We start from the raw sequence: 56,971 nt of genomic DNA on the forward strand, positions 1-56,971 counted from the left end.
GGGCCGAGGGTGCCGCCGGGGCCGAGGGTGCCGCCGGGGACGAGGGTGCCGCGGGGGCCGGGCACGCCGCCGGGGCCGGTGCCGAGGGTGCGCACGGGGGCCAGCAGGAGACCGCTCAGGCCACGGATGCCGCCGCACTGGACGCCTGGATCATCGAACGCGAGGTGCAGGCTCCCACGCTCTACGCCGAGACGTGGATCCGCGACGGCGGTACCCGCGCCGACACCGCCGACTTCGACCGCCTCTACGGGGCCTGGCTGCACGACTTCGAGGCGCGCGGCGTGAGCCAGGTCGGCTTCGGCTACATGCTGCTGCGCCGCCCGGCCGCCGGCACCCCCACCTTCCGTCGGCTCGAACGCCTCCCCGGCACCCTCGGCCACAATCCGGGAGGCATGGGTAGCCATCTTGCCGCTTGCCTCGCCGCCCACGACTGGCACGCGGCCACGGATGACGCCGGCCTCGCCCGCGCGCGGCTCGCCGTCGCATCCGATGTCACCGAGGAACGGCACTACTGGCCCGGCCAGGAGGACCCCACCCTGCTGACGCTGCATCAGGGCACCGGCTTCGGCCGGTCGATCGCGCTGGACACCGGCCTCGCCGCCCTGGTCGGCGCCTCGGACGGTGAGCTCGACGTCGGCTCGATCGTCGCTGCGCTGGCCCAGCTGCTCGACGTCGATGAGAGCGAACTCGCCGCGGACCTGCTCCCGCGCGTGCGGGAGCTGCTCGAGGACGGCTTTCTGCAGCATCCGCTCGCCTGACGCGCTGTGATTCGCGCTGTGAGCTGCCATCGTCTGCTGCCATCGTCTGCTGCCATTGTCTGCTGCCGCCCCACGTGCTGTGAGCTGACGTGCTGATGAGGACCCCGCCCGCCCCCGACGCACGCTGGACCGCCGGCGCGTCACCGGCGAACGCAAACTCGGAGATTTGCGTGAAACGCCGCATTTCAGGGCGCCGGATGCCGCGTGTCGCGACAATCTCCGCAGTTACGTGCGCACACCCCAACCCCCCACCCCCCATCCCCCGACCGGCCACTTCACCCCGCTCTGAGGTAGCTTGGTCGTACTGCCCGGCCCGCGCGGAGAGGAGGACGTCGGCGCTATACCTGGCGCCGACACAGCGATGAAACGACGAACCTTTCTGCTTGGCTCGGTCTCCGGCCTGAGCCTGGTCGCGCTCACCGCGTGCGTGACGCCGACTCCGCGGCCCACGGCATCCGTCACGCCCAAGCCGACGTCGACACCCTCGCTCGTGCCGAAGCCGGCGGCCATGCGCCGCACATCCTGGTCGGCCGACCCGTTCGCCCGCGGCTCCTACAGTTACCCCGCGGTAGGGGCCACGCCCGAGCAGCGCGCCGCGCTCGGCCAGCCCGTCGACGACCGCCTGTTCTTCGCCGGTGAGGCCACCTCCACCGACGCACCGGGCACGGTGCAGGGCGCCCGCGATTCCGGGAAGCGCGCCGCCCGCGACGTGCTCGCAGCGGCGAGCCCGGGGGAGCGCATCGCCGTGATCGGCGCCGGAATCGCCGGACTCACCGCGGCCCGAGACCTGCAGGACGCCGGCTTCGACGTGTTCCTGGTCGAGGCCCGCGACCGCATCGGCGGCCGCATCGACACCGTCACCGACAAGGACTGGCCATTCCCGATCGAGCTCGGCGCGGCTTTCGTCCGGCGCACCGGCCAGACCACCCTCGACGAGGACCTCACCGACCGCGGCGTCGCCACGGCCCCCTTCACCGATCCGCCCGAGGCCCGCACCGCGGCCGGCACGGTCGTGGAGGTGCCCGACACCGGCGCTCAGGCGGTCGCCACGGCGCTGGCCTGGGCCGCCGAGCAGCCCACCGACGTGTCCATCGCGCAGGCCCTCGATGATTCGGGGGCCTCCAAGCTCTCGACGACGGATGCCGACACCGGCGTTTCCGACGCCGACTGGCTCGACTACCAGATCACGGTGGTGCTCGACCCACTGGCAGGGGCCCCCGTTCCGGAGCAGTCCTCCTGGTACTCGGACGCCAACCGTCAGGCCGACCCCGACCCCGACACCGACCCCGGCGAGGACCGAATCGTGCTGGGCGGCTTCGCCACTCTTCTTACCGACCTCAGCGACGGCATCGACGTGCTCGGGTCGAGCGTGGTCACCAAGATCGCCTACAGCGACGCCGGCACCAGCCTCCGGCTCGGCACCGGCGAGTCGCTCTCCGCCGACCGGGTCGTCGTCACCGTGCCGTTGGGGGTGCTGAAGACCACGGTGATGGAGTTCGACCCGCCGCTGCCCTTCGCGCACCGCGGTGCCATCTCGGCCCTGGGCATGGGCACGCTCGACAAGATCTGGCTGCAATTCGACGAGCCGTTCTGGGACACGGATGCCCCGCTCTGGTCCACGGTCGGCGGCGACGACGACTTCCGCGTCTGGATCAACATGGTTCCGCTCACCGGCGAACCGGTGCTGGTGGGCCTGGTGGCGGCGGAGACCGCTCTGCGCCTCGCGGAGGTCGACGACGACGAGTTCCTCGCCGCCGCCCTGAGCAGCCTCGAGCCGTTCTACTCGGCCGTGCCGACCGACAAGCCGACCCCGGAGTAGGTCTCACCACGCCGCTCCCCGAAGCCCGGGTCAGCCCCTCGCGATTGTCGGCCCGTCACAATTCTGAGATTCGTGGTGTATCGTCCTGCCAACGTCCAGTCGATGAATTCTGGCTCCCATTCGGGGGCACGTTCTCATGCAGTCGCAGCCCGTCGTGGTGCAGCGCCCAGAGGTCCAGTTGTGACCCTGACTGGCCTTGCCGACGGATTCTGACGGGTGAATACCCCCGGTCCAGGCCGGGCTCGTTCCGCCGGCCATCCCAGTGCGGTCGTCACCGGGATGCACCACCCCCGCCCGCGACTGCTCCACTTTTCTGCGTGACCGTGTGATTGCTGTGCTCCCATGGATATCCTCATCGACATCGACCTCGAATCCGTCGTCCTTCTGGACTTCGACCCTGACCTGCCCGGTGAAGGCACTCACCACATTCGTGGCCTGAGCGGGCACCAACCCACCGCCCCCGGCGCCTACCTGGTGGTCTCTCCGTGCTGCGGCCCCAAGGTCGTGCAGTGCACACCCCGGGTTCTCGCGATGCAGGCATCCGGCGTGCTCTACTGCGGCGCCTGCCAGGGCGAGCACCTGACCAGCGAATACACCTTCACGCCGCTGTAGGTTCGCGTTCCTGCGCTCGCGGGGGCAGCCGCGACGTGGCCGTGAGTACGGCGGCGATCGCGGTGAAGAGCAGCAGCGCGACTAGGCAGTAGATCACGGTCTCGAGTGGGCCGCGCACCTGCACCGGGTCGAGGAAGAAATACGGGTACCACCCCACGATCGACCCGCGGATGAGCGTGAACACTCCCCAGATCGAGGGCACCACGAGAACCCAGACCAGGATTTTCCAGGGCAGGCGGGCCTTGCCGGCATCCGTCAGCCAGTCAAGGAGTGCGATCGTGGGAATCCAGAAGTGCAGCAACTGGCTCGACCAGGGCACCTCGATCGTGTAGTCCAGCGAGGAGGACTGGATGACGATGGTCAGGAATACGATCCCGGAGACGGTGATGTAGGTCGTCACAAGCAACCGGAACCAGTTCAGCCAGGGTGGGTCGGTCGTGTGCCGAAATGCGACGAATGCGGCGGCGGCGAAGGCGACGATCGCGGCCATGCCGCTCTGCACGGTGAAATAGCTGAAGTAGTTGTAGATCTGGAACGTGGCGAAACCGAGCACATAATCGAAGTAGCCGGCGAGGGCCACCACGCCCAGGCCGGCGAGGAGCAGGCGGCCGATGCCGAACCCGCGGCGCACGGTGTGCACGGGGGGCGTCCGAGAGGTTCGGGAGAGGGCCCGGCGAACGGGTGCCGCAGGGAGAGCGTGCACGCCCGATTTCGTCGCCGCCGCGTGGACGCGCTTCGGGGGATCCGTCCGAGCGGGATCGGCAGCTCGCGCGCACATGCTCCCACGCTACGCCAGCCGGTCGGGTGCCCGCTGACCTCGGTGTCAACCGGATGCCGCCGCTCAGCCAGCCGTTCCGCTCAGAAACCGATCCGGAACCCGGTCTCGCCGAGCGGCGGAATCGTGGTGACCTCGACCGCCTCGACCCGGGCCGACGGCGGGCCGTGCTGCAGCCACGAGAGCATCACCCAGACGGTTGTCGCGTCGCCCTCCAGCTCGACCACCACCGCCCCGTCCCCGCGGTTGCGCACATGCCCCGCGAGCCCGAGTCGGCGCGCCTCGGTCTGGGTGTAGTAGCGGAACCCCACTCCCTGCACCATCCCGCGCACAACGGCCTGCTTGCGAACCATGCTTCCAGTGTGCCCCGCCGCAGGCGAGCCCGCATCCGTCGCCCACCCGGCCCGTTCACCGACCCGCGCTGTGGCTAACTCAGGAGATCCAGCGCGGGCATCCGTCGTGCACCGAAAATCCCACGGAAACACGCGGATGCCCCCAACCGGCCCGAGCATTCTCCTGAGTTAGCCACGCGCGGGGGGAGTTAGCCACGCGCGGGGGGAGTTAGCCACGCGGGGGGGGGGGGGGGGGGGGGGGNGGGGGGGGAGAGTTAGCCACGCGCGGTGGAGAGACGCGCAGCCGGAGTGCTCCGGCCAGCCCGAAGCCAGCTGCTGCCGGTAGCCCTGCGCCGCCAACCTCCGATTCAGGCGGAGTCACGCCAGACGATCGGAGTCTCGAGCAGGATGCCCCCGGCCGGCTGCTCCTCGCCGCGCAACTGGCCCAGCACGCACTCCGCCGCCCGCTCACCGAGGCCGAAGGCGGGCTGGTGCACGGTGGACAGGTGCGGTTGGGTGCGCAGCGCCCAGGAGCTGTCGTCGAAGCCGACGATGCCGACGTCTCCGGGAATGGTGCGCCCGGCATGACGCAGAGCCTCCATGGCTCCGGCCGCGACCGCATCGGAGGCGGCGAACACGCCGTCGATGAGCGGGTCACGCTCGAGCAGCGCCCGCATGCCGAGGGCCCCGTCGGTGAAGGTGTACAGCGGAACGCGGGCCACGAGAGCCGGGTCGAAGCGGTCGCCGAGGGCATCCGTGAAGCCGGCCAGACGGTCGGCGCCGGAGTCTCGGTCGAGCGCGGCGGCAATCATGCCGATGCGCGTGCGGCCGGTCTGCATGAGGCGTTCGGTGATGGCGCGCGCCGACGCCCGGTTGTCGATGCCCACGAAGGGAAGCTGGCGCAGGTCGGGCGGATGTCCCACGAAGGCGGCCGGAAGGCGCAGCTTCTCGATCACCCGGGTGATCGGGTCTTCCTGGCGGGCGGAGACGATGACGACCCCGTCGACGAAACCGCCGCTGAGGTAGCGGGCGACGCGCTCGGTGTCGCGCTGGGAGTCGATGACCAGGCTGACCATCTGGTAGTCGGCGCGGGAGAGCACGGTGTTGGCGCCGAGTAGGATTCCGCCGATGTTGGGGTCGTCCAGGAACAGGGAGTGCGGCTCGTGCACGATGAAACCGACGGCCTCCGAGCGCTGCATGACCAGGCTTCGGGCGGCGTTGTTCGGCACGTAGCCGACCTTCTCGATGGCCGCCTCGATGGCGATGCGGGCCGACGCCGAGACGTAGGGTTCGTCGTTCACGACCCGGCTGACCGTGCCGCGGGAGACTCCGGCTTCCACGGCGACGTCGTGGATCGTCGCGCGTTTGCGTCGAGACGGGATTGTCACCATTCGATAACTGTAACGCTCCCGCACACGCTCCGCGCTTGACACGACCGACGGGGGATACATACTCTGTGTACGTTCACAGAAAACCCAGCGGCGAGTTTTGCTCCCGACTCTGTGCACGTTCACAGAACAGTCAGCACAGAGTCGTCACCACGGTGTCGTCACCACGAAGTGCACGCCACAGTCAGGGAGCACATGAACTCGCGAGCAGCCACTTCGAACGGTGCGGCCCCGGCCCACCCGTTCGTGCACGAGGGCATCGCCTACGGCTGTGACTACAACCCGGAGCAGTGGGGTCCCGAGACCTGGGCCGAGGACGTGCGCCTCATGCGCGAGGCCGGCGTCGACCTGGTGGCCATCAACATCTTCGGCTGGTCCCACCTCGAACCGCGTGCGGGCGAGTACGACTTCGCCACCCTCGACACGATCATCGAGCTGCTCCACGCCAACGGGATCCGGGTCAACCTCGGCACCGGCACCTCGTCGCCACCGCCGTGGCTGACCACACTTCACCCCGAGATCCTTCCGGTCGCCCACGACGGCACGACCCGTTTCCCCGGCGGTCGCCAGGCCTGGTGCCCGAGCTCGGCCGTGTTCCGTGAGCACGCGCTGGCCCTGGTCGAAAAGGTCGCCGAGCGGTACGGCCACCACCCGGCCATCGCCCTCTGGCACGTGTCCAACGAACTGGGCTGCCACAACGCGCTCTGTTACTGCGACGATACCGCTGCCGCGTTCCGTCTCTGGCTTCAGACGCGTTACGGCACCATCGATGCTCTCAACGCAGCCTGGGGTACCTCCTTCTGGAGCCAGCGATACGGCCAGTGGGCCGAGATCCTCACCCCGCGGCTCACGCTGTCCAGCCACAACCCCGGCCAGGTGCTCGACTTCCACCGGTTCAGCTCCGCCGAATTGCTCGACTACTATCGCCGCGAGTGCGCGGTGCTGCGCCGCCACTCGAACGTGGCCGTGACCACCAACTTCATGGTCACCGCGCACATCCGCAACCTTGACTACTGGTCCTGGGCCGGCGACATGGACATCGTCGCCAACGACCACTACCTCGACCACCGCCTCGCCGACCCGGCCACCGAGCTCGCCTTCGCCGCAGACCTCACCCGCGGGCTCGCCCAGGGTGAGCCCTGGCTCCTGATGGAACAGGCCGCCGGTGCTGTGAACTGGCAGCCGCACAACCTGGCCAAGGCGCCCGGCGAAATGACCCGCAACTCCCTCGCCCACGTCGCCCGCGGCGCGGACGGCATCTGCTTCTTCCAGTGGCGCGCCTCCCCGCAGGGGTCGGAGAAATTCCACTCCGCCCTGGTGCCCCACGCCGGTACCGACACCGTGCTCTGGCGCGAGGTCGTGGCCCTGGGCGCAACCCTGGATCGTCTTGCCGAGGTCACCGGCAGCCGGGTCGTCGCGGATGCGGCGATCATCTTCAGCTGGGAATCCTGGTGGGCCGGCGACGGCGAATCCCGTCCCTCCCACGCGGTGCGCTACCTCGACCAGGTGCACGCCGCCTACACGGCCCTGCACGAACTCGGTGTCACGGTCGACATCGTCTCCCCGGATGCCGACCTCTCGGGCTACCGCCTCGTCGTCGCCCCGTGCCTCTACCTGGTCTCGGACGCGCAGGCCGACAATCTCAACGCCTACGTCGCCGCCGGCGGCCACGCCCTGATCACCTTCTTCAGCGGCATCGTCGACGAAGACGACCGGGTGCGCACCGGCGGTTACCCCGGCGCGTTCCGCGAGATCCTCGGCATCACGGTGGAGGAGTTCTCTCCGCTGCTGCCCGGCCACGTTCTCGCTCTCGACACCGGCGCCGCCGCGAGCCTGTGGAGCGAACGCCTGCGCGTCGACACCGCCGAGGTGGTCGCCTGCTACATCGACGGGCCGCTGCCCGGCATCCCCGCCATCACCCGCAACCGGCACGGAGGCGGCACCGCCTGGTACGTGGCCACCGCGCTGGAGGCCGACGGCCTGCGGGACGTCTTGCGCACGATCGCCCAGGAGGCCCGGGTCACCGCGGTCGGCCCGGAGCGCTCCGGAGCCATCGAGGTCGTGCGCCGCGTGGGCTCCACCCACAGCTATCTGTTCATCATCAACCACGGTTCGGGCGACGTCGAGCTTCCGGCCGCCGGCCACGAGCTCGTCACCGACGAACCCGTCGGTCGAATCGTGCGCGTGCCGGCCGGAGCCGTCCGCGTGATTAGAGAGGACCCCTCATCATGAGCGCACCTGCCGTTCCCCTGACGGATGCCCCGGGCAGCGCTGCCCGGAACAGGCCCCGCGCCGCCAAGCCAGCCAGGGCCCCCGGAGCGAAGCCCCGCGTGCAGCACACGGGCGCGATCCTCGCGTTCGTTCTCCCGTTCGGCACCCTGTTCGCCCTGTTCTACCTCGTCCCGATCGGCTACGCGATCTACCAGTCACTGCTCGTGATCGAGCGCGAGGGCACCTTCGGCCAGGCCACCGAGGTCTTCGGCGGATTGACCCAGTACATCCTGGTCTTCCAGAATGGGCCGTTCTGGGAGTCGATCACCCGGGTGCTCGCCTTCGGCGCCGTGCAGGTGCCGATCATGCTCGGTCTCGCGCTGCTGTTCGCCCTGTTGCTGGACTCGCCGCTCGTGCGCGGCAAGAAATTCTTCCGGCTGGCGTTCTTCGTCCCCTACGCGGTCCCCGGCGTCATCGCCGCGATCATGTGGGGCTACCTCTACTCACCCAATCTGTCGCCGTTTCGCGCCATCACCGAGAACATCAACTTCCTCTCGGCCGACCTCGTGCTCTGGGCCATCGCCAACGTCGTCACCTGGGTGTTCGTGGGCTACAACATGCTCATCATCTACTCCGCGCTGCTGGCGATCCCGACCGAACTCTACGAGGCCGCCCGCCTCGACGGCGCCGGCCAGCTGCGCATCGCCTGGTCGGTCAAGATTCCGCTGATCATGCCGGCGATCATCCTGACCGCCATTTTCTCGATCATCGGCACCCTGCAGCTGCTCGCCGAACCGCAGGTCTTCCGCAGCTTCAGCTCGGCCGTGACCAGCACGTTCACCCCGAACCTGACGGTGTACTCCACCTCGTCGATCCCGAACTTCAACCTGGCCGCCGCGTTCTCCGTTGTGCTGGCCCTGGCGACGTTCATCCTCTCCTTCACGTTCCTGAAGTTCACGCAGCGGAAGGAAGCCCAGTGAGCACCCTGACCCCCACCACCCCCGCCAAGCCGGCTCGCGGCATCCGTTCAACCGAGGCGAAGGCACCGCGCGCCCAGCGCGAGAGCCCGTTCGCCCGGGTCAGCGCCATGGTCGTCATGGGCGTGTTCACGCTCTACTTCCTGGTGCCGATCTGGTGGCTGCTGGTCGCGGCCTCGAAGAACCGATCCCAGTTCAACAGCACGAACCCGCTCTGGTTCGCCGACTTCTCCCTGTTCGAGAACATCGGAAACCTGGTGGCCTACCGCGACGGCGTGTACCTCAAGTGGATGCTCAACAGCGCGCTGTACGCCGGTGGCGGCGCCCTCGTGGGCACGCTCATCGCCGGAATGTGCGGGTACGCACTGGCCAAGTACAACTTCCCGGGACGCGAACTGATCTTCAACGTCGTGCTCGGCGGGGTGCTCGTGCCCGCCACGGCGCTGGCGCTGCCGCTGTTCCTGATCTTCAGCCAGATCAGCCTGACCAACACGTTCTGGTCGGTGTTCCTGCCCAGCCTGGTCAGCCCGTTCGGGGTCTACCTCTCCCGCATCTACGCGTCGGCCAGCGTTCCCGACGAACTGATCGAGGCCGCCCGCCTCGACGGCGCCGGCGAACTGCGCACCTTCTTCACGGTCTCGGTGCGGATGATGGTGCCGGCCCTGGTCACCGTCTTCCTCTTCCAGTTCGTCGCCATCTGGAACAACTTCTTCCTGCCGCTGATCATGCTGCGCGACGAGACCCTGTTCCCGGTCACGCTCGGCCTCTACGCCTGGAACTCGCAGGTCAACCAGATCCCCGTGCTGCGCGATTACGTTCTGATCGGCGCCCTGCTGTCGATCATCCCGCTGATCATCATCTTCCTGCTCCTCCAGCGCTTCTGGCGAAACGGCCTCAGCGCCGGTTCGGTGAAGTAGCCGACCTCACCCCCCCCTAGCTGCACCACCCCCACCCCCAAGAGAAAAGAAGAATAATGCAGATCAAGAAGAGAGCAGCCGCCGTCGCCTTGCTCACCGCAGCCACGGTCGTTCTGACCGGCTGTGCGTCGGGCTCGAGCACGTCGTCCGGCGGTGGCGACGCCGCCGCCTGCGAACCCTCCGAGGGCAAGGTCGACCTCACGTTCACCACCTGGATCCCCGGGATGGAAGACGTCGCCGCAGTCTGGAATGAGGAGAACCCCGACGTTCAGGTGAAGGTGCAGACCGGCCCGAACGGGAACGGCGGCACGTACCAGAACTTCTTCAACCAGCTCAAGGCGGGCAACGCGCCCGACCTCGGCCAGATCGAATACGACGCCCTCCCGAACTTCCGCGTGCAGGACGGCCTGATGGACCTCGCCGCCTGTGAGGGTGTTCTCGACGCCAAGGACGACTTCGTGGACTGGACCTGGGGACAGGTCAACTTCGGTGAAGAAGACGCGGCCTACGCGGTGCCGCAGGACGCCGGGCCCATGGCGATGTTCTACCGTGCCGACCTCTTCGCCGCCAACAACATCGCGATCCCGACCACCTGGGAAGAATTCGCGGTTGCCGCCGAAGCCGTGCGCGCCACCGGCGGCTACATCACCAACTTCTCGCAGAGCGACATCAACCAGTTCGCCGGATTCGTCTGGCAGGCCGGGGGAAGCTGGTTCGAGAACGACGGCGAGAACTGGACCATCGACCTGACCAGCCCCGAGTCCGTCAAGGTCGCCGACTACTGGCAGGACCTGATCGACCGCGACCTCGTCTCGACCAACCCGCCGTGGACCGACGAGTGGAACAACGCCTACAACACCGGATCCAACTGGACCTGGAACTCCGCAGCCTGGGGTGCGAACTCCATCGCCAGCGGTGCTCCGGACACCGCCGGCAACTGGTCCGTCGCCCTCTCCCCGCAGTGGGCTGCCGGCGAGAACGCCGCCGGTAACTGGGGTGGCTCGTCCACCGCAGTCTTCAAGGGCTCCGAGCACCCTTACGAGGCGGCCCAGTTCGCGCTGTGGCTGAACACCTCTGACGAGGCGCTCACGATGCTGAACAAGTCGGCCAACCTGTACCCGGCCGCCAAGAGCGGCCTCGAACTGCCGGCCCTCAAGGAAGGCATCGAGTTCTACGGAGGCCAGGCCATCTACGACGTGTTCGCCGAGGCATCCGGTCATGTCTCGCCCGACTTCATCTGGGGCCCGACCATGACGCAGGTCTACAACGACACCTCCGACGGCTTCAAGGGTGCCGTCACCGGTAGCGGAACTCTGACGGATGCTCTCACGAGCGCCCAGCAGAGCACGATCGACGCTCTCGAGGCTCAGTCGATCCCGGTCACCAAGTAGCATCAGCTCCACTGTGTCGATTCCCTACCTCCGTGCCGCGGGCACCAGCCTTGTGCTGGATGCCCGCGGCACGGGCGTGCCCGTCATCGTGCACTGGGGCGCCGACCTGGGTGACCTGAACGGTGAACTGCTGGAAACGCTGGCCGACGCATCCGTGCCGGCCATCTCGCCGAGTTCGATCGACGTGCCCCTACGGCTCTCGTTACTGCCCACCCTCGCGGCCGGCTGGAGCGGGCGTCCGGGCGTGAGCGGGTTCCGGCCCGATGGGCGCGGCGGCGTGGCCCTCGATCTGCGCCTCACCGAGGTGCAGTCCGGCGGTGGGCGGGCGGGCGTGCCGTCTGCCTCCCACCGCACGCTGCCCGGCACACAGACCCTGACGATCTTTCTGACGGATACCGCGGCCCGGGTGGCCGTGCGCACCGACCTCGAACTATCGGTCGAGGGTGTGCTGCGACTGCGCCACACCCTCACCAACACCAGTGACGACCCTGCCTCCGCACCCTTCGAGCTCGGCTCGCTCGACGTCATCCTGCCGGTACCCGACCGCGCCGGGGAACTGCTCGACTTCACCGGGCTGTGGACCCACGAGCGCCGGCCGCAGCGCAGTACGCTCGGCCACGGCGTGTGGAGCCGGGAGTCCCGTCACGGCCGCCCCGGCCACGACGACTCCTATCTGATGGCGGCCGGAACGCCCGGGTTCGGCTTCCGCAGCGGCGAGGTATGGGCCACCCACTTGGCCTGGAGCGGCGACAAACACGTCTGGGCCGAGAACAGCGCGCTGGGCTACTCGGCGCTCGGCAGCGGCGAGCTGCTGGCTCCCGGCGAGCTGAGAGTGGCCCCCGGTGCGAGCCACACCACCCCGTGGACGGTGGCCGTGTACTCGGCTGCCGGGCTGGACGGGCTCTCGGCGCGGCTGCATCCGTGGATCCGTTCCTGGTCGACCATCACCGGGCACCGCCCGGTCGTGCTGAACACCTGGGAGGCCGTGTACTTCAACCATGACCTGCCGACCCTGGCCCGCCTGGCCGACGCGGCGGCCGTGGTCGGGGTGGAGCGCTTCGTGCTCGACGACGGCTGGTTCACCGGCCGGTCGGACGACCGGCGGGCCCTCGGCGACTGGTTCGTCGACCCGGTCACCTGGCCCGGCGGACTGCACCCGCTGATCGAGCATGTGCACGCGGCCGGCATGGACTTCGGTCTCTGGGTCGAACCCGAAATGGTCAGCGCTGACTCGGACGTCGCCCGCGCGCACCCGGAGTGGGTGCTCGGCGGGGTGGATGTGGCTGGTGTCGGTGGTTCTGGGGCCGGTACTGGTTCGGCATCCGTCGGTGTTTCGTCGCCGGCGCTGACCTGGCGGTTCCAGCGCGTGCTCGACCTCGGCAACCCGGATGCCTTCGGCTGGGTGTTCGCCCGCCTCACCGCCCTGCTCAACGAGTACCCCATCGCCTACCTGAAGTGGGACCACAATCGCGACCTGCTGGCCGGCTCCGCCCACCGGCAGACGGTGGCGCTCTACCGGCTCATCGATGCCGTGCGTGCCGAGCACCCGGGCGTCGAGATCGAGTCCTGCGCGTCGGGGGGAGCCCGGGTCGATCTCGGAATTCTCGAGCGCGTCGATCGGGTCTGGACCAGCGACTCCAACGACCCGCTCGAGCGGCAGCAGATCCAGCGGTACTCGAGCGTGCTCCTCCCGCCGGAGTACCTCGGCGGGCATCTCGGCGCCGCCACCGCACACACCACCGGGCGCACCTCCGAGCTCAGTTTCCGGCTGGTGACCGCCCTGTTCGGCAGCGCCGGCATCGAGTGGGACCTGACCCGCGCGAACGAGGCCGAGCGGGTGCAGATCGCCACCTGGATCGCCCGCTACAAGCAGCTGCGGCCGCTGCTGCACTCCGGTGTCGTCGTTCGGGCCGACCCCAGCGACCCGGCCCTCGAGCTGCATGGCGTCGTGTCGCCCGACCAGAACTCGGCCCTGTTCGCCCAGGTGGCGCTCGCCGCCCCGCGCGCGGCGCTACCGGAGCGGATGCGGTTCCCCGGTCTCGCGCCCGAGCGGCGCTACCGGGTGGCACCGCTTTCGCTCGGCGCGCCCCCGCGCACGATCCAGGATGCCCCGCCGGCCTGGCTGGCGGAGCCGGGCTTGTCCGGTGCCGCCGGTGCCTTTGGTGCCGATGGTTCCGTGACGCTGACCGGGGCGGTGCTCGCTCTCGTCGGGCTGCCCGCCCCGCTGCTCGCCCCGGAGCAGGCCGCGCTCTTCACGGTCGACGCGGTCGACGGCCGCCGCTGAGTAGTCACTGACCAGGCATCCGTCGCCCGGGCCGTCAGCGCACCGAGACTCGCCGATTCTGCCGAGAGTCACCTCTAGGGTGGGTCAACTCGGCACAGCCGGCGACTCTCGGCGCACATGGTGGGCGGTGCAGGTCGTGGCAGGTTTCACCCGGTTGCGGTCGGGTTGCGGCACCGAAACACCAGCCCCGGGCAGTACCCTCATCGAAGCACTCGCCTCGGGGAGACCGGCTCCTCGGGTCACCCTCGTACCGAAGGAACTGGCATGAAAATCGAGAACATCGAATTGCGGCGCGTGCACATTCCCCTCGTGCGGCCCTTCCGCACCTCGTTCGGCACGTCGACCGGACGGGCGGTCACGATCGTGCGGGTGACCACCGCGGATGCCGAGGGCTGGGCCGAGTGCGCCGCCGATACGAGTCCGCTCTACAGCTCGGAGTTCCTCGACGGCAGCGACCTCGTCATTCGCGACCACCTGATCCCGCGGCTGCAGGGGCTCGGCGACCGGCTCACCGCCGAGCGCGTCGCCGGGGCACTGGAGCCGGTGAAGGGGCACACGATGTCCAAGGCCGTGCTGGAAACGGCCATCCTCGACGCGCAACTGAAGGAGACCGGCGTCTCGTTCGGCGGCTACCTCGGCGCCGTGCACGACGCGGTTCCGGCGGGGGTGTCGGTGGGCATCATGGACTCGATCGACGAGCTGCTCGAGGCCGTGGCCGGCTACCTGGAGGAGGGCTACCTCCGCGTCAAGCTCAAGATCGAGCCCGGCTGGGACCTCGAACCGGTGCGCGCCGTGCGCGAACGCTTCGGCGACGAGATGCTGCTGCAGGTCGACGCGAACACCGCCTACACCCTCGCGGATGCCCGCCACCTCGCCCGGCTCGACCCCTTCGACCTGCTCCTGATGGAGCAGCCGCTGAAGGAGGACGACCTGCTCGGCCACGCCCACCTGGCGCAACGGATCAGAACCCCGATCTGCCTCGACGAGTCAATCGAGTCGGCCCGAGATGCGGCGACGGCCATCACCCTCGGTGCCTGCAGCATCATCAACGTCAAGCCGGCGCGGGTGGGCGGCTACCTGGAGGCCCGTCGCATCCACGATGTGGCGGCCGCGCACGGCGTGCCGGTCTGGTGCGGCGGGATGCTCGAAACCGGCATCGGCCGGGCGGCGAATGTGGCCCTGGCCGGGCTGCCGAACTTCGTGCTGCCGGGCGACACCTCGGCCTCCAGTCGATACTACGAACAGGACCTGACCGCGCCGTTCGTGCTCGAGAACGGGCACCTGCGCGTTCCCACGGGACCGGGCATCGGCGTGGAGGTGCTGCCCGATGTGCTGGCCGGTGTCACGGCATCCGTCACCGACATCAGGTTCCAGACCTGACGGCCGACGGATGTCCCGCAGCGCCACCCGCAGCGCAACGCGCCTGAGCGAGCCGCTAGCCTGAGGGAGAAAACCTGCACCGCACCGAACTCCTGGAGGACACCATTGCTGTTGACCGCCGACCTGTACGACCAGCGCGGGGAAGACCTGCAATCCGTTTCGCTCCAGTTCCTGAACCTGGGTGGTCTCGCCCGGTTCAGCGGCCCGATTCGCACCGTGACCTGCTTCGAGGACAACGCCCTGCTCAAGGCGGTGCTGTCGACGCCCGCGGCCGGCGAGGTGCTCGTGATCGACGGCGGCGGCTCGCTGAACACGGCGCTGATGGGCGACATGATCGCCGACCTCGCGGTGCAGAACGGCTGGGCCGGCGTGGTGATCAACGGCGCGATCCGCGACCGGGTGGCCATCGGAGCGATGCCGCTGGGCGTGAAGGCCCTCGGCAGCAACCCGCGCAAGAGCTCGAAGGCCGGCGCTGGAGTCACGGATGCCGTCGCCCGGTTCGCCGGCGTGACGTTCACCCCCGGCCGCACGATTTACTGCGACGAGGACGGGATCCTCGTCGAGCGGTGACGCCCAGCGGACGCGACCCAGCGCGTGCCCCGGCAAGACGCGCGGCGCCACCCGAGGAACCTCACTCAGGTGGAGCCGCTGGTGCGGGGGCCAACGTCACTGTTGATTCGTGCGACATACGCCGTTTCGGACCTACTCCGCAACGGTACTTCGTCATTGGTCGCCTTGTCACCATCTGCGAGCTAACGATTCGTACCGATCCGGCGGCGCAGCTCAGCGCAGCGTCGGGCGGTCGGAGCTCACGACCTGGCTGCGCTCGGTGAGCTCGACGACTCGCTGGGTTCCGTCGTCGAGGGTGACCTCCACCTCGAAGGCGTGGTCGAGCGCTCGGCTGCGGCGGAAGTCCGTCACGGTGCCACTGCCGACCTCGGCCAGGGCCGCCTGTCCGGCAGTCGTGCGGTCGACGCTTGCGAGCTCCGCAGCGGTCAGCACCCGGGGCTCGGCCACGGATGCCGCGTCGCCCCTCCAGCCGGGCGCACTCACCCACACGACCGTGAAGGTCTCATCGAGCTGAACCGCGACCTCGACGCCGTTCGGAAGCCGGGTGTCGACCGTGTAGGACTCGGAGGACGCGGAAAGCGCGGGAGACAGGGCGGGGCCGCGCTGAGCATCCGTCACCGTGGCAGGCCCGACCTCGGTCAGGGCCGCGCGACTCGCACGCGCCAGCTCGGTGTCGGTCAGGGTGGTCTCGTCGTCGCCGAGACCCGTGGCGGCCGCGATTCCGGCAGCGCCGGCACCCACGGCGACCGTGGCGGCCACCGCAGCCGCGATCCAGGTTGACTGTCGGATTCCGGGCACCCTGATTGCATTCACACCCCCAGTCTGGGGGACTCCGGGCGGCCTGGAGGCCACCGTGCCCTCCACCGTGCCCTCCACCGCGCCCTCCACCGCGCCCTCCACCGGGTCAATTTGCCTTAGTCGCTAAACTAAATGCATTCGACGAAAGGCGTGACTCATGTCCGGCTCCTCTCCCACTCCGGCTCGCGAAAACTCCAAAGGCATCTGATGGGCCGCATCCTCGTCACCGGTGCCTCCGGAACCGTCGGCCGGGCCGTGGCCGCGGCGCTCGCGTCCACCGGCGAGAGCGTCATCTCCGCGGTGCGGAACCCGGCCGGCTCCGAATTCGCCCTGAACCCACCGGCCGGCACGCCCCGTGCCTTCGATTTCTCCGACCCGACCGGCTGGGCCGGCGCCTTCGCCGGAGTCGACCGGCTGTTTCTGCTGCGCCCGCCCGCGATCGCGAACGTGGCGGACACCCTGATCCCGGTGATCGACACGGCGCTGGCGCATGGCATCCGCCAGATCGTCTTTCTCTCCCTGCAGGGTGTTCAGTTCAACCCGGCCACTCCTCACCACGCCGTGGAGAAGCACCTGCGGCGTCGGCGCGCCCCGTACACGTTTCTACGGCCGAACTTCTTCATGCAGAATTTGTCGACCGTGTACCGTGCTGGCATCCGGGAGCGCGGCGAGATCTATCTTCCGGCGGCCAGGGCGCGCACCGCGTTCGTCGACGCCCGTGACATCGGGCGCGTCGCCGCGCGGGTGTTCACCGAGCCGGGGCACCTCGGCAGGGCCTACACGCTGTCGGGCGAGCAGTCGCTGGATTACTACCAGGTGGCGGACATCCTCTCGGCGGTGCTCGGGCGGCGCATCGTTTATGCGCGGCCGAGCGTCGACGACTACCTCGCCCGGTTGGCCGTGCAGGGCGCAGAGGCCGACTTCATCGCCGTGCAGAAGATGATCTACCGGGTGGTGCGCCTGGGGGTTTCCGCGTGTCCGAACCGGGTGATCCGGCGGCTCTCGGGCGATCCGGCAACCACCTTCCGGCAGTTCGCCACGGACCACCGCGACGTCTGGTCGTAGGCCGCACCGGTACCCGCATCGGCACCGGGACCGCGGGCGAACCCGGTGCGCGAGTCGCCACGCCGTCGACACCCCCCTTCGGGGACTGCGTGCTCCCCGTCCCCGGTCGCTAGATTCGAGTCAGCAAAGGGGATTGCGATGACGCTGGACAGTGCCACGTTGCAGGAGAGCCTCGCGGCGCTGTCAATCACCGAGCAGCTGCTGCGGGTTCAGGGGAGCGTGCCCCGACGGTCGCGGTTCGCAGGGTTCTTCGGCCTGTCCCCGCACGGCGCTGACAGCATGTCCTGGTATCGCGGGGCCAAAGGAGAGATTGTGATGGGCTCCATCCTGGCGACGCTGCCACCTGAGTGGACGGTGTTGCGCGCCGTGCCCGTCGGCTCCTCGACCGCCGAGATCGACCACCTCGTGATCGGACCCGGCGGAATCTTCACGATCACCACGAAGCACCACCCGAGCAATGACATCCGTGTCGCTCGGGACACGCTGCGGGTCGACGGCGAGTCCGTACCGTACCTGCACAACGCCGCATCCGAGGCCGAGCGCGTCACGAGCCTGGTGCGAGAACGGATGCCCCTGGTCGCGCCCGTGCAGCCGGTGATCGTGTTCGTAGAGCCTCGGCTGCTCACCATCGAGCAGAAGCCCGAGCAGGTCAAAGTGCTCGACGCGGACGAACTGCGCCGGTGGCTGGTCAGGCTCCACCCCGTGCTGTCGGCCGGTGAGGTGCAGGAGGTGGCGGACCTTCTCGACAGCCCGCACGTGTGGCACGTGCTGCCCGACACCACTCCCGATGATGTGCGTGAGCGGTTCACGGCGCTCGATACGCGGGTGCGATCCGCGGGCATCCGACGGATGCTGTGGGTCCTGTTCGCCGCGGCGGGCACCATCGCGGCCGGTTACGTCGTGTTCCGGCTCATCGAAGCCGCGCTCGCGACGGCCTGAGCCGGAACGACGCTCCCGAAGCGGGGGCCTACTCGGGCAGGCGGCGGCGGAACTCGTCCGTCAGCGCGTCGAGCGCGGTGCAGATGGCCACCAGAGACTCCTCCACCCCGCGGGGTGCCGCGGCGTCCTCTTTGATCGTGTTGATGTGGGTTTCGAGCAGCCCGAGCTGGGTTTGCACGACCCTCATGTTATTTACCATCCGACCATCGTAGGTGGCCGGTTCGGGCCCGCCCCCAGAGGGAGTGCCACCCGTTGGGGTGAGCCGTTACAATCGACGGTGGGGGACCAGAAAAGATGACGTTGGAAAGTACCAGAATGCGCCAGCGCTTTGCGGCCCAGTTCATGATCGAAAAGCTGCTGCGCGAGCAGAGCGGCACTCCTCCACGAACCCTGTGGGCCCGGTTTCTGGGGCGTTCTCCGCTCGGCGTGAACTGTGAGGGCTGGTACCTGGGCGCCCAGGGCGAGATCGTGGTCGGCGAAAAGTTGGCGACGCTGTCGCCGGAGTGGGCGGTCTTCCACGCGCTGCCGATCGGCGGACACGGCTGGGACATCGACCACGTGCTGGTGGGCCCCGGCGGCGTCATCACCATCAATACCAAACAGCATCGCCGCCAGCGCGTGCTCGTGGAGGAACGCAGCGTTCTGGTGGACAGCCGGCCGGTGCCCTACCTGCGTCACGCGAAATTCGAGGCGGAACGGGTCACGACGCTGCTGGAAGACCGCCGCCCGCTCCCGACCCCCGTGATCCCCCTGGTCGTCCTCGTCGGTGCGCGCAGCATCGACGTGCGGTCATCGCCGAAGCCGGTGACGGTTCTCGATGCCGCCGAGCTCGTTCCGTGGCTGACGTCCCTGCCGATCGTGCTGGGCCCGGCGGACCGCCTGCGCGTCATCGAACTGCTCGACGACCCCGACATGTGGATCGATGTTCCGCTGGGTTCGGGCGAGGGCCTGATCGAAGGCTTCTCTCGGCTCGACTCCGCGGTGCGCGCCGCCGCTCTGCAGCGCACGGTGCTGTTGCCGCTCGAGCTGGCGGTGGCAGCGGTGGCCGCCTTCATCGTGCTGAACTCGGCGACGACGATGGTCGTGGGGATACTCGCGTCCCCGTGAGACCGGGGGACAACAGGTGATATCGGGCTCCCTACACCCTGAACCTTAACGCTCGGGGTCATTCTCACAGGCGACAGGCGTACCCTCGAGGCACAGCCTCTCACGAAGGTTGGAAGGGGAGTCAGTGGTGTATACCCGCGTGCAGTCCAGCGTCGCGGTGCAACAACTCGCCAACGGTCTGCACGATGCGGGCCGTGATCGTCCCTGGGTTGTGGTGTCGTCGCCGTTCGGCACCACCCTGCCCGAAATCGGAATCGACCAACTCGCCGGCCAGATCGGCGACGTCGCGCGCGTCTTCCTGATCGAGACGGGCGAGCTCACCCGCCAGCTCGGCGACCTGCTCCCGGCCCAGTTCCAGGTCTACGGCAGCGCCGGCCGTTCCTACCCCGTCGGCGACGCGTTTGCCGACCTGGCCCGTTCCCGGCTTCGTTTCACGCACGGCGACCCGCAGCACGCCACCGATCAGCTGGTGACGGATGCCCTCGCCCACGCGCATCAGGCCGGCCTCTTCGCGCTCGCCCCGGCATCCGTCATCACCGTGGACGGCACCGTCAAGGGGTTCATGCTGGGCGGTTCTCGGGCACTGATCGAACTCGACGGCGGTGGCATGGCCACCGTCTGGCAGGAGCTGACCTACCCGCCGGTGCCCCTCGACTGGACGTTGCAGACCGGTCAGCGCATCCAGGGCGCGCTCGACGCACCCACCCATCGTCTCAATGTCGAGATCAAGCCGCCCTCCGTGGCCACGATCGCACAGCGCTACCCGCACGGCAGCATCACGCTCGCTCTGGTGCAGAAGGTCAGTGCGCAGCGAGCGGTTCTGGCCCTGCACCCGCACCTGGCGCTCACGATCACCCGGGCCGATATCTCGGCCAACCCGCTCGACAAGGTCGATGCCCTGCTCTCCGAGGGTGACGTCGTCGCGGCCCGGGTCATTCACCTGCCGAGCGGTGCCCTGCACCTGTGCCTGAGCGACGTCGACGACGACGAAACCGTTTTGCCGTCGCTGTGTGCCGTGCGGAACGGACCTCCCTGGCTGCAGGAGAATCGTCCGCTGCTGCCTCAGGTCGAGGAAGACGCCGCCGCCGTGGTCGAACTCGACAGCCAGCCCGCGCTCGTGGGTGCCTCCGCATCGGCCCGCCGCGCCGCGGGGGTCGCCCGTATCGGCATTTCCGGTGGTTCCGGTCTCTCCGCTGGTTCCGGTCTCTCCGGTGCTGCCGGGGTCTTCGATGCTGCCGGCGTCTCCGGGGTCACGGTCCTGATCACGGCAGGCCCGACATCGGACCGCCTTCACCCGCGCCCGTCGCCGGGTCCGGGCCGCGTGCACGCCCTGCGTCCGGCCACGACGGGGGCCATCCCGTTCCGGGTCACGCCCACGCCCGTTCCCGCGCCACACTCCGCGCTGCAATCGACCCAGCTGTCCCTCGCCGAGGCGAAGTCCCGCATCGTGCGGCTCGAGAATCAGCTTTCCGAGGCCGGCGCCACCGATTCCGACCTCGCCAAACTGCGCGAGCAGGCCCGCTCCGCACAGTTGCAATTGCGCGATGCCCTCGTCGAACTCGCCACCCTGCGCCACACGGTCGCGGAACTGCGCGACGACCAGCGGGCCCAACGACGGATGCTGCGCGAATCCCGCCGCACCGTCCCCGCCCACTCCACGGTCAGCGAATACGAGTCGCGGCGAGCCGCCTGGGAGGAACCCTCCGGCTGGGTGCGGCATGAGATCCTCCTCGCCTGGGTCGACCGGGTTCCGGAGTCGGACCGCGAGGAATGGAAGCTGCCGCACAGTTACGTGCTGGGGGAGCGGTTCACCGAATCTCTCGCCGGGCTCGACGACGGCCAGCTGGCCAAGGCGTTCAAAGCATCCGTCGACGTGCTCACCGGCCGGGTGAAGACCCTCAAGGGGCGGCACCTGCACGCGCTGCGCCAGGGCGCAGGGCCGGCCGACCCGCACCTGCTGCGCTGGGACGGCGCCCGCTGCATGCGCGTCTCGATCGAGCAGAACACCCCCGCCGCGCGTCGAATGCACTTCTGGCAGCTCCCGGATGGCGGCATCGAGCTGGGCCGCATCGTCACCCACGACGACATGGAAGCCTAGGCCTCGACCGGGACGGACTGCATCCAGCCCCTCGTCCGGACGGATTCCTACCCGCTGGTGCACGGGGTTCACTGCGTCACCGGCACTCCGCCGACAGTGTTGGATGACGTCATTGAGGCCGACGCGGGTCAACCCGCAGCAGGGGTCAACCCGCGGCGTGAGTCAACCGCAGCGTGAGACAACCGCAGCGCGGTTCGACCGCAGCGGGGAGCCCCGAGCCGGCCTAACCCAGCGCCGCCAGCGCCGACCCGTATTTCGCCGCGAGCCTCTTCTGCGCGCTCGCGTCCAACTGTTCCACCCGCCAGGGCTCCAGGTTGTCGGCGATGTCGGCGCGCTTCACGGCGAGAGCGATCGGGTTTGCGCGAATGCCGGCGTAGTAGTCTGCGTCGCTGACGACATCCGTTCTGGTGAGCACCGTGACGGCCTCGACCACACCACCCGGGATGCCCGCTTTGAGCAGGTCGTGGCGGGTGATGTTCGAGTCTTCGAGCACATCGTGCAGCCAAGCGGTGGCCTGCTCGAGGGGATCGTTGAGGCGCTCGGAAACGCGACGGGGATGGTCGATGTAGGCGGCGCCGAGCTTGTCGACCTGGCCCAGATGTGCGGTTGTGGCGATTGTTTTCGCAGCGGCGACGTAGGCATCGGCTGTGGTGACTGTCATGGAGACCCCCCTCTTGGCATTACGAACAGAGCAGTGTGAGCGGCTCCGCTCACGCCTGCAACGTTAGCCCGGGCCTCCGCCCGGTGCTAGGACTTCGGCGCCGGGAAAGCGCGCCTCGGCATCCGTCACCCCGAGTCTGTGCCGGACGCACCCCTCGATTTGGGGGGCTCTTGAGCGGCGAAAAGTTTAGCCTCGCCGGTTGCGCGCCGAACCTGACTGATAAGTTCTTCTCAGGTGACCGACTGGTCGCTGGAGAGACGGTCACTTTCACGTCAATCGCAAGGGCACACCCGTCGTGAGGCGGGGTCGCAAAGGCACGGAACCCTCGGGTCAGCCGGCCTACCGAATGAAAAGGAACCGCCCCAGATGAACCTCACCTCCCTCGAGGCCGACACCAGATGCGGCCGCTCAGCCGTGTCTCTGTAGTCTCGTGGCGCGGTGGACACACCTCCGTTTTGTCGTCCCCTTGGGTAGGCGCACGACTGAAACGGTGGAAGCCGGGCGAGATTAGGGATCTCGTCCTGATCTGGCAGTGCGATCGGGAATCGATTCGGGTTCGGTTCCCGATCGCATGCTTGTTTCACACCTTGGCACGGCCCGCGCTGAGAAGCCCGGCCCGCCGATCCGAGAACGACCGGCTCACCCGGGAACACCACCCGTGATGACTGCACCGACGCAGGCATTGAACCGCACATCCGCAGAATCAAGGACCGGCAACAGAACCCGCCGCCGAGGACCTCCGTACACGCCGGGCCCCTCCCGGTCAACCGGGCCGCTTCGCCGTTCCGATCGCCGAGGCTGGAAGGTTGTGGCTGCTGCGCCGCCGATCCGGTGGGTCACCGCGCCCAGGCTCGTGCTCGAATTGTTCGACCTGCGCTGCTGCTGCGCGGGTGGTGCGCTGGTGCCGCGCTGGTGCTGCGCGGGTGCTGCGCCGTGCTGCGCGGGTGCTGCGCCGCTGCGCCCGTGGCGCGCCTCCAGCGCAGCGGCGTAAGCCCCGCGCGGGGTTCCGACGCCGCCCGTGAGCCGCCCATCGGCATCCGTCGTGAGCGGAGCCGGTGCGTTCGTGGCCAACTCAGGAGATGCGGGCGGATGCTGCCCGGCAGCCCCGGAAACGCGGCAAAGATTCGGCCGCGTTGGCGGTTTCTCCTGAGTTAGCCACACCCGCACGGGCGGTTGTGGCCTGGTCTCCGAGAACCGGGCGACGACGGATGCCGCCGAACCGGTTCCCGAAGACGGCCGACCGGTGGTTACAGGGCCGGCTTCGTCACAGAGTTGCTCTGCAACGTGACGGCGGTCTGGGCCAGCAACCGGCCGGTGATCGACGCGCCGGTCTTCATCGCGATCATGGTCTTGCTCAGGATCGTGCCCTCGAAGTGCGCGGTGGTGCCGACCGAGACTGCACCGGCGGTCTGCCAGTACACGTTCTTGGCCTGCACTCCGCCGAGCAGGGTCACGTTTTTGGCTGAGGCCTGGTCGATGTTGCCGGCGATCTGGAATACGAAGACGTCGTCCGGGCCGCCGGTGAGGCGCACGTCACTGGAGATGGTCACGTCGGTGTTCCACTTGTAGAGGCCGGGCTTGAGAGTGAGACCGCCGATTTCGCCGGCACCCAGGTCGATGAAGTCGGGGTTCGTGCGCCCAGCCGCGTCGGAATAGGCGATTTCCATGTCACCGACGGATGTGCTCAGGAAGCTCGGGTCCGTCACCGCGCACGGCGGACCGGCGGCGTCGACAGTGAAAATGGTGCCGGTCATGACCTCAGGGCAGGTCAGAAGCACCGCGGCGCCGGTGATCGGGCTGGCCCCGACGTTGCCGTTGACTGCGGACGCGTAGACGTTCGTCACGCCGGTCTTCGACAGGATCGCGAAGGAGTCCGCCGTGCCGAGCTCGACGGGACTTTGGGGGAGTGAGCCGGCGACGGCCGCTCCGCCCAGTCCGGCGCTGCCGACGCCAACCACGGCGACGACGACAAGCAGTGCCAGAACTCGCTTCCGGGCCGTGGATGCGCGGGCTAGGGACGTGCGGACGGATGATTCATGGAAGTGGAACACGGTGGTCCTTCCTTTCGCCAGTCCCGCACGATGCGGGTCTGGGGCAGGGCCACTGTGGGAGTGGTCCCCGACGCTACACGTCGGGTTTCTTCGCGCCGGCAGGGCCTGTCAGGGCCGACTTCACCCCGAATAGAGCCCCCGGTCCCACGGCAAACAGACGTCCTCCACGCACACCATCGCACGCCCCACGGGACCGCTTCCAACGAATCGAATCTGTCTGAACCCCAGATTAGGGGTAGTTTTCACGCCCTCCGCCAAGAGGGGTGTCGGCCCCCCGAATTTCACCCAATCGTTGCCTACACGCCATCACCTCCGGCTTCGGTGCGCTCCTCGAAGGTGAAGCCGCGCTTCTCCTTTTTGCGCACATCCGTCACGTAGCGACCGAGGTTCGCGCTCATCGCGGCGACCTCGCCCGAAGCGGCAGCGAAGGTCATTGAGCTGGCGGCGTCGAAGCCGAGTGCGGCCCCGGTGAGAACGGCGTCCTGGTTGGCGCCGAGGAAGACGAAGTCCCAGCTATACGATTCGGTCTGCCGGTTGATCAGCGCGCGCACGGCATCCGCGGAGTATTCGCTGCTCGAGTTCTCGCCGCCATCGGTCACGACCACGACCTGGACGGTGCCGGGACGCGCGTGCTCGGGCAGCGCCCGCAGCGTCTCGCCGAACTCCGTGACGGCGATGCCGATCGCATCGTGCAGCGCCGTCATGCCGCGCGGGTCGAGTTCGACGGTGATATCGCTTGGGTCGGCGAGGGTGTGGGTGTGCTCGATTTCATCGTCGAAGGTCACGATATCCACGGTGAGCAGGCCCGGCTCGGCGGCCTGTGCGGCGAGCATCGCGGTCAGGCCGCCGACCATGTCGTCACGGATGCCGGACATCGAGCCGCTCCGGTCGATCACGAGAAGCAGAGCGGTGTAGTTGGGATCAGTCATCTGTACCTCCTGGTTGAGGCTCCCTCGTGGGGGAGTACTTCAGAGTCTCAGGAGCCACTGACAGTGCCGGCGGTGGTGCGGCTGTGGTGCGGTGCGGCTGTGGCCATCCGTTGCCGACTTCGACACCTTCGGTCGAGTGCGACAGGTCCGCGGGCCGAACTCGACCGGAACTGTCGTTCTCCGCGAGCCCGCAGGCCTGCGGAGCCTGACAAGCACGGCTGCCCGACGTCGAACCAATTCGACGGAGATGCCGGCGAAAACCGGCTTTCCGGTGTGTGGAGGATGGATTTTGCCAAAATCTCCGTCGAATTCGTTCGGGGCGCGGTTCAACGAGCCGGAGACACTTTCGGGGGGAGTAGGTTGCCACCACGTGGCACAATCCGCGTGGCACAATCCGCGTGACACGCGGACACGCGGACACGCGGCCGTAGGGCCACAGATCACCGGGTCGCAGAACTCACAGAGGGGTGGAAGAACAATGCTCGAGAGCAGTGTGGTGTGGTTCAACGAGATCGGACTGGGTGACATTCCGCAGGTCGGCGGCAAGAACGCGTCGCTGGGCGAAATGGTGCGCGCCCTCAGCGACGATGGCGTGAAGGTGCCCGAGGGGTTCGCGACGACCGCGAACGCCTATCGCGCGTTCATCGCGGCGAACGGGATCGAGCCGGCACTGCGGCGCCAGCTCGACCTGTTCCACGACGGCCGCGCCTCGCTGCGCGTCACGGGCGAGGCCCTGCGCGAGCTGTTCCTGGGGGGTGAGTTTCCCGCGAACATCGCCGACGGCATCCGTGCCTCGTATCGGGAACTGTCGGAGAAGGCTGGGCACCCGAACCTGCCCGTGGCCGTGCGCAGCAGCGCCACCGCCGAAGACCTGCCCGACGCCAGCTTCGCCGGCCAGCAGGAGACGTTCCTCAACGTGACGGGTGAGCGCGATCTGCTCGACGCCTGCCGCCGCTGCTACGCCTCACTCTTCACCGACCGAGCGATCAGTTACCGCGAGGTCAAGAAATTCGACCACCTCGAGGTGGCGCTCTCGATCGGCGTGCAACGGATGATCCGAGCCGACGTCGGCGGCTCCGGGGTGATGTTCTCCATCGACACCGACACCGGTTTCCCGGGCGTGGCCGTGATCAGCGCCGCCTGGGGGCTCGGCGAAACGGTGGTGCAGGGCACGGTCAATCCCGACAAATACCTGGTGTTCAAGGCGCTGCTCGACCAGCCCGGCGCCACGCCCATCATTGAGAAAACTCTCGGCGAGAAGGCCCGCAAGATGGTCTACGCCAAGGGCGGCAGCGCCCGCACCCGCACTATCGACACCCCCGATCGCGAGCGACAGGCGTTCGTGCTGACCGACGCGGAGATCGTGAAGCTGGGCCGATGGGCCGTGATCGTGGAGAACCATTACGGCCGGCCGATGGACATGGAATGGGCCAAAGACGGCCTGACCCGCGAACTGTTCCTGGTGCAGGCGCGCCCGGAGACCGTGCACTCGCAGGCGAGCGGCACCCGGTTCACGGTGAGCACCCGGACCGAGACGGGGCCGCTGCTGGTGACCGGGGTCGCGATCGGCGACAGTATCGCGAGCGGCGTGGCCTGCGTGATCAAGGACCCGGCCGACATCGAGAAGTTCGTCGACGGCGCCATCCTGGTCACCGAGATGACCGATCCGGACTGGGTGCCGATCATGACCCGCGCGGCCGGCATCGTCACCGACCACGGCGGTCCCACCAGCCACGCCGCGATCGTCAGCCGCGAACTGGGCGTGCCGGCCGTCGTTGGCACCGGGATCGCCACCGACACGCTCACGGATGGCCAGATGATCACGATCTCCTGCGCCGAGGGCGACGAGGGCTACGTTTTCGAGGGCAAGCTGGCTTTTGAAACCGAGGAGATCGACCTTGGCACCGTGCCGAAGACCCGCACCAAGGTCATGGTCAATATCGCGAGCCCGGCCGCCGCCTTCGAGTGGTGGCGGTTGCCGGCCGACGGCGTGGGGCTGGCCCGGATGGAATTCATCATCAACAACCTGATCCAGATCCACCCGATGGCGCTCGTGCACCCGGAGCGGGTCACCGACCGGGCCGCCATCCGTCAGATCGAGGAGCTCACCCGGGGATATATGGACCCGAAGGAATACTTCGTGCAGGCGCTCGCGCTCGGTATCGCGAAGCTGACCGCGCCGTATCATCCTGACCCCGTGATCGTGCGGATGAGCGACTTCAAGACCAACGAATATGCGCACCTGATCGGCGGGTCGGTCTTCGAGCACTCGGAGGAGAACCCGATGCTCGGCTTCCGTGGCGCCTCCCGTTACTATGACGAGCGCTACCGGGAGGGCTTCGCCCTCGAGTGCCGGGCGATCAAGCAGGTGCGGGAGAAGATCGGCTTCGACAACGTGATCGTGATGGTACCGTTCTGCCGCACCGTGACCGAGGCGGACCGTGTGCTTGCGGTGATGGCGGAGAACGGGCTGGTGCGCGGCGAGTCCGGGCTACAGATCTACATGATGTGTGAGATTCCGGCCAACGTGATCCTGGCGGAGCGTTTCGCCACCCGGTTCGACGGCTTCTCGATCGGCTCCAACGACCTCACCCAGCTGGTGCTGGGCGTCGACCGCGACGCCGAGGACCTCGCCGCCCTCTTCGACGAACGCGATGACGCCGTGAAGCAGATGATCCGCGAGGCCATACACAAGGCCCACGCCGCCGGGATCAAGATCGGCATTTGCGGGCAGGCGCCGAGTAACTACCCCGACTTCGCGGCCTTTCTGGTGGAGGAGGGCATCGACTCCATCTCGCTCAACCCGGACAGCTTCCTCAAAACGGTGGGCCGAATCGCGCAGGCGGAGCGGGACCACGACACGGCGTAGGAGGGACGCGCTGTACACGAAACACGGCGTCGGAGGGATGCGCCGGACACGGGACACGCCGTCGGAGGGTCGCGGTGGTGGAGGGCGCGTTGTCGCGGGCGAGAGGCGGCAGCAGAAGACGGATGCCGGTGTGCGGCATCCGTCTGCGTGTGACGTGTTCGGTGTGGTTAGCGCTCGGCCTCGTCGAAGTCGTCGAGCACGGCCTGCTCGTATGCGGCCTCGGCGGCTTCCGCCTTCTGACGGGCGTCGGCGACGCGCACGCTGATCTCGTGCTCGGATGTGCGCAGTCGTTCGGCCGCCCGCGGGCTGGCCGTGTCGAGCAGGTCCTCGAGGGTGTCGGGGTCGAGGTGCACGGCAGCCAGCGCGTCGACTTCGGACCGGGCGACGGCGGCCTTGCTCCGCAGGATGCGCAGCCTCGATTCCTGCGCGAACTTCCTCGAGAGGCGGTCGGCGGCCTCCGCGGGGGTCCGTTCGACGGGAACCATGCTCTGCTCGGACCCGTTCTGGTTGGTGTTGTACCGCTCGGCACCGTCGCCGCTTTCCGTGTTGCTCATCGTGTCTCCCTTTTCCCGCTGGCAGCCTAGCGCGGCAGGTGTCTGCGGCAAATGGGAGCGTCGGCGGGGCCCGCGCCGCCCGCGCCCAGCGGCTAGCGCCCGCCCGGGGCGGCGCCGGACCAGGCATTCCGCAGCAGCAGAGTCAGGTCGTCGGGGGTGACCGCGCGCGGGTTCGACGCGGGGACGGCCGGCAGGATCAGTGCCACGGCCCGGGCGATGTCCGACTCCTGAAACCCGAAGTCCCGCAGCGCAGTCGGTGCGTGCAGGCTGTCCCGCAGGGCGAGTAACCCTTCGACGGCGGTGCAGGAGCCCAGGGCGGCGGCTATCTGCGCCTCGGCCTCGGTGGCGGCGGGCGCGTTGAGGGCGACCACATGCGGCAGCACGATCGCGTGCGTCTGCGCGTGCGGCAGCCCGAAGGTCCCGCCCAGTACGTGACAGATCGTGTGATGCAGACCCGAACCGGCGCTGGAGAACGCGCTCGCCGACAGGTACGCGCCATAGAGGGCATCCTTCCGGCCGGCCAGAGCTCCGTGGATGCCGCCGCCCCCCAGAACCGGATCGCTCCCCGATGTGTCCGATCCGGCCGCTTCCGCGGCGCGCGGGCCGGCCCCGGGAGCCACGGCGATTCGCGGCAGTGCGTGGGCCAGCATCCGGATTCCCTCAGCGGCGAGCAGCGCGCTGACCGGGTTCGCGCCCGGGGCCCAGAGGGCGTCGACGCCGTGGGCAAGGGCGTTCAGCGCGCTGGACACGCTCAGCTCGCGGGGGAGGGACAGCGTGAGGTCGGCGTCGTAGATCACGGTGCCGGGCAGGACCCTCAGATCGAACCCGGTGGTCTTCACCCCGTTTTCGACCAGCCCCCAGACCGCCGTGGCCTCCGAACCGGAATAGGTGGTGGGCACCGCCACGATCGGCAGTCCGCCGGTCCGCTCGCTGCGCAACGCGAGAATCTTGGCCAACCCGATCGCCGACCCGCCGCCGAGGGCAACGACCACGTCGATGCGAGCCGCCTGGGCCGCCCGATGGGCGCGCTCGGCCGACTCCGCCGGAACGTGCTGCACGATCTCATCGAACACCAGCACCGAACGGATACCGGCGAGCACCGCCGCGGACCGCTCCAGTTCCCGCCGGGTCGCGATCACCATCACGCGCGGGGCGCCGGGGGTGCCGCTGGCACCCGCGATGCCCGCCGGAGCGATCACGCTCCCCGTGCTGGTGCCGGTGCCGGTGCCGCCGGCCTGCACCGTGGCCGGCTGCTCGCCGAGCACCTTGCCGAGCACCTCGGCGAGCAGTTCGCCGGCCCGCCCGGTGCCGAAGAGCACGCGCTGTCGCTGCGTTCGATACTCGAAATCGAGTCCCGGCCCGACGGGCTGCTCCCTCACGGCACGCCTACGCGCGGGTCTGCAGGGGGCGGGCCAGCCAGGCTCGGGCGGCGGCGACATCCGTGGCGGCGATGCCGTGACCGCCGTCGCGCAGCTCGCGGTCGACCTGGGCGCCGCGCCCGATGAGGGTGGCGGCGGCCCGGTCGGCGCTCGCGAGCGGGGCCATCAAGTCGGAGCGTCCGTTGAGCATCAGCACCGTCGTGTCGACGAGGTCCGTGGCGAGCGGGCGATCGTCGAGCGGGAACATGCCGGAGAACGCGACGACCCGGTCGAGAACGTCGGGGTGCAGCAGGGCCGTGGCCAGGGCGATGTTGGCCCCGTTGGAGAAGCCCACGGCGATAATGCGGCGCCCGCCGAGGTCGTAGTGCTGCCGGGCCCGGGCAATGAAACCGGCCAGTTCTCCGGCCCGCAGCACCACGTCCTCGACATCGAACACGCCCTCGGAGAGGCGGCGGAACCAGCGCAGCATGCCGCCCTCGGTGACGCGCCCGCGCGGGGCGAGGACGGTCGCGCCGGGATCGAGCGTGTCGGCAAGGGCGAGGATCTCCTGCTCATCGCCGCCGGTGCCGTGCAACATCAACAGCACGGGGGCGGAGACATCCGTCGGGTCTGAGCCGGGCGGGCCCGAGTCGCCGGATGCCGTCGACGAACCCGCCCGGAAAACGTGCACCCAGTCGAGATCGGTCTGTGGGGAGTCGCGTTGCTCGGTCATCGAGGGTCCTGCTTCCCCGCGACGAGGGCCGGGTTGTTCTCGCTCGGCAGGGTGATCGGAACGACGGCGCGCTCGATCTGGTCCCGGCTGGGCTCGAGCCACGGTGGCAGCTTGAGCGAGCGGCCCAGTTCCAGCAGTGGCTCGTCGATGTCGAAGCCGGGGGTGTCCGTCGCGATCTCGAACAAGACGCCGCCGGGCTCGCGGAAATAGATCGACGTGAAGTACTGCCGGTCGAGGATCGCCGTCACGCCGTAGCCGCGCGCGACGAGTTCCTGGCGCCACTGCTCCTGCGTGGTCTTGTCCGGCACCCGGAACGCGATGTGGTGCACGCTGCCGCCGGCAGTCAGGCCGACCTGTCCGTTCGGGTCGGCGAGGATGTCCACGATGTTGCCGGGGGCTCCGTCGCCGGCACCCACCCGGATGCGGTCGGTTGTCTCCTCGATCACGTGCATGCCGAGGTCGCGGGTGAGCACCTCGACGGTGCCGGTCGGGTCGGCGACGGTGAGCACCGAGGAATGCTGGCCGCGCACCGCGTACTCGGCGGGCACGGATGCCGAGTCCCAGGGATTGCGCGGATCAATCGTCGACGAGGCCACGAGATCCAGCTGCAGGCCGTCGGGGTCACGCAGGGAGAGGCGTTCCTCGTCGGCGGAGCGGCGCACGAATTCGGATTCGACGCCGAGTTGCGTGAAGTGGCCGGCCCACCAGCCGAGGCTGCCGGCCGGCACCGAGAACGCGGTGGACGTGGACTGGCCCGAGCCGGGGCGCCCGCTGGAAATGCCCGTCCAGGGGAAGAAGGTGAGCAGCGAACCCGGGCGGCCCGCGTCATCCCCGTAATAGAGGTGGTAGGTGCCGGGGTCGTCGAAGTTGACCGTTTTCTTCACAAGCCGCAGGCCGAGGCCGGTCACGTAGAAGTCGATGTTGCGCTGCGGTGCACCGGCAATCGCGGTGACGTGGTGCAGTCCGGAGGTGTGCGGAGTCACGGGGTCCCTTTCTGGCGGGAAGCTGGTCGGTGTGCTGTTGGCGTCGGGTCTGGCATGCGCGTTCTGACCTGCGCAGTCCGGCGTGACGCCGACTTCTATGCAAACACATGTTTCTGTGGATTCATTCCCAGCCTCGGGCGGGCCTACGGGACTACTCTCCCGGGCCGACATCCCAGGAACGCTCCGGCAGGTCCTCGAGCCAGTTCCCGACCGAATTGTCGTTCACTAGGGAGATGCTGCTCTCTGCGGGACGCGCCAGCCCCGGCGGCACCGAGGACGACGCCTCGGAGCTCGAATCCCGGCCGTTGGCATCCGTCGGCGGTTGTGCCCCCGCGTTCCCAAACATCGAACCCCCTCAGTCGGCTTTTCCAGTGCGGTTGCCGGGGTCCGGGGCAACAGTTCGACGGTACGCTCGCGGAGGATTCGCCGTCAAGCACTTCGAGAAACGGATGCTGCCGCGAACCTGCCGACGCCCCGTTCCGTCGTCTCCGCGCGGGCACTGACCCGCGCGGGAACCCGCCCGGAGGCCAACGGAGGCCGCAGCCGGGCCAGGGCTTGAAGCTCGATCTGCCGCACCCGGTCGTAGGACACACCGAGCTGCGCTCCGATCTCCCGCCGGGGCCTCGCGATGTCGCTGCCGAGGCCGTACCGCATGCTCAGGACGCTGGCTTCGCGGTCGGGCAGGAGGGCGAGGTGGCAGGCGAGGCGCTCCAGCAGCAGGGTGCGGCCGGCGGCGTCGCACGGGTCGAGCGCCGTGGCATCCGAAATGGTGTCGCCGAAGGGCACGTTCTCGAGGCCGCTGCCGAGGTCGGCCCAGACTGGGGCGTCGATCGACCGCGGCTGGCCGGTGCGGTTCCGCAGCGTCAGGATCTGTTGCGTGGTGAGCCCGCTGGCCTGGCCGAGTTCCGCGATGGTGCCGTCGCGGCCGAACCGCTGCCGCAGCCGGTGCTGCACCTGGTTGAGGGCGGTGAGCGCCTCGACCTGGTAGGCCGGGAGACGGATGGTTCGGGCCTGGTCGGCCAGCGCGCGTTGAATGCTCTGGCGGATCCACCAGGTGGCATAGGTCGAGAACTTGAAACCGCGGGTGTGGTCGAAACGCGGGGCCGCCCGGATCAGGCCGAGATTGCCTTCCTGGATCAGGTCGAGGAGGTCGAGCCCGCGGCCGGTGAAGTGCCGGGCCACGGACACCACCAGCCGGAGATTCGCGCAGATCAGGTGCTTCATGGCCCGCCCGCCGTCGGCCGCGAGCCAGCGGAGCTCGTCCCCGAGGTCGGCGGCCCCCTCGTCGGAAGCACCCGGTCGCAGCCGTGAGAGTCTCTCCGCTGCGAGCAGCCCGACCTCGACGCGCTGGGCGAGCTCGATCTCATCCGTCTGGGTCAGGAGCGGCACACGGCCGATCTCGTGCAGGTAGGCGCCCACGGAATCGGCGGAGAAGCGGTGACGGGAACGGGAACGGCTCTCGGCGGTGGTCATGCCGGTACCGTAGGAGCGGGCCGGGGTCGGGACCTCGGGGCCGACGCAGCGTGTGCAGAATCACCGCACGGGTCCGGCTGTGCAGGAACCCCGTGCGCCGACCGACCTCGAACGGGGAGTTTCGCTCGGGGCCCGGATCGACGATGATGAGCGGGCAGAGCCGCATCGAGTGGAGGGACGCGACTATGAGTGATGCAGAGTCAAACGATTCCGGCGAGAACTTTCTGCCCGGCCGCGACGGCGACAGTGGCGGCGACAGCGGTGATAGCGGCGGTAATAGCGGAGGCGACAGCGGCGGCGTCAGCGGCGGCGACAGCGGTGACGGCGGCGGCGTCAGCGAGAGCGAGGTCGACGGCTACGAGGTCTACAACCCGCCGGCGGATCGCTTCCTCACCGCCCAGATGTGGTGGATCGCGAGCGAACTGGTGCGGCGGCATCCGCATCTCCGCATCTCCGGGGTGGAGGTCGACGAGGCCGACCGCCTCCTGATCGTGCATGACGAGCAGGACGGCATGAGCGTGCAGTGGGACCTCGAGGGCGGCTGCAAATTCTTGGTCAACGGGGTGGTGCAGAAAATCAGCTGGATCCAGATGCTGGCCGCGCTCAACCCGCACACGATCGTCAAGCGTATCGAGGTGGCGACCGGACTCGGCATCCCGAAGACCACACCGGCCACGTCCGCCCGGGCGCTGACCTACCGGGTGATCGCCAGCGCGCTGGCCACCGCGACCAACGACCGGTACGAGTGGTACGCGGTTCCGGCACCCATGTTGCACGACGAAGATCCGGAAAACCCCGGATGCGAGTTCTTCCGCGACTTCCCCTCCACCGTTCGGGCGCGGGCCGAGTATGTCGCGATGACCCTCGATGAGTTCGAGGCGGGCGGTCGCAGCGTGTACTTCTTCCAGCCGTTCTGGGCGCTGCTGCGCGACCTCGAGCCGATCGCGATCTTCGACTCTGCCGGGGTGGTGCACACGACCTCGGGCGCGACGGCACTGATGCCCCTGTATGAGCGGCTCGACCGCAGGCTCGCGCTCGTGACCGCGCGCGTGCTCGCCGACTACTTCCTCTGAACCGGGCGCAGGCACTCGGGCAGGCGAGCCGGCCCCCGCTGCGGAGAGGGCAAGCGAGCCGGTTAGCGGATGCTGCCGAGCTGGGTCAACTTCGCGTGCAGAGTCGAATCGCTGGGCTCCACCACGTGGGTGCCGTCCGGGAACAGGATCACCGGGATCTGGGTGCGGCCGCTGATCGCGTGGGCACGTTCGGCGCCGTCCCCCACGAGCAGGAGGTCGACGTAGTCGTAGTCGGCGTTCAGCGTATCGAGCAGTTTCTTCGAGCGGCGGCAATCGCCGCACCACTCCGCCCCGAACATGGTCAGGCGCTGGGAGTCGGAAGCAGGGGGAGTGGCTAGATCGGTCATGAACTCATCCTAGGTCGGCACCCTGAGTGCCCCGCGGGGCGGCGTGCGTGCGCCTCGTTTTGGGGCAGAGGGCCATCGTCGATGCCCTCGAGAACCGGTTTTTTGAGGCAGGCCGACTGCTAGGTTCAGTCTGAGCACGAACAGTTGGGGGACTGAACATGCATTCAGACCAGGACGCCGCACACGACTTAGGGGGACAACCGGCCATCGACCTGCCACGACCAGCAGCGCCTCACGCAGAACCAGCGCCAGAACCAGCGCCAGAATCCTCGATCGACGACCTCCTCGCCGACTGCGAGCGATCGAGCGCGAGTGGGAGACATCTCGACGGTGTCGGGCAGGCCGAGGCGGTGCTGGCCCGGGCCGGCGCGACGCTGCTGCAGCAGGCGCAGGCCCGTGAACTGCTGGCGCTGCATCGGCTGCGACTGGGCGACTATGAGGCATCCGTTCAGCAGGGATTGTTGGCGCTGGAGTTCCTGGACGGCGCCGGCGATCTGCTGCGGCAGTCCAAGGTGCACTGCACTCTGGTGCTGGCCTACAGCGACACGGGGCTCTACGAACCGGCGCTGCGCCACGTGCTCGCGGCAGTGGAGACGGCCCGCGGCAGTGGCAGCGCCCTGGCCGAATTCTGGGCGCTCAGCCGTTCGTCGATGGTGCACGAGGGCATGGGCGAGTCCGAACGGGCGCTCGAACTGGGGCGGCAGGCGCTGGGCCTGGCGCGCACGATCGACGACCCCGAGGCGCGGTTCGTGGGTCTCAACAACCTCGGTGACACCTGCCTGATCCAGGCTCAGAGGCAGAGCGCACAGGGCATGAACGTGGAGATGGGCCTGAAGCAGGCCCTCCTGCTCGTGCGGGAGGCCGTGGCCGTGGCCCACGCCCAACGGCACAACTTCTACGAGAGCATCGCCCGCACCAACCTGGTCAGCATCCTGATCGAACTCGGCGAGCACGAAGAGGCCCGCGAGCAGGCCGGCCGGGCCCGCCGCCTGTCGAAGGCGCACGGGTTCCGCAGTCTCGAGGAGAACAACGACGCGCAGCTGGCCGAGGTGGCCAGGGCCGAGGGTGACCTCGATGGGGCCACCGCGATGATGAACGCCCAGCTGCTGGTCGCCGCCCTCGACGACGATCCGGCTCTGCACATCAAGCTGCAGCAGGCCTTGTTCGAGATGCACAAGGAGTCCGGCCGGTTCGAGCAGGCGCTCGGGCACTTCGAGAAGCTGCACGCCCTGATCCTGAAACGCACGACCGAGACGGCCGGCATCCAGTCCCAGATGCTGATCAACACCCTGGGGATCGAGCAGGCCCGCCACGAGGCGGAGCGGTCGCAGCTCGATGCGGCGCGGCTGCGCATCCGTGCCGACGATCTGGACCACCAGGCGAACACCGACCCGCTGACCCGACTGCCCAATCGCCGGGCGCTCGACCGCCAGCTGCCGCCCCTGATGGGCCGCTCCCGTGACACCCGGCAACCGATCTGCGTGGCCATGATCGACATGGATCACTTCAAGCGGGTCAACGACGAGCACGGGCACGCCACCGGCGACCAGGTGCTGAACGCCATGGCCACCCTGTTGCGCGCCGTCACCCGGGACAGTGATCTGGCCGTGCGCGTGGGCGGCGAGGAGTTCTTGCTCGTTTTCGCGGACACCACCCTGGACCGTGCCGAGCAGGCGTGCGAGCGCCTGCTGGCCTCCGTTCGCGGCTACCACTGGGGTGCCCTGGCGCCCGATCTGGCCTGCACCGCGAGCGTCGGCCTGGCCGAACTCTCCCCGGGCGAGACCGTGGCGGACTGGCTCGCGCGCGCCGACGCGGCCCTCTACCAGGCCAAGGATTCCGGCCGGGACCAGATAATTATCGCCGTGGTGCTGTCGGCGGCGTAGAACCCGAGGAGCCCCCATCCGGAGTCCCGTGCCCGGCCTTGAACCAATTCGACGGAGATTTTGCCGAAAAGGGTCGGTTTGAGGCCGAAAACAGGGTTTATGGGCAAAATCTCCGTCGAATTCGTTAGGGGCGGAGGTGCTGCAGGGCCGCGGGCGGGGAAACGAACGACCCCCGATTCACGGCCGGCACTGACCCTCGAATGCGGCGGCGACGGATGCGGCGTTTCGCCCGTAGGCTCGACGCGGGGGTTTGTGCCTTGGGGGGTCCGGAAAACGGGCCTGCCGGAGCCCGACTTCATTGGCTGCACGATCGCACGATTGCACGGGGGAAACGCTTGAAACTGACGTCCGCACAACTGGACCGCGCCGCCGGCGTTCTGCTGGGCATGGCCTGTGGCGACGCCCTCGGCGCCGGCTACGAGTTCGGCCCGCCGCTCGCGAGCGACGCCGTGGTCACGATGAGGGGCGGCGGCGGGTTCGACTGGGCTCCCGGAGAGTGGACCGATGACACCTCCATGGCCGTGCCGATCGTCAACGCGATCGCGGCCGGTCAGGACCTCCGCGACGAGGCCGTGCTCGACGAGATCGTGGCTGCCTGGGTCGAGTGGGCCCGCACGGCACCGGACGTGGGCAACCAGCTGCGCGCGGTGCTCTCCCGAACCGAGCCCACGGCATCCGCGGTGCGCGCCGTTGCCCGCGCCCATCACGACCGGCACGGCCGCAGCGGCGGCAACGGTTCGCTCATGCGCACGGCGCCCGTGGCGCTCGCCTACCTCGACGACCCGGTGGCGCTCGCCGGCGTTGCCCGCACGATCAGCACGCTCACCCATTATGAAACGGATGCCGGCGACGCCTGCGTGCTCTGGTGCCTGGCCATTCGGCACGCGGTGCTCGAGGGCACCCTCGACGTTCGGGTGGGCCTCGACGCCCTGCCCGCCGACCGCCGCGCGCTCTGGGAGGCCCGTCTCGTCGTGGCCGAGGCCGGCGTTCCCTCCGACTTCGGCCGGAACGGCTGGGTCGTGGAGGCGCTGCAGGCGGCCTGGTCGGCGATCATTCAGCCGCGGAGCGCGCCGGGTGGCGCTTCCGGCGCGGGAACCGTCTCCGCCACCCCCGCCGGGCACCTGCAGGACGCCCTCGAGATCGCCGTGCGTGGCGGCCGCGACACCGACACGGTCGCCGCGATTGCGGGTGGGCTGCTCGGGGCGCGCTATGGCGCATCCGCGGTGCCGGCCGCCTGGCGCCGCATCGTGCACGGCTGGCCGGGCGGATTGCGCGCCGACGAACTGGTGCGCCGCGGTGTGCTGGCCGCCCGCTCGAACGGTGGGCGATCCCGGTGGTCGAGCGTGTCGGGGTCCCCGGTGCTGGCCGAGCGCCGCGACCGGGCCGGCACCGACCGGAACGAGCCTGGTGCAGCCAAGCCCCGCGACGTGGCCGTACTCGACCGTCGGTCCCGCAAGGACCGTGCCGCCACCACCTGGCCTACCGCCGATCACCTGCCGTACTCCACCTCCGGCGACATTTCCACCTTGGTACGGCACCCGCACGACGACGGCGTCTGGCTCGGTGCGATCGGTATCCTGGGTGACCTGCCGGTGGAAATCGACGCCGTCGTGTCGCTCTGCCGGGTCGGCCGCACACAGGTTCCCGGCCGCATCCGCGCTGAGAACAAGGTCGCGGTCTGGCTGATCGACGAGCCCGCGGAGAAGGCCAACCCCAACCTCGACTTCGTGCTCACGGACACCGTCGATGTCATCGCGGCCCTGCGCGCCGAGGGACGCACCGTGCTCGTGCACTGCGTGCAAGCGGTCAGTCGCACGCCCGCGGTTGGTGCGCTCTACGCTGCGAGACACCGCGGGATCCCGATCGAGCAGGCGCTGCGCGAGGTGACGGATGTCCTGCCGCACGCGCATCCGAACACCGCGTTCCTGCAGGCGCTCACGTCTCTGGCGTAAGCGATCGGCCTGCAATAACAGGCCGGTCTCAGGGGCGATGGCCACCCGGGTCGAGGGGTGACGCGGCATCCGGTTGCACGCCCAGGTCGATGCTCTCCGCGGTCGCATTCGTGAACGGGACCGCGCCGAGCGCCTCCGAGGAGGTGCGCACGGGCCCGACGGTGCGCTGGCGCAACGGGTCACGACGCAGATCCACATAGAGCGACACGCACAGCCCGATGATGATCAGAACGAACGGGGTCGCCGCCAGGATGGTGAACGTCTGCAGGGCACCCAGCCCGCCCACGAACAGCAGAACCGCAGCGACGGCGCCGGTGAGGATCGCCCAGAAGATCACCAGCGGCTTCCAGGGCTCCTTACGACCGCGACTCGACAGCGTCCCGAGCACGAGAGCGCCCGCATCCTCCCCGCTGACGAAGAACACGGCTGTGAGCACCAACACTACGAGAGGCGAGCCGATGAAGAACGGATATTGCTGCAACGCCGCGAAGAAGCCGGCCGCCGCACTGCCGGTGCCGGCGATGTCGACACCGTTCAGCTGCAGGTGCAGCTCCGTGCCGCCGAAGACGACGAACCACAGGATGCTGACCCCCGTCGGCACCAGAAGCACGCCGAGAATGAACTCACGTATGGTGCGGCCGCGGGAGATCCGGGCGATGAAGGTGCCTACGAACGGGGGTCCAGGAGATCCACCACGCCCAGTAGAAGATCGTCCAGCTCGCCAACCAGTCGTCGCCGCCGAACACCGCCGAGTGGAAGCTCATCGGTACGAGATCGGTACGAGATCGGTCAGATAGGCGCCGATCGACGACGGCAACAGGTTCAGGATGAAGACGGTCGGGCCGACCACAAAGACGAACACGACCAGGAGGGCCGACAGCACCATGTTGGTGTTACTCAGCCACTTGATGCCTTTCGCCACCCCGCTCGCCGCGGAGAACACGACCCCCACGGTCAGCACGCAGATAATGATGATCGGCACGACCGTTCCGGGATCCTCCTCGAATTGGCCGGAACCAAGCAGTGAGACACCGGCCGCGATCTTCAGTGCGCCCAGCCCGAGCGATGTCGCCGAATCGAACTGGGTGCAGATGATCGCCAGGATGTCGATCGGCTTGCCCCAGCCCTTGCCCTCGATCCGTTCCTTGCCGAACAGGGCCTGGAACGGAGCGCTCATCAGGTTGCCGCGGCCCATCCGGTAGGTGGAGTAGGCCAAGGCCAAGCCGACCACCGAATAGACCGCCCACGGATGCAGACCCCAGTGGAAGCAGGTGTACGCCATGGCCGCGTTGGCAGCCTCCGGGCTGTTCGCCGGCGCGTCGACGAACGGTGGCGGCGTCGCCAGGTGGATGACCGGCTCGTACACGCCGAAGAACATCAGACCGATCCCCATGCCTGCACTGAACATCATCGACACCCAGGAGACTGTCGAGAACTCGGTGCTCTGCCCCTCTCGGGAGAGCGGAATGCTGCCGTACCTCCCGAAGGCCAGCACCAACGATGCCGAAACGGTGCCCACGGTCTCGGTGAACAGCACCCCGACCAGACAGATCGCCACGACGATGCCGGCGGAAACGCCGAAACCGTTTTGTCGATGGTGGCCAGGCCCTCTCGGTGCGGTTCACTGACCGCGTCCCCGAGCTCCGACTCGATACCATCTGCTGAATCCTTGGACATATCGCTCCTCGGTGATCGAACACCCGTCGATCGGACAGTTCCCGTCACGTCACTGTCGCCGAAGGTGCGAGCAGAAAACTGCTTGCGGCTCGCCTAAACGCGACGCGGATGGCGCGGCGATTACTATCGTGGCCGCTATGGCTGACCTCGGAGAATTCGAACCGGCCCAACCGGCCCAACCGGCCCTCTACACCGGCAAGGGCGATTCCGGCCGCACCACCTCCGGCCGGCACGGCGACGTGGCCAAGACCGACGTGCGTGTCGCCGCCTACGAAGCCTGCGACGAGGCCAACGCGGCCGTCAGCTTGGCCATGGCTGCCGGTGGCCTGCCCATCGAGGTGACCAGTACGCTCGCCAGCGTGCAGAACGACCTGTTCGATTTGGTGGCCGACCTGTCCGTGCCCCTCGACGACCCTGAGCCGGCACCGGCACGCATCCGCGAGTCGCACCGTGTCCGGCTCGAGCGTGCCGTCGATCACTTTGCGCAGCAGGCCGCCGACCTGAGCGGCTTCGTACTCCCCGGCGGGACGGTCGCAGCCGCACTGCTCTACCAGGCGCGTGGCGTCGTGCGCCGTGCCGAGCGAGCGGTGTGGGTTGCCATCGACCTGCACCCGACCTCCGTGGACCCGCTCACCGCTCGGTACCTGAACCGGCTGTCGTCCCTGATGTTCGTGCTGGCCCGGGGAGCCAACGCCGAGCACGGCGACGACCGTCCGGAAACGGGCGCCGGCGGCGCCTGACGGTGCTGCTCGCCGAGATCGGCGACGCGGCCGCGCACGTAACCTCCGACCGGACCGCAGGCGAGCCGCGGGCGGCAGCACGATGAGCACGAGTACCAGTACCAGCACCAGCACCAGCGCCAGCGCCATGAATCCCCCGGCGGATGCGTCGACGGTCGACGGTCAGCGGTGGACGGTCAGCGGGTGACCGTCAGGAAGACGTCGCCCGACTCGAGCTGGGCGCCGGCCGTGACGGCATCCGCCAGCGTGATGTTCTCCGCCTTCTGTTCGAGGATGATCACCGGCACGATCGGGTTGCGCCCGGTGGCCTCGATCGCCGACACGTCCCAGGTGACGATGATGTCGCCGGCAGAGACGTGGTCGCCCTGTTGTGCGAGCAGGGTGAAGCCCTCGCCGTGCAGTTCGACGGTGTCGATACCCAAATGCACAAGCACACCCAGACCGTCGGGGGAGACGATCACGTAGGCGTGCGGGAACACCTTGAGCAGGGTGCCGCTGATCGGGGCGATGGCGTCGACCACGCCGCGCGGCGGGTCGATCGCGGCGCCCGGGCCCACGATGGCCTGGGCGAAGGTGGGGTCGGGTACCTCGGCGAGCGGCACGGCGCGGCCGGGCACGGGGGAGAGAACGATCACAGCAGGTCCTCGATGTCCTCGGCCAGGTTGTCGGCCTCGGGGCCCACGACGACCTGCACAATGGTGCCGGAACGGAAGACACCGTGCGCTCCGGCGGCCTTGAGCGCCGCCTCGTTCACGACCGCGGGGTCGGTCACCTCGGTGCGCAGGCGAGTGATGCACGCCTCGATTTCGACGATGTTGGTTTTTCCGCCGAGGGCGGCCAGGATCTGCGCGGCTTTGCTAGTCATCTTCTGTTCCTTCTGTGGTGGGCACTGCGACGGGCTCATCGACTGCGATTCGATCGAAGGCTCGGGCCGCACTCGGTGTTGACAAGTGGGGTGCCCTGCCTTCATGATCTAACTATTGGATCGTACCAGTACGGACCACTCAGTGGAAGTGGTACTACACCACTCGGGCTCGACGCCGACCGAACCGATCAACAAGTGAAAGGCAACGCCATGAGCCAGACTCAGGAGGAGAGCTCAATGCTCGCAGCCGGGCCGGTGTCCAAGCAAACGCAACTGCGCTCGATCCTGCAGGATCTGGTCGAGGAGACCCTGGCTCCACACGCCGCGATTCCGCCCGAGCGCAAGCTGATGGCGAAATACGGCGTCAGCCGGTCGACCGTGCGGGAGGCCATCCGTCAGCTGGTCGAGGAGGGTCTGCTCTACCGCATCCAGGGCAAGGGCACCTTCGTGGCGGGCGAGCGCGTGCAGAGCGATCTGCACCTGGCCTCCTTCACCGAGGACATGCGCCGCCGCGGTCTTGTTCCGGCAACACTCCTGCTGGCCACCGCGCTGATCGAGGCACCGCTCGATGTGCGGGCGGCACTCGGCCTCGGCGCGGGCGCCCGGGTGCAGGTCGTCGAACGGCTCCGGCTGGCCGGCGGCACCCCGATGGCCCTCGAACGCGGCTACTATCCGGCGGAGCTGCTGCCGAATCTTGGCGAGCAAGACCTCACCCGCTCCCTGTACGCGACGTTCGCGACCGAATACGGCCTGCGCATCGACAACGCCGAGCAGGCGGTCTGGGCGGATGCTGCCGGTCCCCAACTCGCGGAGACGCTGGGCGTCACCGCGGGGGCGCCGCTCATCGTCTTCCGGCGCACCTCGTCGGCGGGGTCAGCCGCCATCGAGTACGTCACGTCCTGGTACCGCGGTGATCGCTACCAGATTCACATGACCCTGAATCTCCGGCACCAGCTCTGATCTCCGGCCCGGCATGAGACCGGGCCCCACACACCACACCCATCACAGGAGGAATTCATGTCCAGCATCACCGAAGACGCCGGGACGCGACGAAAAATACCGGGCCTCGGCCAGGCTCAGCGAGTCGGCCGCAGCCTTATGTTGCCCATCGCGGCGTTGCCTGCCGCCGGGCTGCTTCTCCGCATCGGTCAGCCTGACCTGCTCGGCGCCATTCCCGGCTTCGAAACGGGCGGAGCCGTCATCGCCTCGGCGGGCGGGGCGCTGTTCGGTGCCCTCCCGTTGCTCTTCGCGGTCGGCGTCGCGATCGGCTTCGCGAAGAAGTCCGACGGCTCGACCGCCCTCGCGGCCGTGGTCGGCTATCTCGTCTTCTCCAAGGTCGGTGAGGCGATGTCGCCTCTCGTACTGGGGCTGCCGGCCAAGGGTGACCCCCAGGTTCTCGTCGATTACAGCGTGCTCGGCGGCATCCTGATGGGTATCGTATCTGCGGTGCTCTGGCAGAAATATCACCGCATCTCCTTGCCCAGCTATCTCGCCTTCTTCGGTGGCCGACGCTTCGTCCCGATCATCACCGCCGTGGTGGCGCTCGCACTCGGCGTTCTCCTCAGCTTCGTCTACCCGGCCTTCGCCGGCGGATTGACGGCCTTCGGCGATGTCGTCACCTCCAACGACATCTGGGGCGGCTTCCTGTACGGCACCACCAACCGGTTGCTCATCCCCGTGGGGCTGCACCACATTCTCAATTCCGTGGTGTGGTTTGTGATCGGCGACTACAACGGCGCCAGCGGCGACATCGCGCGGTTCTTCGCCGGCGACCCCACCGCCGGAACCTTCATGACCGGGTTCTTCCCGATCATGATGTTCGCCCTGCCCGCCGGAGCCCTCGCCATCTGGCATGAGGCGAAGCCGTCCCAGAAGAAGATCGTCGGCGGCATCATGCTCTCCGGTGCCCTCACCGCCATGCTCACCGGCGTCACCGAGCCCCTCGAGTTCTCGTTCATGTTCGTGGCGTTCCCCCTCTTCGTCATCCACGCGTTCCTCACCGGGACGTCGATGGCTCTGGTGAACGCACTGGGCATTCGCGACGGTTTCAGCTTCAGCGCGGGTCTGTTCGATTACGTGCTCAACTTCGGCCTCGCCGAGAAACCGCTCCTGCTCATCCCGATCGGGCTGGCGTATGGCGCGATCTACTACTTCCTGTTCCGCTTCGTGATCCGCAAGTGGAATCTGAAGACCCCCGGCCGCGGCGACGACGAGGTGCCCGACGCCAGTGCGCCGGACTCCGCCTCCTCGACGTCGGTCTAGTCCACACAATCCAGAATCTGGAGCACGAATAATGGCTGAAGTAGTTTTTGTTGACAGTGAGGCCGCGGCGGGAACGCTCGCGGCGGCATCCATTCGCGCACTCATCACCCGGAAGCCCGACGCGGTGCTGGGTCTGGCCACCGGCTCGACCCCGCTCTCGGTCTATGCGGCGCTCGCCGCGTCGCTGGCGGAGAACCCGATGGACGTCTCTCGGGTGCGCGGCTTCGCACTGGACGAGTACGTCGGCTTGCCGGCCGACCACCCGGAAAGCTACCGCTCCGTGATCACCCGCGACGCCGTCGTGCCGATCGGTCTCACCCCCGGGAACATCCAGGTGCCGAACGGCGACCTGGCCACAATTGAGACCGCGGGCGTCGACTACGAGGCAGCCATTCGCGCCGCCGGCGGCATCGACGTGCAGATTCTCGGCATCGGCCGTACCGGGCACGTCGGGTTCAACGAGCCGGGGTCGTCGTTCGCGTCGATCACGCGCATCAAGACCCTCGCCGAGAAGACCCGCGTCGACAACGCGCGGTTCTTCGCATCCCCCGACGACGTGCCGATCCACTGCATGACGCAGGGTCTGGGCACCATTCTGCGGGCCCGGCACCTCATTCTGCTGGCCTTCGGCGAGGAGAAAGCGGATGCCATCGCCGCCGCCGTCGAGGGACCGATCACGTCGAGCAAGCCGGGATCCGTCATCCAGCTGCACCCGCATGTGACGGTCATCGTCGACGAGGCCGCCGCCTCCCGGCTCGAGAACCTCGCCTACTACAAGTACGCCTGGGCCAACAAGCACGCCTGGCAGGGGATCTGACGCGCCGCGATTCCTGACGCGTTTCCTCACCCCGTTTTCTGCAACTCACTGACTCCTGGAGACACCCTCATGACCCCGCCCGCACCCACCCCGGTCGACTCGATGCTCCTCGCTGCCCGGGCCGTGATCGCACCCGATGCGGTGCACACGCCGGGGTGGGTGGACATCCGTGCGGGACTGATCGTGGCGTGCGGCGCGGGCGAGCCGCCCCGCGCGCCCGACCACGTCTTCGCGGAGAGCACCCTGGCGCCCGGCTACGTCGACATCCACACGCACGGCGGCGGCGGCAGCAGCTTCAACGACGCCGACACCGACGCCGCCGTGGCGCGGATCACCGCGACCCACCGGGCTCACGGCACGACCACGATGATGGCCAGTCTCGTCACCGGTCCCCTTGACACATTCGAGCGCACCGTGGCAGCCCTGGCCGGGCTGGTCGAACGGGGAGTGCTGGCCGGCATCCATCTGGAGGGCCCGTGGCTGAGTCCGGTTCACCGCGGGGCCCACGACGAGAGCTTGTTGCGCGAGCCTGATACTGAGACCGTCGACCGGTTGATGCGGGCGGGGCGAGGCACCGTGCGCATGGTCACCATCGCGCCTGAACTGGAGGGCGGGCTCGCGGCCGTGACGCAGATCGCGGGCCACGGGGCCGTGGCCGCGATCGGGCACACCGACGCGAACTACGACCTGACGCGGCAGGCGATCGCGGCGGGGGCCACGGCAGGAACGCACGTATTCAACGCGATGCGGCAGATTCACCAGCGTGAGCCCGGCCCGGCTCTCGCGTTGCTTGAAGACCCGAACGTCTTCGCCGAGCTCATCGCCGACGGCGTGCACCTGCATCCGGCCGTCGTGCGGTTCATCATCGAAAGCCCGTCGCGGCCCGTCTTCGTCACGGATGCCATGGCCGCTGCCGGCGCGGACGACGGCGCCTACAAGCTCGGCGGCCTCGACGTGAGCGTCGCCAACGGCGTGGCGCGCCTGGCCGACGGCACGATCGCCGGCAGCGTGCTGACCCTGAGCGAAGCCGTGCGCTACGCCGTGCACACCGCCGGAGTGCCGTTGGCCGTCGCGGTGCGGGCGGCCACCCAGAACCCGGCCGACATGATCGGCCTCCCCGACCGCGGTCGCCTCGCCGCCGGCCTCCGCGCCGACCTGATCGTGCTCGACGCGGGCCTGTGTGTCACGGCGACGATGCAGGCCGGGGTCTGGTGCGCGCGGTAGCTCGTCCGTGTTCCGACTCCCCGTTCGTTCCCCTGACCCATTCCCCCGCCCAGCCCCTAACGAATTCGACGGAGATTCTCGCCAAAACGTGCCTGAAAGTGCCTTTTTCGGGCGTTTGAGCCAAAATCTCCGTCGAATTCGTTCGGGCGGCGGGCGGCGGGCGGCGGGCGGCGGGCGGCGGGCGGTGTGGAACGGGCGCCGGCGCGGCGGGCGGCAGGCAAACCCCTACCCCGGGCGCCGCTACACCCCGAAAGCCATCCGTACCCCGAGCGAGAGCATCACGACGGCGATGAAACCGTCGAGGATGCGCCACGAACGCGGGCGGGCGAAGAACCGCCGCAGATGGCGGGCACCGAAGCCGAGGCTGAAGAACCACACGAAGCTGCCCGTGATGGCGCCGGCGCCCCACCACCAGCGGGCGGCCTCGCCCTGCTGGTTGGCGACCGACCCGAGGAAGATCAGGGTGTCCAGGTAGACGTGCGGGTTCAGCCAGGTGAGTGCGAGCATGGTCGCCACCGCCACCTTGGTGCCGATCGGGGTCGGCGAAGCATTCGCCACCAGGGAGCCCGGTTTGAAGGCCCGTACGGCGGCGAACACCCCGTAGGCCAGCAGGAACGCGGCCCCGACAACCCGGATCACGATCAGCGCCACCGGGGTCTGTTCCACCAGCAGGCCGATGCCGAGGATTCCCGCGAAGATGAGCGCGGCATCCGAGATGGAACAGATCAGCACCGCCGGCAGGATGGTGCGCGTGCGCCCCTCGATCCCGAGCCTCAGAACATAGGCGTTCTGGGCGCCGATCGCGACGATCAGGGCGAGTCCGGTGCCGAACCCGAGCAGCGCGGGGAGGAGGGTGGTGGCGAGGTCCATGGTGGCAAATCTAGGAGGCGCTCAACACGCAGTACAGCTAAACCTTCGAAGCATACCTAAGCGAGGCTAATGATGGCGTTCCAGCTGGACCACCTGCACACCCTGGTTGCGCTCGTCGAGGAGGGCACGTTCGAGGCGGCGGCGCAGCGGCTGCGGCTGACGGCATCCGCTGTCTCGCAACGGGTCAAGGCCATGGAACAGGATGCCGGTCAAGTGCTGGTCCAGCGGGTGAACCCGGTTCTGCCCACCGTTGCCGGCGACATCGTGCTGCGGCATGCGCGGCAGGTGCAGTTGCTCGAGAGCGACGTGGCCACCGAGCTCGGCGCGGGCCTGCAGACGGGCGGCCGCACCTCGCTGGCGCTGGCGGTCAACGCCGATTCCCTGGGCACCTGGCTCCTGGATGCGCTCGCCGCCGTGCCCACCGACAGCGGCGCTGTCTTCGATATCTACCTTGAGGAGCAGGAGTACACCACCTCGCTGCTGCGTTCAGGTGCCGTAATGGCGGCGGTCACCTCCACGGCGGAGGCGGTGCAGGGGTGCAGCTCGGCGCGGCTGGGCTCGATGCGCTATCGGGCTGTGGCCAGCCCCCGGTGCGTCGAGGCCTGGCTGGGCGGTGTGGCAAGCACCGCCGGGCCAGACACCGCCGGTCCTGACCTCGCCGGGCTCGACACCGCCCCGATGGTCAACTTCGACCGTCGCGACGACCTGCAGCACCGGTTCCTGCGCAGCATCGGCGGCCGGGCCGCGGATGTCCCGCGTCACCACATCCCCACCTCGGCCGACTTCGCCCGTGCGGTGGTGCTCGGCCTGGGCTGGGGGCTGCTGCCCGAGCAGCAATGCCTCACCGAGATCGGCGACGGCCGGCTCGTGGAACTGGCCCCGGGGCATCCGATCGACGTGGTGCTCTACTGGCAGCGCTGGAACATCGCCTCCCGGCTGCTGGACCAGGTGACGGATGCCGTGGGCCGCGTCGCGGCGGCCAGTCTCTACCCGTAGGGCCTCGCCGAGCCGCCCGGCGAGGCGGGCGTCGCTGCCGACAATCCCTCCCCAAAAATACTTTGACCAGCTTGTTCGAGCCACTGAGAAACCCTCAAAGAATGTCAGTGGTACCCCGTAACGTGAGTGCCATGACCCCCTCGGTGAGCACCCCACAGGCGCAGCTCGGCTCGCGTTTCGACGCGATCGCCGCCGTCGACCGGGGTCTCGCGCGTGGGTTCGCGCAGCGGGCCGACATGATCGATGAGGCCCGCCGCTTCAGCGATAAGTTTGCCGCAAAAACACCCCGCCGAGCGGGTGCCCGGTGGGACCCCGACGAGATCGCCCGGCGTGAATTCTCCAGCGAACTGGCCTGCACCCTGCGCATCCCCGAACCCACCGCAGTGAGCCTGATCGCCGAGTCCCGGTCCCTGGCCGAAGACCTCCCCGGCACCCGGGCGGCGCTGCAGGCCGGGGAGATCAGCTACCGTCACGCCCAGGTGCTGATCGGGCAGGCCTGCTCGGTGCCCGAAGCGGCGCTACCCGCCTTCGAGGAGGCGCTGCTGCCGGCCGCGCGCACCCTGACGGCGGCCAAGCTCAAGCACAAGGCCCGCGTGCTCCGCGAGCGCCTGCACCCGGAATCCATCACCGCCCGGCGAGAGAAATCCTTCGCGGAGCGCACCTCCTATCTTCAGGCGGAACCCGACGGCATGGCGACCCTGACCGTGACCACGAGCGCCGACACCGTGCACGCCATCTTCGCCCGAGCGAACGACGCCGCCCTCAGCCTGATGGGGCCGGGGGAGCAGCGCTCCCTCACCCAGGTGCGCACCGACGTGATCAGCGACCTGCTGATCGACGGTGTGACCCCGTCGGGCATCGGCAAGGGCATCCGCGCCACGGTTCAGATCACCGTCCCGGTGATGACGCTCCTCGGCCACAGCGAAGAACCCGGCTACCTCGAGGGTTACGGGCCGATCGACCCCGACACAGCCCGCGACCTGGCCTCGCGAGCGCCGAGTTTCACGCGCATCCTGACCCATCCCGAGACGGGGATCGTGCTCTCGGTCGGCCGCGAACGGTACAAGGTTCCGAAGGCGCTCCGGCGGTTCCTCCGATTACGCGACGAAACCTGCCGCTTCGCCGGCTGCAACCAGCCGGCCCGCACCGCCGACCTCGACCATACCCATGAGTGGCAAGACCTCGGCCACACCGCCCACAACAACCTGGCCCATCTCTGCCCGGGCTGTCACGCGCTGAAGACCGAGACCGGGTGGACGGTGAAACAAGAACCCGGCGGCATCCTCACCTGGAATTCACCGTCCGGACGCGAGTTCGTGACGGAGCCGGCCACCCGGATCGCCCCACCGGGTGCGCCCCCGACAACTCCCCGAACGTCCAGACCCGCTCGGCCGCCACTGCCCGACGAGGCGCCGTTCTGACCGGCACGGCTCTGACCAGAACGGATGCCTGACCGCCCCTAGTAGCGATACCTCGCCGCGATCGGGTCGCGTTGGCGGGGGAGCATCCGAGCTGTGTTGGGAGGCGCAGTCTGGGCGTAATCCTTGAAGCATTGCGCGTCCTTGGAGCATTGCGCGTCGCTGGTTACGCTCGCACAGATTCATCGCTCGAGCCCGGTGGGCTCGCACGGCACACGAGGAGGCAGGTTCACATGAGCGACAAAGTGACACGCGACGTGCTGAATAACTTTCTGGATGCCTTCAACCGGCATGACCTGGACGCCATCATGGGCTACTTCGCCGACGACTGCGTCTTCTACCTGCCGGGGGTGCGAAGCCGCGCGGCGACCGGTTCGTGGGCAAAGAGGCGGTCAGGGCCGGGCTCGCCAAGCGCTTCGAGGGCATCCCCGATGTGTACTACGGCGACGGCCGGCACCGGGTGGGCAACGACGGTGTCAGTGACGGCGTCGGCGTCGGGGTGTCCGAGTGGACGCTGACCGGAACCTCGAACGCGGGCCAGCAGATCGAGGTGCGCGGGCTCGACCTGCTCGAGTTCCACGAGCACGCCAAGATCACCCGCAAAGATTCCTTCTGGAAGATCGTCGAGTGACGTGAGGGCCCAGCCCGCCATGGATGCCCCCGTCGCGTATTCTCGACAGCGACGCACTCCCCGGAAAGGTTCCATGCCCAGCCCTAAACAGCCAGCCGTGCCGCGCATCGACGTGGAACGCCACCAGCGGGCCCTCCTTGCGGCGGCGGCCGACGTGCTCGCCCGCGACCCCGACTCCTCGATGGCGGATGTCGCGCAGGCCGCGAACCTGACCCGCGCCACCCTCTACCGCCACTTCAGCAACCGGCAGACCCTGCTCAAGGCGATCCAGGCGGAGGCCCTCACCCGCGCGTCGGAGACCCTCTTCGCGTGTCGCCTCGACGACGGGAACGCGCTCGAGGTGCTCCGGCGCGTCATCGGCGCGCTGGGCAAGCACGGGATGCGCTTCCGCATCATCCTGATGAAGGCGTCGGACGCCAGCCCGCGATTCCTCACCCAGCGCGACCAGGTGCTCGCCCCCGTGGTCGACGTCGTCAAGCGCGGTCAGCTCGAAGGCGACATCCGTTCCGACCTGTCACCGGAGTGGATCGTCACGGCCATGGCCTCCCTGCTCATCGCCGCCGTTCGGGCCGCGCCGACCACGAAGCACTCCGACGCCGACGTGTCCGACCTCATCTTCCGCACCCTGGTCGGCGGCATCGCGACCGACAACAAGACGACTGACAACAAGATGACCGACAACAAGACGACAGGCAACAAGAACTCCCAGGCACAAAACTAGACAACGCTGTCTCATTTCATTTAGTCTCAGATCAGCAGCCCGAATGGTGCTGCCGGACTCGATGAACCGTGATGGGACTCTCCGTGCTCTCTGCACTCGCTCGCATATCAACCCGCTACCGCTGGATCGTGGTCGGACTGTGGCTGGTGCTGCTCCTCGGCGCCCTGGTCGGCAGCCGGGCGATCGGCGGCACCTTCAGCAACGACCTCACCCTCGCCGGCACCGACTCGCAGGCCGCCTACGACACCCTGCGCGAGCAGTTCCCGGAACTGTCCGGTGACGGCATGCAGGCCATTGTGCACAGCACGGATGCCGCGGAGCCCGTCACGTCTCCGGCCACCCGCACCGCGGTGGAGGGGGCCGTGGCCGAGCTGGCCGCCCTCGACGGTGTCGCCGCCGTGCGCTCACCGTACGACCCTCCGCAGCCGATGGTCTCCGAAGACGGAATGACGGCGATGGTGACCATCCAGTTCACCGAGCGGGCCAAGGACTTCCCCGACGAGACGCTGGCCGAGACGCAGGCGGCCTTCGACGGCGTGCAGGATGCCGGGGTCCAGGTCGAATTCGGCGGCCCCGCCGCCCAGGCCGAGTCCGGGCCGTCGGGAAGCGAGGTCTACGGGTTGCTCGCCGCCGCCCTGGTGCTGCTCCTGGTGTTCGGCTCCGTCTTCGCGATGCTGGTCACCCTGGTCAGCGCACTGATGGCCCTCGGCATCGGGCTCGCCTCGATCACCATGATCGCATCGACGGTGACCATCGGCACGTCCGGTCCGATCGTGGCCGCCATGATCGGCCTGGGCGTGGGCATCGACTACGCCCTGCTGATCGTCACCCGGCACCGTGAGGGGATGTCCCAGGGCCTGGCCCCGAACGCATCCATCGAGGCGGCCATGACCACCGCGGGCCGTTCCGTTCTGGTGGCCGGCGCCACGGTGATCATCGCCATCCTCAGCCTCTACTCCATCGGCATCCCGTTCGTCTCCTCCCTCGGGCTGGCCAGCGCCATCGTGGTAAGTGCCACGATGCTCGCCGCCGTCACCCTGCTGCCGGCGCTGCTGGCCATCTTCGGCACCAACCTGGACCGCGTGCGGGTGCGCAAGCTCCGCAAGAAGACGGCCGTGACGAATGCCGCGACGGATGCCCCGAGCACCTCCCACCCGCGGCCCGCCTCCGGCTGGCGCGGCTGGGTCGGCGGCATCCAGCGTCGGCGCTGGGTCTCGGCGCTCGCCGCCGTGCTCGTGCTGGCGATTCTCGCCCTGCCGCTGCTGTCCCTTCGCCTCGGCACCGCTGACGGTGGATCCCAGGCCGCCGACACCACCCAGCGCAAGGCCTACGACCTCATCGTCGACGGCTTCGGCGCCGGGTGGGCGGGCCCGCTCCTGGTCACGGTCGACTTCGGCGCCGACTCCACGCCGCCCGAGAGCCAGGCCGCAAGCATGGCCGTGCACACGCAACTGGCGGCAACGGATGGCGTCAGCGCGGTCACACCCCCGCGGCTGGCCGAGAACGGAACGACCGCGCTGTTCACCGTGATCCCCACCAGCTCGCCGGATGACGCCGCCACCGAAACCCTCGTGCACGACCTGCGCGACACCGTGCTGCCGGCCGCGGCACCGGATTCTGCCGCCCACGTCGGCGGGGCAACGGCGACCAGTATCGACCTGGCCGACACGCTCCTGGCGCAGATCGGCTGGTTCATCCTGATCGTCGTCGTGCTGGCCTTCATCGTTCTGCTGATCGAGTTCCGGGCGCCGTTCATCGCGGCCATGGCCGTCATCATGAACCTGTTCGCGGTCGGCGCCGCCTACGGCCCGGTCGTCGCCGTGTTCCAATGGGGGTGGTGGCCCGCCGGCCTGCTCGGGGTGTCCTCCGGCCCGGTGGAATCGTTCGTTCCGGTGATGCTGTTCGCGGTGTTGTTCGGGCTGTCCACCGACTACACCGTGTTCCTGCTCAGCCGCGTCAAGGAGGAGCTCGCCCGCACGGGAGACGCCGACCGGGCGGTGCGTGACGGCCTGGCCGCGACGGCCCGGGTGATCCTGGCCGCGGCATCCGTCATGGTCGTCGTCTTCGGCAGCTTCATTCTCAACGACCAGCGCACCGTGACCATGTTCGGCTTCGGCCTGGCGATGTCCGTCGCCGTGTACGCGCTCGTCGTGATGCTGGTGCTCGTGCCGGCGCTGCTCGCGATCGCGGGCCGCGGAGCGTGGGGGCGCCCGAAGCGCCGGTCGTCGGCCGATGCGGAGGCCGGCCCCGATGGTGGGACGGGCTCCGGAGCAGCAGGACTGACCAGGGTGTTGGTGCAGAAATAGCCGCGTGACGGATGCCGAGGCGCACCCTGTGGAAACTGGCTTACGTTCTACCGTGCGCCAGGCTGCCCTACATTTTCCTGAAGATCCCCAGGTCCGCGTCACGTGGGACGGCCTGCCCGTTCTGGGGATGTAGCCAGCGGTGCCACGCCCGCTAGATTCGGCCCGGGTGGAGTCTTCACGATCAACACCAAGCACCATCCAGGCGCCGCATTACTGATGCTTCACCGCGAAAAATGGAGATCGATTGTCAAGCAGAGATACACAGGCGCCGTGGCATTCAGGACGACGGGTTGTTGAGACCGCTCTCGTTTTGTGCCTGATCCTCCCTCTTTCGGCGTGCTCAGGTTCGCGTCCGAATATACGAGAGGAGGCAATGTTTGAGGCCAGGATCACCATAGAGAAGGTCTCCGCCCTAGCCATCGAAAGCGCCATTGGCCACAACTTCGACAGCTACTTGGATGCGGTGTCCACAGGAGACGTCTGGCCCAAGCCGGCGTTCGCCACAATCCGCGAAGACACAGATGAACAGACACCCGGTTGGGCTCGCGGAGCGGCGTTCGGCGCGGTAGTCGATCGATCAATGTCCTACCCGAAGGTGCTGGTTAGCTACGCCGCATCGGGGCAAAGCTCCACCGGAAGTGGATTCAATTCGAGGGTTGCCAACGTGTTGGTCTGCGTCAGCATCGAGGTCGAGTTCGTGGGCGACCGGGTTGATGTCTATATGCCCCCTTCTATCGCTGCCGTGGAATGTCCCGCCGACGTACAAAAATACTTCGGCGGGAACGAATTGGTCACGCTTGACGAGGTGTTCGCCGCATCTCCATGACGTTAGCGGCGGCTCAAAGTCACCGACTTTCGATAGCGCCAACCGCCACGGTGGCTGAAGACGGCTGTGAGGGGTCGCAAATCGACCTTCCTGAGTCGATTGAAGGTCGATTTGTGACCCCTCACGGCTTCGGTAGGGCGAATCAGGAGCCTCCGAATCGGTGTGAAGTCTGTTCCGGACCTGGAGCAGGCATCCATATTCACTGCCGGGACACCCCCACTGGGGACAAAAAAGCAGGCCAAGGCCCTCTTTTGCGGCGCGCCCCCACCTAGGCTTGAACTTTGCAGTAAAGCCAATCAGTTGGGGGACTGAAGCGTGAGTTCGGATAATGTGTTGCTCGCAACGGGGGCGCTGGTCGTGGCGCACTGCGGGATCCTGATGGGCACGGTGTGTCTGCCGTTCGCGGCGTCGTTCCTCCTGGACGGAATCGTGCAGCTTCTGCGAGGCGACGGCCCGAAGCTGTTCCTGGGCAGCCTGGGCCTGGTGGTTCTGCTTGCCGGTGCCGGATACGCCCTGTGGCAGTTCGGAGCCGGCTACCCCGGAGTGGAAATGGAGAGGCCGGCCCTCATGGTCACGGTTTCCCTCTACCTGGTCGCGGTCTCCACTGTGCTGGCGCTGATCGGGTTCGTGCTGCGAACGGTGAGGCTCCTCCGGGACGCCCGGCGGGAGGCGGACAGGCTGCAGTACATGCGGATGTCTCCCCTGTGACGCCGGCTGAGCACCGCGCTGCCTCGGACTGACCGGCTCGTCTCGACCCTCAGTCGCGGAAGGCGATCGCCAAAGCCCGATCGGCCTCGACACTCGCCCGGTGAAGTTCTTGATTAGCGGCCATTTCGGGGCGACGGCGGATGATGAGCCAGGCGATGCCGAGCCCGATGAACCACACCGGCGTCACGACCAACGCCTGCAGCGTATCCGTCTTCTGGGTGAGCGCCCAGATCAGGAATACGAAGAACGCGAGCAGGACATAACTCATGTACACGCCGCCGGGCATTTTGAACTTGGATGCTGCGTGCAGCGCCGGGCGGCGCTTGCGATACACGATGTAGCTCACCACGATGATGGTCCACACGAAGATGAACAGCACCGACGCCATTGTTGTCACCACGGTGAACACGGCCATGATCGATGAACTCGAATACAGCAGCACAGCCGATATGAGCAGGAACATGCACGAGAACAGCAGGGCGTTGGCCGGCACTTTGTGGCGGGTCAGACGTTGGAACCGCCCCGATGCCGTGCCCTCGACCGACAGCCCGAAAAGCATTCTGGATGTTGAATACAGACCGGAGTTCGCTGAGGATGTCGCGCTCGTGAGCACGACGAAGTTGATCACGGCCGCGGCCCCGCCGAGCCCTGCGAGGGCGAACATCGCCACGAACGGGCTCACATCGGCGCGGACCTCACGCCACGGCGTGACCGTCATGATCATGATCAAGGCGAGAACGTAGAACAGCATGATGCGAATGGGAATGGAGTTGATTGCCTTGGGAAGGTTCTTCTCCGGGTGCTGCGCTTCGGCGGCCGTGGTGCCCACGAGCTCGACCCCGAGGAACGCGAACACGGAGAGCTGGAAACCGGCGATGAACCCCATCGGGCCGGTCGGGAACATCCCGCCGTCGTTCCACAGGTTGGTGAAACTCGCCGGGGTGCCGTTGGGGGACTGGAACTGAGTGAACACCATCACGAGGCCCACGACGATAAGCGTGACAATTGCCACGATTTTGATCAGCGCGAACCAGAACTCGGTCTCGCCGAACGCCTTGACGCTCGTGAGGTTGAAGCCGAGCAGAATCGTTACCGCCACGAGCGCCGGAATCCATAGCGGCAGATCGGGCCACCAGAAGCTCGTATACAGCGCGATCGCGATCAGTTCGGCGATGGCGGTGACGATCCAGCACACCCAGTACGTCCAGCTCGTGAAGAAGGCGGCCCACGGCCCGAGCAGGTCACCGGCGAAGTCGCTGAACGACTTGTATTCGAGGTTGGAGAGCAGCAACTCGCCCATGGCCCGCATGACGAAGAACAACATGAAGCCGATGATCATATAGACGAAGATCACGGACGGCCCCGCGAGGGAGATCGTCTTCCCCGAGCCCATGAACAGGCCCGTTCCGATCGCACCGCCGATGGCGATGAGCTGGATATGACGGTTCGAGAGCGATCGTGCCAGGTGTGGTTGCGCGTTCGGCGCTGGATGCGTGCTGGTTTTCACTTGCGACATCGGAGATACTTCCTTGTAGTCCAGGCAATGGGCACAGTGTCGGGGTCACCGATCTCTGCAGAAATTGTGGGTCGCGGATGCCGGGGCCGACCGATCAGGCCGTACCCGGCATCCGCGACCAGTGCTGCTAGACCAGCGCGAGCTCGACCTCTGAGACGAGGTCGGTCCAATCCGTGAGCGGTAGGTCGAGGGCGACGCTGACCGAGCGGTTCGCGACCTTTCCGGCGGCGATGTTCAGGCCACCGGCAAGGGCGGCGTCCCGCTCGAATGCTGCACGCACGCCACGGTCGGCAATCGACAAAGCGTAGGGCAGAGTCACGTTCGTCAGCGCGAGGGTCGACGTCTGCGGAACGGCGCCGGGCATGTTGGCGACGCAGTAGAAGATCGAACCGTGCACGGGGAAGGTGGGGTTCTCGTGCGTTGTGGCGTGTGTGCCTTCGAAGCAGCCGCCCTGGTCGACCGCGATGTCCACGAGCACGGAGCCCCGCTTCATGCGCGACACGAGCTCGTTGGTGACGAGCTTGGGGGCCTTGGCGCCGGGGATCAGCACGGAGCCGATCACGAGGTCGGCCTCGGTGACGGAACGGTTGATATCGTAGGCGTTCGAGGCGATGGTCTTCAGACGTCCGGCGTACTGGGCGTCGAGTTCGCGCAGGCGGTCGATGTTGATGTCCAGGATGGTGACGTCAGCGCCCATCCCGATGGCCATGGCGGCGGCGTTGGAGCCAGCGACGCCGGCACCGATCACAGTCACCTTGGCGGCCCGCACCCCGGGCACCCCGCCCATCAGCATGCCCGGGCCACCACCCGGTCGGGTCATCGACGCGGCGCCGACCTGAACGGCGAGGCGTCCGGCAACCTCGCTCATCGGGGCAAGCAGCGGCAGTGAACGGTCAGCCTTCTGCACGGTCTCGTAAGCGATCGCGGTCACGCCGGACTCGAGCAGGGCGCTGGCGAGGGCGGGCTCGGCGGCGAGGTGCAGGTAGGTGAAGAGGATCAAGCCCTCACGAAAGTACGAGTACTCGGCCGCGATCGGCTCTTTCACCTTGAGGATCATGTCGGCGCTGGCCCACACCTCGAAGGCGGTCTTGACGATGGTTGCACCGG

Annotated in this window: 53 protein-coding genes, 1 pseudogene and 1 riboswitch (1 of these 55 cut by a window edge); of the genes and pseudogenes, 31 read left to right on the forward strand and 23 right to left on the reverse strand. The window is 68.2% G+C overall.

The annotated features are described in order from the left end of the window. The 3 genes and pseudogenes from E3O62_RS16565 to E3O62_RS08965 all read left to right on the forward strand — a co-directional run. A pseudogene (locus E3O62_RS16565) lies at positions 1-758 on the forward strand (SAM-dependent methyltransferase); the annotation flags it as partial. 361 nt (positions 759-1,119) lie between these two features. Continuing rightward, positions 1,120-2,577: an NAD(P)/FAD-dependent oxidoreductase gene (locus tag E3O62_RS08960; protein WP_134398273.1), complete on the forward strand. Its 1,458-nt coding sequence runs from the start codon at positions 1,120-1,122 to the stop codon at positions 2,575-2,577. 342 nt (positions 2,578-2,919) lie between these two features. Further along, entirely contained in the window at positions 2,920-3,189 is a 270-nt protein-coding gene (locus E3O62_RS08965; RefSeq protein ID WP_134398274.1) for a hypothetical protein, read from the forward strand. Here the strand turns inward: E3O62_RS08965 and E3O62_RS08970 are convergent. The 3 genes from E3O62_RS08970 to E3O62_RS08980 all read right to left on the reverse strand — a co-directional run bounded on the left by E3O62_RS08970 (position 3,176) and on the right by E3O62_RS08980 (position 5,687). Continuing rightward, the gene (locus E3O62_RS08970) at positions 3,176-3,829 is read right to left on the reverse strand and encodes a Pr6Pr family membrane protein (protein ID WP_134393717.1); all 654 of its coding nucleotides are present in this window, start codon (positions 3,827-3,829) and stop codon (positions 3,176-3,178) included. The genes E3O62_RS08965 and E3O62_RS08970 overlap by 14 nt on opposite strands. Positions 3,830-4,047: 218 nt before the next feature. Further along, a complete protein-coding gene (locus tag E3O62_RS08975) occupies positions 4,048-4,317 on the reverse strand; it encodes an acylphosphatase (protein WP_134398275.1) in 270 nt (89 codons plus the stop codon). 347 nt (positions 4,318-4,664) lie between these two features. Beyond that, positions 4,665-5,687, reverse strand: coding sequence for a LacI family DNA-binding transcriptional regulator (locus E3O62_RS08980; RefSeq protein ID WP_134398276.1), 1,023 nt, complete (start codon positions 5,685-5,687; stop codon positions 4,665-4,667). 192 nt (positions 5,688-5,879) lie between these two features. Between E3O62_RS08980 and E3O62_RS08985 the strand changes: the two genes are divergently transcribed. The 7 genes from E3O62_RS08985 (at position 5,880) to rraA (ending at position 15,414) form a co-directional block, all read left to right on the forward strand. Continuing rightward, positions 5,880-7,916 carry a beta-galactosidase gene (locus E3O62_RS08985; RefSeq protein ID WP_134398277.1) on the forward strand — a complete coding sequence of 679 codons (2,037 nt, stop codon included), beginning with the start codon at positions 5,880-5,882 and terminating at the stop codon, positions 7,914-7,916. Further along, a complete protein-coding gene (locus E3O62_RS08990; protein WP_134393721.1) occupies positions 7,913-8,875 on the forward strand; it encodes a carbohydrate ABC transporter permease in 963 nt (320 codons plus the stop codon). Before E3O62_RS08985 ends, E3O62_RS08990 begins: the two co-directional genes overlap by 4 nt. Continuing rightward, a complete protein-coding gene (locus E3O62_RS08995; protein WP_370448391.1) occupies positions 8,872-9,789 on the forward strand; it encodes a carbohydrate ABC transporter permease in 918 nt (305 codons plus the stop codon). The genes E3O62_RS08990 and E3O62_RS08995 overlap by 4 nt, the downstream gene beginning before the upstream one ends. A gap of 56 nt (positions 9,790-9,845) precedes the next feature. Continuing rightward, positions 9,846-11,180, forward strand: coding sequence for an ABC transporter substrate-binding protein (locus tag E3O62_RS09000; protein ID WP_134393722.1), 1,335 nt, complete (start codon positions 9,846-9,848; stop codon positions 11,178-11,180). 13 nt (positions 11,181-11,193) lie between these two features. After that, complete coding sequence (locus E3O62_RS09005; protein WP_134398278.1) at positions 11,194-13,464, forward strand: alpha-galactosidase; 2,271 nt, start codon at positions 11,194-11,196, stop codon at positions 13,462-13,464. 264 nt (positions 13,465-13,728) lie between these two features. Further along, complete coding sequence (gene menC, locus E3O62_RS09010) at positions 13,729-14,844, forward strand: o-succinylbenzoate synthase (protein ID WP_134398279.1); 1,116 nt, start codon at positions 13,729-13,731, stop codon at positions 14,842-14,844. A 105-nt stretch (positions 14,845-14,949) separates the two neighbouring features. Next, positions 14,950-15,414 carry a ribonuclease E activity regulator RraA gene (gene rraA, locus E3O62_RS09015; RefSeq protein ID WP_134417847.1) on the forward strand — a complete coding sequence of 155 codons (465 nt, stop codon included), beginning with the start codon at positions 14,950-14,952 and terminating at the stop codon, positions 15,412-15,414. A 213-nt stretch (positions 15,415-15,627) separates the two neighbouring features. Here the strand turns inward: rraA and E3O62_RS09020 are convergent, their stop codons facing one another. Next, positions 15,628-16,227: a hypothetical protein gene (locus E3O62_RS09020; RefSeq protein WP_134393726.1), complete on the reverse strand. Its 600-nt coding sequence runs from the start codon at positions 16,225-16,227 to the stop codon at positions 15,628-15,630. Between the two features lie 192 nt (positions 16,228-16,419). Between E3O62_RS09020 and E3O62_RS09025 the strand changes: the two genes are divergently transcribed. Both E3O62_RS09025 and E3O62_RS09030 read left to right on the forward strand, forming a co-directional pair. Continuing rightward, entirely contained in the window at positions 16,420-17,277 is an 858-nt protein-coding gene (locus E3O62_RS09025) for an SDR family oxidoreductase (protein ID WP_166784644.1), read from the forward strand. A gap of 138 nt (positions 17,278-17,415) precedes the next feature. Further along, the gene (locus E3O62_RS09030; protein ID WP_134393728.1) at positions 17,416-18,216 is read left to right on the forward strand and encodes a nuclease-related domain-containing protein; all 801 of its coding nucleotides are present in this window, start codon (positions 17,416-17,418) and stop codon (positions 18,214-18,216) included. A 28-nt stretch (positions 18,217-18,244) separates the two neighbouring features. Here the strand turns inward: E3O62_RS09030 and E3O62_RS16570 are convergent, their stop codons facing one another. Beyond that, the gene (locus E3O62_RS16570; protein WP_166784645.1) at positions 18,245-18,415 is read right to left on the reverse strand and encodes a hypothetical protein; all 171 of its coding nucleotides are present in this window, start codon (positions 18,413-18,415) and stop codon (positions 18,245-18,247) included. Positions 18,416-18,531: 116 nt separating this feature from the next. Here E3O62_RS16570 and E3O62_RS09035 point away from each other — a divergent pair, with 116 nt between their 5' ends. Together E3O62_RS09035 and E3O62_RS09040 are read left to right on the forward strand one after the other, a co-directional pair. Next, positions 18,532-19,323 carry a nuclease-related domain-containing protein gene (locus E3O62_RS09035; RefSeq protein WP_166786448.1) on the forward strand — a complete coding sequence of 264 codons (792 nt, stop codon included), beginning with the start codon at positions 18,532-18,534 and terminating at the stop codon, positions 19,321-19,323. Positions 19,324-19,447: 124 nt separating this feature from the next. After that, the gene (locus E3O62_RS09040; protein WP_134398282.1) at positions 19,448-21,421 is read left to right on the forward strand and encodes a hypothetical protein; all 1,974 of its coding nucleotides are present in this window, start codon (positions 19,448-19,450) and stop codon (positions 21,419-21,421) included. Between the two features lie 223 nt (positions 21,422-21,644). Here the strand turns inward: E3O62_RS09040 and E3O62_RS09045 are convergent, their stop codons facing one another. The 3 genes from E3O62_RS09045 to E3O62_RS09055 form a co-directional block, all read right to left on the reverse strand. Beyond that, positions 21,645-22,082, reverse strand: a complete 438-nt coding sequence (locus tag E3O62_RS09045; RefSeq protein WP_134398283.1) for a phosphohydrolase — start codon at positions 22,080-22,082, stop codon at positions 21,645-21,647. 273 nt (positions 22,083-22,355) lie between these two features. Then, a riboswitch (cyclic di-GMP riboswitch) is annotated at positions 22,356-22,429 on the forward strand. 900 nt (positions 22,430-23,329) lie between these two features. Beyond that, positions 23,330-24,133, reverse strand: coding sequence for an ice-binding family protein (locus E3O62_RS09050; protein ID WP_134393732.1), 804 nt, complete (start codon positions 24,131-24,133; stop codon positions 23,330-23,332). A gap of 296 nt (positions 24,134-24,429) precedes the next feature. Further along, positions 24,430-25,062 carry a vWA domain-containing protein gene (locus tag E3O62_RS09055; RefSeq protein ID WP_134393733.1) on the reverse strand — a complete coding sequence of 211 codons (633 nt, stop codon included), beginning with the start codon at positions 25,060-25,062 and terminating at the stop codon, positions 24,430-24,432. 478 nt (positions 25,063-25,540) lie between these two features. Between E3O62_RS09055 and ppsA the strand changes: the two genes are divergently transcribed. Beyond that, positions 25,541-27,931, forward strand: a complete 2,391-nt coding sequence (ppsA, locus tag E3O62_RS09060; RefSeq protein ID WP_134393734.1) for a phosphoenolpyruvate synthase — start codon at positions 25,541-25,543, stop codon at positions 27,929-27,931. A 167-nt stretch (positions 27,932-28,098) separates the two neighbouring features. Here ppsA and E3O62_RS09065 read toward each other — a convergent pair whose 3' ends face one another. The 6 genes from E3O62_RS09065 to E3O62_RS09090 all read right to left on the reverse strand — a co-directional run bounded on the left by E3O62_RS09065 (position 28,099) and on the right by E3O62_RS09090 (position 33,032). Further along, on the reverse strand, positions 28,099-28,485 hold the full coding sequence (locus E3O62_RS09065; protein ID WP_134393735.1) for a hypothetical protein: 387 nt from the start codon (positions 28,483-28,485) through the stop codon (positions 28,099-28,101). 92 nt (positions 28,486-28,577) lie between these two features. Beyond that, positions 28,578-29,864, reverse strand: a complete 1,287-nt coding sequence (locus E3O62_RS09070) for a maleylacetate reductase (RefSeq protein ID WP_241973398.1) — start codon at positions 29,862-29,864, stop codon at positions 28,578-28,580. A gap of 7 nt (positions 29,865-29,871) precedes the next feature. Continuing rightward, on the reverse strand, positions 29,872-30,576 hold the full coding sequence (locus tag E3O62_RS09075) for an alpha/beta hydrolase (protein WP_134393736.1): 705 nt from the start codon (positions 30,574-30,576) through the stop codon (positions 29,872-29,874). Beyond that, on the reverse strand, positions 30,573-31,559 hold the full coding sequence (locus E3O62_RS09080) for a ring-cleaving dioxygenase (protein WP_134393737.1): 987 nt from the start codon (positions 31,557-31,559) through the stop codon (positions 30,573-30,575). Before E3O62_RS09080 ends, E3O62_RS09075 begins: the two co-directional genes overlap by 4 nt. Positions 31,560-31,710: 151 nt before the next feature. Further along, positions 31,711-31,905: a hypothetical protein gene (locus E3O62_RS09085; protein WP_134398284.1), complete on the reverse strand. Its 195-nt coding sequence runs from the start codon at positions 31,903-31,905 to the stop codon at positions 31,711-31,713. Positions 31,906-31,988: 83 nt separating this feature from the next. Beyond that, positions 31,989-33,032, reverse strand: a complete 1,044-nt coding sequence (locus E3O62_RS09090) for an RNA polymerase sigma factor RpoD/SigA (protein ID WP_134398285.1) — start codon at positions 33,030-33,032, stop codon at positions 31,989-31,991. Between the two features lie 185 nt (positions 33,033-33,217). On the opposite strand from E3O62_RS09090, the gene E3O62_RS16740 reads away from it, so the two are divergent. Continuing rightward, complete coding sequence (locus tag E3O62_RS16740) at positions 33,218-34,105, forward strand: hypothetical protein (protein WP_174720129.1); 888 nt, start codon at positions 33,218-33,220, stop codon at positions 34,103-34,105. Positions 34,106-34,167: 62 nt separating this feature from the next. On the opposite strand, the gene E3O62_RS09100 is transcribed toward E3O62_RS16740, so the two are convergent. Further along, positions 34,168-34,452: a glutaredoxin domain-containing protein gene (locus tag E3O62_RS09100; protein ID WP_134398286.1), complete on the reverse strand. Its 285-nt coding sequence runs from the start codon at positions 34,450-34,452 to the stop codon at positions 34,168-34,170. Between the two features lie 350 nt (positions 34,453-34,802). Here E3O62_RS09100 and E3O62_RS09105 point away from each other — a divergent pair, with 350 nt between their 5' ends. Both E3O62_RS09105 and E3O62_RS17120 read left to right on the forward strand, forming a co-directional pair. Next, positions 34,803-36,335: a diguanylate cyclase gene (locus tag E3O62_RS09105; protein WP_166786449.1), complete on the forward strand. Its 1,533-nt coding sequence runs from the start codon at positions 34,803-34,805 to the stop codon at positions 36,333-36,335. 335 nt (positions 36,336-36,670) lie between these two features. Beyond that, positions 36,671-38,287, forward strand: coding sequence for an ADP-ribosylglycohydrolase family protein (locus E3O62_RS17120; protein ID WP_241973399.1), 1,617 nt, complete (start codon positions 36,671-36,673; stop codon positions 38,285-38,287). Positions 38,288-38,315: 28 nt separating this feature from the next. On the opposite strand, the gene E3O62_RS16810 is transcribed toward E3O62_RS17120, so the two are convergent. Genes E3O62_RS16810 through E3O62_RS16820 form a run of 3 tightly spaced genes read right to left on the reverse strand, consistent with a single transcriptional unit; the run spans position 38,316 to position 39,845 of the window. Continuing rightward, positions 38,316-38,897 carry a BCCT family transporter gene (locus E3O62_RS16810; protein WP_241973400.1) on the reverse strand — a complete coding sequence of 194 codons (582 nt, stop codon included), beginning with the start codon at positions 38,895-38,897 and terminating at the stop codon, positions 38,316-38,318. A 13-nt stretch (positions 38,898-38,910) separates the two neighbouring features. Next, positions 38,911-39,051 (reverse strand): BCCT family transporter, encoded by a 141-nt coding sequence (locus E3O62_RS16815; protein ID WP_198413774.1) that lies wholly within the window; start codon positions 39,049-39,051, stop codon positions 38,911-38,913. Continuing rightward, entirely contained in the window at positions 39,048-39,845 is a 798-nt protein-coding gene (locus E3O62_RS16820) for a BCCT family transporter (protein ID WP_198413775.1), read from the reverse strand. The genes E3O62_RS16815 and E3O62_RS16820 overlap by 4 nt, the downstream gene beginning before the upstream one ends. A 256-nt stretch (positions 39,846-40,101) precedes the next feature. Here E3O62_RS16820 and E3O62_RS09120 point away from each other — a divergent pair, with 256 nt between their 5' ends. Then, positions 40,102-40,704: a cob(I)yrinic acid a,c-diamide adenosyltransferase gene (locus E3O62_RS09120; protein ID WP_134393743.1), complete on the forward strand. Its 603-nt coding sequence runs from the start codon at positions 40,102-40,104 to the stop codon at positions 40,702-40,704. Between the two features lie 176 nt (positions 40,705-40,880). Here E3O62_RS09120 and E3O62_RS09125 read toward each other — a convergent pair whose 3' ends face one another. Both E3O62_RS09125 and E3O62_RS09130 read right to left on the reverse strand, forming a co-directional pair. Beyond that, complete coding sequence (locus tag E3O62_RS09125; RefSeq protein ID WP_134398288.1) at positions 40,881-41,339, reverse strand: PTS glucose transporter subunit IIA; 459 nt, start codon at positions 41,337-41,339, stop codon at positions 40,881-40,883. Beyond that, positions 41,336-41,608 (reverse strand): glucose PTS transporter subunit EIIB, encoded by a 273-nt coding sequence (locus tag E3O62_RS09130; protein ID WP_255570053.1) that lies wholly within the window; start codon positions 41,606-41,608, stop codon positions 41,336-41,338. Before E3O62_RS09130 ends, E3O62_RS09125 begins: the two co-directional genes overlap by 4 nt. Positions 41,609-41,779: 171 nt before the next feature. On the opposite strand from E3O62_RS09130, the gene E3O62_RS17415 reads away from it, so the two are divergent. The 4 genes from E3O62_RS17415 (at position 41,780) to nagA (ending at position 45,872) form a co-directional block, all read left to right on the forward strand. Next, entirely contained in the window at positions 41,780-42,529 is a 750-nt protein-coding gene (locus tag E3O62_RS17415) for a GntR family transcriptional regulator (protein ID WP_134374105.1), read from the forward strand. A gap of 57 nt (positions 42,530-42,586) precedes the next feature. Beyond that, positions 42,587-43,831: a PTS transporter subunit EIIC gene (locus tag E3O62_RS09140; RefSeq protein ID WP_104171484.1), complete on the forward strand. Its 1,245-nt coding sequence runs from the start codon at positions 42,587-42,589 to the stop codon at positions 43,829-43,831. Between the two features lie 31 nt (positions 43,832-43,862). Then, positions 43,863-44,648 carry a glucosamine-6-phosphate deaminase gene (locus tag E3O62_RS09145; protein WP_134393747.1) on the forward strand — a complete coding sequence of 262 codons (786 nt, stop codon included), beginning with the start codon at positions 43,863-43,865 and terminating at the stop codon, positions 44,646-44,648. A gap of 69 nt (positions 44,649-44,717) precedes the next feature. Next, positions 44,718-45,872: an N-acetylglucosamine-6-phosphate deacetylase gene (gene nagA, locus E3O62_RS09150; RefSeq protein ID WP_241973401.1), complete on the forward strand. Its 1,155-nt coding sequence runs from the start codon at positions 44,718-44,720 to the stop codon at positions 45,870-45,872. Positions 45,873-46,112: 240 nt separating this feature from the next. Here the strand turns inward: nagA and E3O62_RS09155 are convergent, their stop codons facing one another. Continuing rightward, positions 46,113-46,742, reverse strand: coding sequence for a LysE/ArgO family amino acid transporter (locus E3O62_RS09155; protein ID WP_134398289.1), 630 nt, complete (start codon positions 46,740-46,742; stop codon positions 46,113-46,115). A 69-nt stretch (positions 46,743-46,811) separates the two neighbouring features. On the opposite strand from E3O62_RS09155, the gene E3O62_RS09160 reads away from it, so the two are divergent. The 8 genes from E3O62_RS09160 to E3O62_RS09190 all read left to right on the forward strand — a co-directional run bounded on the left by E3O62_RS09160 (position 46,812) and on the right by E3O62_RS09190 (position 54,348). Then, positions 46,812-47,738, forward strand: coding sequence for a LysR family transcriptional regulator ArgP (locus tag E3O62_RS09160; protein WP_198413776.1), 927 nt, complete (start codon positions 46,812-46,814; stop codon positions 47,736-47,738). A 131-nt stretch (positions 47,739-47,869) separates the two neighbouring features. Next, positions 47,870-49,159, forward strand: a complete 1,290-nt coding sequence (locus E3O62_RS09165) for an HNH endonuclease signature motif containing protein (protein WP_166786450.1) — start codon at positions 47,870-47,872, stop codon at positions 49,157-49,159. Between the two features lie 230 nt (positions 49,160-49,389). Beyond that, a complete protein-coding gene (locus E3O62_RS17550) occupies positions 49,390-49,674 on the forward strand; it encodes a nuclear transport factor 2 family protein (protein WP_198413777.1) in 285 nt (94 codons plus the stop codon). Continuing rightward, positions 49,656-49,787 (forward strand): hypothetical protein, encoded by a 132-nt coding sequence (locus E3O62_RS17555; protein ID WP_370448903.1) that lies wholly within the window; start codon positions 49,656-49,658, stop codon positions 49,785-49,787. The genes E3O62_RS17550 and E3O62_RS17555 overlap by 19 nt, the downstream gene beginning before the upstream one ends. Positions 49,788-49,860: 73 nt before the next feature. Continuing rightward, positions 49,861-50,508 carry a TetR/AcrR family transcriptional regulator gene (locus tag E3O62_RS09175; protein ID WP_166784648.1) on the forward strand — a complete coding sequence of 216 codons (648 nt, stop codon included), beginning with the start codon at positions 49,861-49,863 and terminating at the stop codon, positions 50,506-50,508. Between the two features lie 83 nt (positions 50,509-50,591). Beyond that, entirely contained in the window at positions 50,592-52,814 is a 2,223-nt protein-coding gene (locus tag E3O62_RS09180; RefSeq protein ID WP_166786451.1) for an MMPL family transporter, read from the forward strand. Positions 52,815-53,187: 373 nt separating this feature from the next. After that, entirely contained in the window at positions 53,188-53,640 is a 453-nt protein-coding gene (locus E3O62_RS09185; RefSeq protein ID WP_134398293.1) for a hypothetical protein, read from the forward strand. 315 nt (positions 53,641-53,955) lie between these two features. Then, the gene (locus tag E3O62_RS09190; protein ID WP_134398294.1) at positions 53,956-54,348 is read left to right on the forward strand and encodes a hypothetical protein; all 393 of its coding nucleotides are present in this window, start codon (positions 53,956-53,958) and stop codon (positions 54,346-54,348) included. Positions 54,349-54,397: 49 nt separating this feature from the next. Here E3O62_RS09190 and cycA read toward each other — a convergent pair whose 3' ends face one another. Continuing rightward, positions 54,398-55,864, reverse strand: coding sequence for a D-serine/D-alanine/glycine transporter (cycA, locus tag E3O62_RS09195; RefSeq protein WP_134398295.1), 1,467 nt, complete (start codon positions 55,862-55,864; stop codon positions 54,398-54,400). Between the two features lie 127 nt (positions 55,865-55,991). Beyond that, positions 55,992-56,971, reverse strand: the 3' portion of a protein-coding gene (ald, locus tag E3O62_RS09200; RefSeq protein WP_134398296.1) for an alanine dehydrogenase. Its footprint extends 157 nt past the window's final position; only the last 980 of its 1,137 coding nucleotides appear in the window; the start codon falls outside the window, past its right edge; it ends in the stop codon at positions 55,992-55,994.

Origin of the sequence: Cryobacterium sp. TMT2-15-1 (genome assembly GCF_004402345.1) — a bacterium.
In the GTDB taxonomy this organism is placed as follows: Bacteria; Actinomycetota; Actinomycetes; order Actinomycetales; family Microbacteriaceae; genus Cryobacterium; species Cryobacterium sandaracinum.

What these genes read in the sequence shown, in the direction of transcription:
- E3O62_RS09065 (WP_134393735.1), bottom strand. Translation starts at nt 28,485, where the DNA reads ATGAGCAACACGGAAAGCGGCGACGGTGCCGAGCGGTACAACACCAAC.
- ppsA (WP_134393734.1), top strand. Translation starts at nt 25,541, where the DNA reads ATGCTCGAGAGCAGTGTGGTGTGGTTCAACGAGATCGGACTGGGTGAC.
- E3O62_RS17550 (WP_198413777.1), top strand. Translation starts at nt 49,390, where the DNA reads ATGAGCGACAAAGTGACACGCGACGTGCTGAATAACTTTCTGGATGCC.
- E3O62_RS08965 (WP_134398274.1), top strand. Translation starts at nt 2,920, where the DNA reads ATGGATATCCTCATCGACATCGACCTCGAATCCGTCGTCCTTCTGGAC.
- E3O62_RS09120 (WP_134393743.1), top strand. Translation starts at nt 40,102, where the DNA reads ATGGCTGACCTCGGAGAATTCGAACCGGCCCAACCGGCCCAACCGGCC.
- E3O62_RS09035 (WP_166786448.1), top strand. Translation starts at nt 18,532, where the DNA reads ATGCGCCAGCGCTTTGCGGCCCAGTTCATGATCGAAAAGCTGCTGCGC.
- E3O62_RS09175 (WP_166784648.1), top strand. Translation starts at nt 49,861, where the DNA reads ATGCCCAGCCCTAAACAGCCAGCCGTGCCGCGCATCGACGTGGAACGC.
- E3O62_RS08990 (WP_134393721.1), top strand. Translation starts at nt 7,913, where the DNA reads ATGAGCGCACCTGCCGTTCCCCTGACGGATGCCCCGGGCAGCGCTGCC.
- E3O62_RS09090 (WP_134398285.1), bottom strand. Translation starts at nt 33,032, where the DNA reads ATGACCACCGCCGAGAGCCGTTCCCGTTCCCGTCACCGCTTCTCCGCC.
- E3O62_RS09075 (WP_134393736.1), bottom strand. Translation starts at nt 30,576, where the DNA reads ATGACCGAGCAACGCGACTCCCCACAGACCGATCTCGACTGGGTGCAC.
- E3O62_RS17415 (WP_134374105.1), top strand. Translation starts at nt 41,780, where the DNA reads ATGAGCCAGACTCAGGAGGAGAGCTCAATGCTCGCAGCCGGGCCGGTG.
- menC (WP_134398279.1), top strand. Translation starts at nt 13,729, where the DNA reads ATGAAAATCGAGAACATCGAATTGCGGCGCGTGCACATTCCCCTCGTG.
- E3O62_RS09025 (WP_166784644.1), top strand. Translation starts at nt 16,420, where the DNA reads ATGGGCCGCATCCTCGTCACCGGTGCCTCCGGAACCGTCGGCCGGGCC.
- E3O62_RS08960 (WP_134398273.1), top strand. Translation starts at nt 1,120, where the DNA reads ATGAAACGACGAACCTTTCTGCTTGGCTCGGTCTCCGGCCTGAGCCTG.
- E3O62_RS09155 (WP_134398289.1), bottom strand. Translation starts at nt 46,742, where the DNA reads ATGGACCTCGCCACCACCCTCCTCCCCGCGCTGCTCGGGTTCGGCACC.
- E3O62_RS09030 (WP_134393728.1), top strand. Translation starts at nt 17,416, where the DNA reads ATGACGCTGGACAGTGCCACGTTGCAGGAGAGCCTCGCGGCGCTGTCA.
- E3O62_RS08980 (WP_134398276.1), bottom strand. Translation starts at nt 5,687, where the DNA reads ATGGTGACAATCCCGTCTCGACGCAAACGCGCGACGATCCACGACGTC.
- E3O62_RS09000 (WP_134393722.1), top strand. Translation starts at nt 9,846, where the DNA reads ATGCAGATCAAGAAGAGAGCAGCCGCCGTCGCCTTGCTCACCGCAGCC.
- E3O62_RS16740 (WP_174720129.1), top strand. Translation starts at nt 33,218, where the DNA reads ATGAGTGATGCAGAGTCAAACGATTCCGGCGAGAACTTTCTGCCCGGC.
- E3O62_RS09130 (WP_255570053.1), bottom strand. Translation starts at nt 41,608, where the DNA reads ATGAGCCCGTCGCAGTGCCCACCACAGAAGGAACAGAAGATGACTAGC.
- E3O62_RS09085 (WP_134398284.1), bottom strand. Translation starts at nt 31,905, where the DNA reads ATGTTTGGGAACGCGGGGGCACAACCGCCGACGGATGCCAACGGCCGG.
- nagA (WP_241973401.1), top strand. Translation starts at nt 44,718, where the DNA reads ATGACCCCGCCCGCACCCACCCCGGTCGACTCGATGCTCCTCGCTGCC.
- E3O62_RS16570 (WP_166784645.1), bottom strand. Translation starts at nt 18,415, where the DNA reads ATGGTAAATAACATGAGGGTCGTGCAAACCCAGCTCGGGCTGCTCGAA.
- E3O62_RS09160 (WP_198413776.1), top strand. Translation starts at nt 46,812, where the DNA reads ATGATGGCGTTCCAGCTGGACCACCTGCACACCCTGGTTGCGCTCGTC.
- E3O62_RS08975 (WP_134398275.1), bottom strand. Translation starts at nt 4,317, where the DNA reads ATGGTTCGCAAGCAGGCCGTTGTGCGCGGGATGGTGCAGGGAGTGGGG.
- E3O62_RS08985 (WP_134398277.1), top strand. Translation starts at nt 5,880, where the DNA reads ATGAACTCGCGAGCAGCCACTTCGAACGGTGCGGCCCCGGCCCACCCG.
- E3O62_RS09165 (WP_166786450.1), top strand. Translation starts at nt 47,870, where the DNA reads ATGACCCCCTCGGTGAGCACCCCACAGGCGCAGCTCGGCTCGCGTTTC.
- cycA (WP_134398295.1), bottom strand. Translation starts at nt 55,864, where the DNA reads ATGTCGCAAGTGAAAACCAGCACGCATCCAGCGCCGAACGCGCAACCA.
- E3O62_RS09045 (WP_134398283.1), bottom strand. Translation starts at nt 22,082, where the DNA reads ATGACAGTCACCACAGCCGATGCCTACGTCGCCGCTGCGAAAACAATC.
- E3O62_RS09145 (WP_134393747.1), top strand. Translation starts at nt 43,863, where the DNA reads ATGGCTGAAGTAGTTTTTGTTGACAGTGAGGCCGCGGCGGGAACGCTC.
- E3O62_RS09185 (WP_134398293.1), top strand. Translation starts at nt 53,188, where the DNA reads ATGTTTGAGGCCAGGATCACCATAGAGAAGGTCTCCGCCCTAGCCATC.
- E3O62_RS09100 (WP_134398286.1), bottom strand. Translation starts at nt 34,452, where the DNA reads ATGACCGATCTAGCCACTCCCCCTGCTTCCGACTCCCAGCGCCTGACC.
- E3O62_RS09055 (WP_134393733.1), bottom strand. Translation starts at nt 25,062, where the DNA reads ATGACTGATCCCAACTACACCGCTCTGCTTCTCGTGATCGACCGGAGC.
- E3O62_RS09140 (WP_104171484.1), top strand. Translation starts at nt 42,587, where the DNA reads ATGTCCAGCATCACCGAAGACGCCGGGACGCGACGAAAAATACCGGGC.
- E3O62_RS16815 (WP_198413774.1), bottom strand. Translation starts at nt 39,051, where the DNA reads ATGAGCTTCCACTCGGCGGTGTTCGGCGGCGACGACTGGTTGGCGAGC.